43 protein-coding genes and 6 pseudogenes (1 of these 49 cut by a window edge) are annotated in these 57508 nt (G+C 71.5%); 19 read left to right on the top strand and 30 right to left on the bottom strand.

Annotated features, from left to right (window positions below):
• The 3 genes from ACH47Z_RS40335 to ACH47Z_RS40325 form a co-directional block, all read right to left on the bottom strand.
• Positions 1–704, bottom strand: the start of a protein-coding gene (locus ACH47Z_RS40335; protein WP_399083354.1) for a tetratricopeptide repeat protein. The gene continues 1597 nt to the left of window position 1, outside the view; 704 of the gene's 2301 nt are visible here — the first part of the coding sequence; its start codon is at positions 702–704; the stop codon falls past the left edge of the window.
• Positions 705–739: 35 nt separating this feature from the next.
• The gene (locus tag ACH47Z_RS40330) at positions 740–2845 is read right to left on the bottom strand and encodes a trypsin-like peptidase domain-containing protein (protein ID WP_399083351.1); all 2106 of its coding nucleotides are present in this window, start codon (positions 2843–2845) and stop codon (positions 740–742) included.
• Positions 2846–3255: 410 nt separating this feature from the next.
• Positions 3256–3900, bottom strand: a complete 645-nt coding sequence (locus ACH47Z_RS40325) for a phosphoribosyltransferase (protein WP_399083349.1) — start codon at positions 3898–3900, stop codon at positions 3256–3258.
• A gap of 151 nt (positions 3901–4051) precedes the next feature.
• Here ACH47Z_RS40325 and ACH47Z_RS40320 point away from each other — a divergent pair, with 151 nt between their 5' ends.
• Complete coding sequence (locus tag ACH47Z_RS40320; RefSeq protein WP_399083374.1) at positions 4052–4819, top strand: polysaccharide deacetylase family protein; 768 nt, start codon at positions 4052–4054, stop codon at positions 4817–4819.
• Between the two features lie 30 nt (positions 4820–4849).
• Positions 4850–5290, top strand: coding sequence for an SRPBCC family protein (locus ACH47Z_RS40315; protein WP_399083346.1), 441 nt, complete (start codon positions 4850–4852; stop codon positions 5288–5290).
• A 25-nt stretch (positions 5291–5315) separates the two neighbouring features.
• Here the strand turns inward: ACH47Z_RS40315 and ACH47Z_RS40310 are convergent.
• The 6 genes and pseudogenes from ACH47Z_RS40310 to ACH47Z_RS40285 all read right to left on the bottom strand — a co-directional run bounded on the left by ACH47Z_RS40310 (position 5316) and on the right by ACH47Z_RS40285 (position 12745).
• Positions 5316–5958: pseudogene (locus tag ACH47Z_RS40310) on the bottom strand (LysE family translocator).
• Positions 5959–6024: 66 nt separating this feature from the next.
• Positions 6025–7176: an XdhC family protein gene (locus ACH47Z_RS40305; protein WP_399083343.1), complete on the bottom strand. Its 1152-nt coding sequence runs from the start codon at positions 7174–7176 to the stop codon at positions 6025–6027.
• 45 nt (positions 7177–7221) lie between these two features.
• Positions 7222–8679: an NCS2 family permease gene (locus tag ACH47Z_RS40300; RefSeq protein WP_399083340.1), complete on the bottom strand. Its 1458-nt coding sequence runs from the start codon at positions 8677–8679 to the stop codon at positions 7222–7224.
• 210 nt (positions 8680–8889) lie between these two features.
• Positions 8890–11274: a xanthine dehydrogenase family protein molybdopterin-binding subunit gene (locus tag ACH47Z_RS40295; protein ID WP_399083337.1), complete on the bottom strand. Its 2385-nt coding sequence runs from the start codon at positions 11272–11274 to the stop codon at positions 8890–8892.
• Between the two features lie 2 nt (positions 11275–11276).
• Positions 11277–11852 (bottom strand): (2Fe-2S)-binding protein, encoded by a 576-nt coding sequence (locus tag ACH47Z_RS40290; protein ID WP_399083334.1) that lies wholly within the window; start codon positions 11850–11852, stop codon positions 11277–11279.
• On the bottom strand, positions 11852–12745 hold the full coding sequence (locus tag ACH47Z_RS40285) for an FAD binding domain-containing protein (protein WP_399083331.1): 894 nt from the start codon (positions 12743–12745) through the stop codon (positions 11852–11854). Before ACH47Z_RS40285 ends, ACH47Z_RS40290 begins: the two co-directional genes overlap by 1 nt.
• 343 nt (positions 12746–13088) lie before the next feature.
• Between ACH47Z_RS40285 and ACH47Z_RS40280 the strand changes: the two genes are divergently transcribed.
• Entirely contained in the window at positions 13089–14762 is a 1674-nt protein-coding gene (locus ACH47Z_RS40280) for a PucR family transcriptional regulator (RefSeq protein ID WP_399083328.1), read from the top strand.
• A gap of 165 nt (positions 14763–14927) precedes the next feature.
• The gene (locus ACH47Z_RS40275) at positions 14928–15695 is read left to right on the top strand and encodes a hypothetical protein (protein WP_399083325.1); all 768 of its coding nucleotides are present in this window, start codon (positions 14928–14930) and stop codon (positions 15693–15695) included.
• A gap of 54 nt (positions 15696–15749) precedes the next feature.
• Here the strand turns inward: ACH47Z_RS40275 and ACH47Z_RS40270 are convergent, their stop codons facing one another.
• On the bottom strand, positions 15750–16511 hold the full coding sequence (locus tag ACH47Z_RS40270; RefSeq protein ID WP_399083371.1) for a GntR family transcriptional regulator: 762 nt from the start codon (positions 16509–16511) through the stop codon (positions 15750–15752).
• Positions 16512–16919: 408 nt separating this feature from the next.
• Between ACH47Z_RS40270 and ACH47Z_RS40265 the strand changes: the two genes are divergently transcribed.
• Positions 16920–17963, top strand: a complete 1044-nt coding sequence (locus ACH47Z_RS40265) for a DUF2637 domain-containing protein (RefSeq protein WP_399083322.1) — start codon at positions 16920–16922, stop codon at positions 17961–17963.
• 108 nt (positions 17964–18071) lie between these two features.
• Here ACH47Z_RS40265 and ACH47Z_RS40260 read toward each other — a convergent pair whose 3' ends face one another.
• The 3 genes from ACH47Z_RS40260 to ACH47Z_RS40250 form a co-directional block, all read right to left on the bottom strand.
• Positions 18072–18515 (bottom strand): ATP-binding protein, encoded by a 444-nt coding sequence (locus ACH47Z_RS40260; RefSeq protein WP_399083319.1) that lies wholly within the window; start codon positions 18513–18515, stop codon positions 18072–18074.
• A gap of 335 nt (positions 18516–18850) precedes the next feature.
• Positions 18851–20593, bottom strand: a complete 1743-nt coding sequence (locus ACH47Z_RS40255; RefSeq protein WP_399083316.1) for a pyruvate dehydrogenase — start codon at positions 20591–20593, stop codon at positions 18851–18853.
• A 27-nt stretch (positions 20594–20620) separates the two neighbouring features.
• Positions 20621–21844: a protein phosphatase 2C domain-containing protein gene (locus ACH47Z_RS40250; RefSeq protein WP_399083313.1), complete on the bottom strand. Its 1224-nt coding sequence runs from the start codon at positions 21842–21844 to the stop codon at positions 20621–20623.
• 345 nt (positions 21845–22189) lie between these two features.
• On the opposite strand from ACH47Z_RS40250, the pseudogene ACH47Z_RS40245 reads away from it, so the two are divergent.
• Both ACH47Z_RS40245 and ACH47Z_RS40240 read left to right on the top strand, forming a co-directional pair.
• A pseudogene (locus ACH47Z_RS40245) lies at positions 22190–22809 on the top strand (TrmB family transcriptional regulator); the annotation flags it as partial.
• Between the two features lie 73 nt (positions 22810–22882).
• Complete coding sequence (locus tag ACH47Z_RS40240; protein WP_399083310.1) at positions 22883–23365, top strand: DUF456 domain-containing protein; 483 nt, start codon at positions 22883–22885, stop codon at positions 23363–23365.
• A gap of 3 nt (positions 23366–23368) precedes the next feature.
• On the opposite strand, the gene ACH47Z_RS40235 is transcribed toward ACH47Z_RS40240, so the two are convergent.
• The 4 genes from ACH47Z_RS40235 to rsgA form a co-directional block, all read right to left on the bottom strand.
• Complete coding sequence (locus tag ACH47Z_RS40235; RefSeq protein ID WP_399083307.1) at positions 23369–24595, bottom strand: GDSL-type esterase/lipase family protein; 1227 nt, start codon at positions 24593–24595, stop codon at positions 23369–23371.
• 162 nt (positions 24596–24757) lie between these two features.
• Positions 24758–25249 (bottom strand): methylated-DNA--[protein]-cysteine S-methyltransferase, encoded by a 492-nt coding sequence (locus ACH47Z_RS40230; RefSeq protein ID WP_399083304.1) that lies wholly within the window; start codon positions 25247–25249, stop codon positions 24758–24760.
• Positions 25246–26640, bottom strand: coding sequence for a DNA-3-methyladenine glycosylase 2 family protein (locus ACH47Z_RS40225; RefSeq protein ID WP_399083369.1), 1395 nt, complete (start codon positions 26638–26640; stop codon positions 25246–25248). The genes ACH47Z_RS40230 and ACH47Z_RS40225 overlap by 4 nt, the downstream gene beginning before the upstream one ends.
• A gap of 81 nt (positions 26641–26721) precedes the next feature.
• Positions 26722–27834: a ribosome small subunit-dependent GTPase A gene (rsgA, locus tag ACH47Z_RS40220; RefSeq protein WP_399083301.1), complete on the bottom strand. Its 1113-nt coding sequence runs from the start codon at positions 27832–27834 to the stop codon at positions 26722–26724.
• 435 nt (positions 27835–28269) lie between these two features.
• Here rsgA and ACH47Z_RS40215 point away from each other — a divergent pair, with 435 nt between their 5' ends.
• The gene (locus ACH47Z_RS40215; protein WP_399083299.1) at positions 28270–30441 is read left to right on the top strand and encodes a SpoIIE family protein phosphatase; all 2172 of its coding nucleotides are present in this window, start codon (positions 28270–28272) and stop codon (positions 30439–30441) included.
• 51 nt (positions 30442–30492) lie between these two features.
• On the opposite strand, the gene ACH47Z_RS40210 is transcribed toward ACH47Z_RS40215, so the two are convergent.
• From ACH47Z_RS40210 to ACH47Z_RS40190, 5 genes and pseudogenes are all read right to left on the bottom strand, one after another.
• On the bottom strand, positions 30493–32181 hold the full coding sequence (locus ACH47Z_RS40210; RefSeq protein ID WP_399083296.1) for an SWIM zinc finger domain-containing protein: 1689 nt from the start codon (positions 32179–32181) through the stop codon (positions 30493–30495).
• A 380-nt stretch (positions 32182–32561) separates the two neighbouring features.
• Positions 32562–32823, bottom strand: a pseudogene (locus ACH47Z_RS40205) (GTPase RsgA); the annotation flags it as partial.
• Positions 32824–32911: 88 nt separating this feature from the next.
• On the bottom strand, positions 32912–34402 hold the full coding sequence (locus ACH47Z_RS40200; RefSeq protein WP_399083293.1) for a cellulose binding domain-containing protein: 1491 nt from the start codon (positions 34400–34402) through the stop codon (positions 32912–32914).
• 241 nt (positions 34403–34643) lie between these two features.
• Positions 34644–35963 carry a radical SAM protein gene (locus ACH47Z_RS40195; RefSeq protein WP_399083290.1) on the bottom strand — a complete coding sequence of 440 codons (1320 nt, stop codon included), beginning with the start codon at positions 35961–35963 and terminating at the stop codon, positions 34644–34646.
• A 58-nt stretch (positions 35964–36021) separates the two neighbouring features.
• A complete protein-coding gene (locus ACH47Z_RS40190) occupies positions 36022–36696 on the bottom strand; it encodes a pyridoxamine 5'-phosphate oxidase family protein (RefSeq protein WP_399083287.1) in 675 nt (224 codons plus the stop codon).
• Between the two features lie 158 nt (positions 36697–36854).
• Here ACH47Z_RS40190 and ACH47Z_RS40185 point away from each other — a divergent pair, with 158 nt between their 5' ends.
• The 8 genes and pseudogenes from ACH47Z_RS40185 (at position 36855) to ACH47Z_RS40150 (ending at position 48733) form a co-directional block, all read left to right on the top strand.
• Complete coding sequence (locus ACH47Z_RS40185; protein WP_399083284.1) at positions 36855–38117, top strand: FAD-binding protein; 1263 nt, start codon at positions 36855–36857, stop codon at positions 38115–38117.
• 150 nt (positions 38118–38267) lie between these two features.
• Entirely contained in the window at positions 38268–39518 is a 1251-nt protein-coding gene (locus tag ACH47Z_RS40180) for an ROK family transcriptional regulator (protein WP_399083281.1), read from the top strand.
• 11 nt (positions 39519–39529) lie between these two features.
• On the top strand, positions 39530–41374 hold the full coding sequence (locus ACH47Z_RS40175; RefSeq protein ID WP_399083278.1) for a glycoside hydrolase: 1845 nt from the start codon (positions 39530–39532) through the stop codon (positions 41372–41374).
• Between the two features lie 292 nt (positions 41375–41666).
• Positions 41667–42932: an ABC transporter substrate-binding protein gene (locus ACH47Z_RS40170; protein ID WP_399083276.1), complete on the top strand. Its 1266-nt coding sequence runs from the start codon at positions 41667–41669 to the stop codon at positions 42930–42932.
• A gap of 20 nt (positions 42933–42952) precedes the next feature.
• Positions 42953–43918: a carbohydrate ABC transporter permease gene (locus ACH47Z_RS40165; protein WP_399083274.1), complete on the top strand. Its 966-nt coding sequence runs from the start codon at positions 42953–42955 to the stop codon at positions 43916–43918.
• A 23-nt stretch (positions 43919–43941) separates the two neighbouring features.
• On the top strand, positions 43942–44757 hold the full coding sequence (locus ACH47Z_RS40160) for a carbohydrate ABC transporter permease (RefSeq protein ID WP_399083271.1): 816 nt from the start codon (positions 43942–43944) through the stop codon (positions 44755–44757).
• 12 nt (positions 44758–44769) lie between these two features.
• Positions 44770–47637, top strand: coding sequence for a glycoside hydrolase family 2 TIM barrel-domain containing protein (locus ACH47Z_RS40155; protein WP_399083268.1), 2868 nt, complete (start codon positions 44770–44772; stop codon positions 47635–47637).
• A 461-nt stretch (positions 47638–48098) separates the two neighbouring features.
• Positions 48099–48733, top strand: a pseudogene (locus ACH47Z_RS40150) (TetR/AcrR family transcriptional regulator).
• 13 nt (positions 48734–48746) lie between these two features.
• On the opposite strand, the gene ACH47Z_RS40145 reads toward ACH47Z_RS40150, so the two are convergent.
• Both ACH47Z_RS40145 and ACH47Z_RS40140 read right to left on the bottom strand, forming a co-directional pair.
• Complete coding sequence (locus ACH47Z_RS40145) at positions 48747–49532, bottom strand: DUF2993 domain-containing protein (RefSeq protein ID WP_399083265.1); 786 nt, start codon at positions 49530–49532, stop codon at positions 48747–48749.
• A 66-nt stretch (positions 49533–49598) separates the two neighbouring features.
• Positions 49599–50237: a TetR/AcrR family transcriptional regulator gene (locus tag ACH47Z_RS40140; RefSeq protein ID WP_399083262.1), complete on the bottom strand. Its 639-nt coding sequence runs from the start codon at positions 50235–50237 to the stop codon at positions 49599–49601.
• 188 nt (positions 50238–50425) lie between these two features.
• On the opposite strand from ACH47Z_RS40140, the gene ACH47Z_RS40135 reads away from it, so the two are divergent.
• Positions 50426–52039, top strand: a complete 1614-nt coding sequence (locus ACH47Z_RS40135; protein ID WP_399083259.1) for an MFS transporter — start codon at positions 50426–50428, stop codon at positions 52037–52039.
• A 225-nt stretch (positions 52040–52264) separates the two neighbouring features.
• Complete coding sequence (locus tag ACH47Z_RS40130) at positions 52265–53242, top strand: phosphotransferase enzyme family protein (RefSeq protein ID WP_399083256.1); 978 nt, start codon at positions 52265–52267, stop codon at positions 53240–53242.
• A gap of 380 nt (positions 53243–53622) precedes the next feature.
• Here the strand turns inward: ACH47Z_RS40130 and ACH47Z_RS40125 are convergent.
• The 3 genes and pseudogenes from ACH47Z_RS40125 to ACH47Z_RS40115 all read right to left on the bottom strand — a co-directional run.
• Positions 53623–53823: pseudogene (locus ACH47Z_RS40125) on the bottom strand (hypothetical protein); the annotation flags it as partial.
• Between the two features lie 14 nt (positions 53824–53837).
• A complete protein-coding gene (locus tag ACH47Z_RS40120) occupies positions 53838–54503 on the bottom strand; it encodes a TetR family transcriptional regulator (protein ID WP_399083253.1) in 666 nt (221 codons plus the stop codon).
• Positions 54504–54639: 136 nt separating this feature from the next.
• Positions 54640–55533: a hypothetical protein gene (locus tag ACH47Z_RS40115; RefSeq protein WP_399083250.1), complete on the bottom strand. Its 894-nt coding sequence runs from the start codon at positions 55531–55533 to the stop codon at positions 54640–54642.
• A 94-nt stretch (positions 55534–55627) separates the two neighbouring features.
• Here ACH47Z_RS40115 and ACH47Z_RS40110 point away from each other — a divergent pair.
• Positions 55628–56220: pseudogene (locus ACH47Z_RS40110) on the top strand (IS5 family transposase); the annotation flags it as partial.
• A gap of 21 nt (positions 56221–56241) precedes the next feature.
• On the opposite strand, the gene ACH47Z_RS40105 reads toward ACH47Z_RS40110, so the two are convergent.
• The 3 genes from ACH47Z_RS40105 to ACH47Z_RS40095 all read right to left on the bottom strand — a co-directional run.
• Positions 56242–56628, bottom strand: coding sequence for a VOC family protein (locus ACH47Z_RS40105; protein ID WP_399083247.1), 387 nt, complete (start codon positions 56626–56628; stop codon positions 56242–56244).
• A 141-nt stretch (positions 56629–56769) separates the two neighbouring features.
• Complete coding sequence (locus tag ACH47Z_RS40100; protein WP_399083244.1) at positions 56770–57120, bottom strand: antibiotic biosynthesis monooxygenase family protein; 351 nt, start codon at positions 57118–57120, stop codon at positions 56770–56772.
• Positions 57121–57301: 181 nt separating this feature from the next.
• Positions 57302–57508 (bottom strand): anthrone oxygenase family protein (locus ACH47Z_RS40095; protein ID WP_399083241.1); only part of this gene is annotated, 207 nt, incomplete at its 5' end.

Raw genomic sequence — 57508 nt, 5'->3', positions numbered from 1 at the left:
TCGTCGGCGTCGAAGAGCTGTTGCAGGGAGCGGCCGCCGATGTAGTCCATGACGAGGTAGCCGGTGGGTGTGCGGTCCGGGGGGCGGTGGTCGGCGTAGGTGATGATGCGGACGATGTCGGGGTGGTGCAGGTCGGTCAGGGAACGGCGTTCCTCGACGGCGTTGCGGCGGGCGAGTGCGTCGTGGACGTTGATCTGGCCCTTGAGGACGACCCGGTGGCCGTCCGCGCGGGTGTCCTCGGCCAGATGGATCCAGCCGAGGCCGCCGCGGGCGAGACAGCCGAGGACGCGGTAGTGACCGGCGACCACGTCGTCCTTGTCCAGCTGCGGCAGGAACGAGTACGGCGTACCGCAGCGCGGACACCGGCCGGTGGCACGGGCGAGCTGTCCGCCGTAACCGATCCCGACGGTCATGGTGCAGCCGTTCGCCCCGCAGCGCCGGCCCCCGGTCGGCGGCCGCGGATCGGCCACGAGCACGTCGTCGGGTACGGGCACCTCGGGAAGTACGACGAGCCCGTGCTGATCGAGTTCCCCGACCCCGGCGACGACGTGCACGGCCGGCGGCCCGGAACCCTCCTCACCACCGGCCGGCGCGACCGGGGCGGACACCTCGGCACGCGCCGGCGTACGCGGCACCCGCACGGACGGCGCGACCCGCGCCTCGACGTGCCGGTGCCCACAGGTGTCGCAGTAACCGGTTCCCATGATGCGCCCCGCACACCCGGGCCGAATACACGAGGTCACGACGCGCCCTCCTCTCCGGGGCGGGGGGTTCGGGGTGACGCCGCCAGGTTCTCGGGAGCGCGCGAACTGCTGTGTGCCGCAGGCTCGTTGCCGGGCGCCGCATCCGGGTTCCCGGGATCCGGATGCGCGGGTGCCCTGCGCGGGTCGGCGGGGGCGGGGCGGCTCCGGTTTCCGGCGTCCCGGCGGCCCGGCGCCGTACCCGCGTCCGCGGAAGCAGGGCGGGAGCCGGTCGGCGTCGTAGCCCCGCTCCCTCCTGTCCCGGTCGGGTTTCCGGAGGATGCCGGGTCCGAGCAGAAGGTGACGAAGCGGTCGACGGCCGTCTCGGCGCGCTCGATGTCGCACGGGGTGTGCCGGAGGAGGGACAGCGCGTGTTCGTAGAGCCGGTACGCCTCCATGACCGGGTCTCCGGACGAGGGTGGTCCGGTACGGCCCCGAGCCGTGGTGTCCGCGCCGGGCGCACCGGGCGACGGTGGCCGGCCCGGCGCGCCCGGCCCGCCGGTCCCCGGAAGCGGTTCCCCAGGCGCTTCCTGCGCGCCGTACGGCAACGGTTCCCCGGCTGCGCCCGACGCCTCCGCCGCCCGTTGCCTGCACAGGGGCCACTCCGCGCTGACCCGGCCGAGGAGTTCCTCGCGGCGGTGGAGGCGGGCGTCGAGGATGCCGATGGCCTGTTCCAGGCGTTGCCGGCGGCGGTCGGCGGCCTGTTCGAAGGTGAACAGGAGGCTCGCGTGGGCGGGTTCACGTTCGCGTTCCGGGGTGTGGGCGACCCAGGCGCGCAGCATCCGGGTGCGCCGTACCCCACCCTCGGCCTGTTCGACCAGCTGCCGGGCGGCGGGGCCGGGCAGGACGCGGTCCCGGAGGCGGTCCAGGGCCGGGCCCAACTCCTCCACGATCCGGTCCAGTTCGGCGTGCAGCCGGGCCCAGCGGTCGTGCAGGGGGCGGCCCACGAGCAACTCGGCGGCTTGGTCGGCACGTTGCCCCTGGCGGCGGAAGACCAGCAGCAGCCGGGCGCCCTGCCGGGCGAGCCGGTCCAACAGGCCGAGCAGGGCGCCCGGTTCGGCGGCCTGGTCGACGCCGACCAGTACGGCGGCGAGGGGCACGCGCAGCGCGCCGAGCCGTTCGGGCCGGGGGTCGTCGCCGATGCCCAGGCGGGCGGCGACGCGGTCCATGACCTCGGCGGCCGTGAGCCCGCCCACGTCCAGGGCGAGATCGTGCGAGCCGGCCGGGGGCACCGTCTCCGGCGGGTCGTGGCTGAAGACGCCGGTGTTCCGTTCGGTGCGCAGCTCCCGGTCGGCGAGGGTGACGGCCCGGTTCAGGGTCCAGGCGCGGTCGCTGCGCTCGGGGACGACGGTGACGAGGACCGGCCAGCCCTCGCCCCGTAGCCAGGAGGCGAGTTCGGTGGCGAACGGCACATCGAGCGCGCCGGACGTGTGCTGGGCGTCGGTGCGCAGCCGGGGGTCGACGGCCTCGGCGCCGTCGGCCCAGGCGGCGACCTGTGGCAGATGGCTGATGATGGTCTCGGTGGGGCTCATGTAGCTGAAGGCCGATCCCGGCCCCTCGTCCACGCTGAGGACGATCCCGATGACCCGGTCGGTGGCGTGGTCGACGACTCCCCCGCCGCTGAAGCCGGGTGCGGCCAGCTCGCCCGGACTGGCCGGGCGCAGCTGCACCTGGCTGTCCCGGCCGCGGGCGGCGATCAGGGTCGCGCCGTGCCAGCGTCCGCCGTCGTCGCCGTCCGGGAAGCCGTACATGCTCACCTCTCCGTGCGGCGTGGCGAGCCGGTAGAGCCGGGTGGCGTGGCCGACGGGCAGGGGGGCGGCGAGGCGCAGCAGGGCGAGGTCACCGCTGCGGTCGCCGGATGACTCGCTCCGTGGCACGTACTCGTCCTCGTGGACCGCGGCGGGTACGGCGCCGAGGCCGGGGACTCCGACAAGGCGGACGACGTAACGGCGCCCGGGCCGAACGACATGGGCGGCGGTGAGCACCCGGTCCGGGGCGAGCAGCACCCCGGCACCGAGAACCCGCCCGTCCGGCGCCTCGATGCGGGCGATCCAGGACGGCATCCGTAACCGCGTTGTGACGGCTCGCTCCCCCGTGCGCGTCATGGCCTCCAAGTTACTCCGCGTACCGGCCCGGTACTACTGGTGTGCACGGGGGCGTTGCCGAGACACGGGGACCGGGGCGAACGAGAGACGCCTGCTGCGCCGGCATGACGGCGGGGACGGGATCGGGTGCCCGGCACACCGGCGGAGGCAGGGCCGGTCCGGCACACCGACGGGACGGGCTCGGGTGTCGACACGGCGGCGGGGTGGGCTCGGGTGCCCGGCACACCGGCGGGGAGGCAGGGTCGGTGCGGCACACCAGCAGGGACAGGATCCGGTGCCCGGCACACCCGGCGACGGCCGGCACGGACGCCCGGCACACCGGCCGAGGCAGGCACGAAGCCGGCACACCGGCAGGCGGGCAGGCTCGGTGCCCGGCACACCAGCAGACGGTGCCGCCGCCCGCGTGGGCCTCAGTGCTGGGCGTGCAGCGCGGCGATCACCTGCTCGTCGGTGAGTTGCTCGAAGTCCGCGTACCACTGACCCACCGCGGCGAAGCCGGCCGGGCGGTGCGGGCAGACGACCGTGTCGGCCTCGTCGGCGAGCGACTCGAGGGAGTCGGGGGCGCCGACGGGTACGGCGAGCACGAGGTGCGCGGGACGGCGGCGGCGGACGTGGCGCAGGGCCGCGCAGGCGGTGGCCCCGGTGGCCAGCCCGTCGTCGACGACGATCACGGTGCGGCCGGCCGGGTCCGGGGGCGGGCGGTCGCCGCGGTACCGCTCCTCGCGCCGGCGCAGCTCGGCCCGCTCGCGTTCGACCGCCGGGGCGAGGGACTCCTCGGTCAGACCGAGCATGGCCAGGGTGTCGGTGTGGAAGAGGGGCGGATCGTCCGCGGCGAGCGCGCCGACGGCGAACTCCTGGTGGTGCGGGGCGCCGATCTTGCGGACGACGAGCACGTCGAGCGGGGCGTCGAGGGCCCGGGCGACCGGCTCGGCGACGGCGATGCCGCCGCGTGGCAGCGCGAGCACGAGGGGATCGGTGAGACCTTCCCGTTCGCACAGCTCGACGAGCAGTCCGGCCAGTTCCCGTCCGGCTTCGGCACGGTCCTGGAAGCGCATGGCTGGTCCTCCTCCGCGGAGCCCCTCCTTCCATGGTGCTCCCGGTCGGGTGCCCCAGAGGCATTCGCACGCCAGATCTATACACTGAGTGTATAGTCCAGGTATGGCTTGGACCGACAAGATCCCGACGACGAAGCGTGTGCCCGGAAAGATGCGCGAGACCGCCCGAAGGTTGCGTCCGGCCGCGCTCGCCTCGGCCGCCGCGTGCCTCGCGTTCACGCTGTCCGGCTGCGCCCAGGTCGACACGACCGCGCCGAGCACCGTACGGGCCGACGCGGCGAAGGGGGCACCTGCGAAGTTCGGGACCGTCGACTGTCGTGAGGCCAAGTGCATCGCGCTCACCTTCGACGCGGGGCCCAGCGAGAACTCGGCGCGACTGCTGGACATCCTGAAGGAGAGGAAGGTCCCGGCCACCTTCTTCCTGCTCGGCAAGAACCACATCGAGAAGTACCCGGAGCTGGTCAAGCGGATGGCGGCCGAGGGTCACGAGGTGGCGAGCCACACCTGGGACCACAAGATCCTCACGCGGATCTCGGACGGGCAGATACGCGAGGAACTCAAGCGCCCCGACGACGCGATCGAGCGGCTCACCGGGCGCAGGCCCACGCTGATGCGCCCGCCGCAGGGCCGTACGGACTCCGACGTGCACAAGATCGCCAAGGAGGAGGGCCTGGCGGAGGTGCTGTGGAGTGTGACCGCCAAGGACTACACGACCGACGACTCGGCGCTCATCAAGAAGCGCGTCCTCGATCAGTCGTCCCGGGACGGCATCATCCTGCTGCACGACCTCTACCCCGGCACCGTGCCCGCCGTACCCGGCATCATCGACGCGCTGAAGGCACGCGGATACGTCTTCGTGACGGTGCCTCAACTGCTGGCGCCCGGCAAGGCGGAGCCGGGCAAGGTGTACCGTCCCTGACACCCGCCACGGGACCCCTACGATCATGCCGTGCCGACCTTCTCCTTCACCCGCACGGCCCCGCTCCCGCTCGACGAGGCGTGGCGCCGGCTCACCGACTGGCCCCGCCACGCCGACGCGGTCCCGCTGACCCGGATCAGAGTCCTCACGCCCCCGCCGACCGGGACGGGCACCCGCTTCGTGGCCCGCTCCGGCATCGGCCCGCTGGCCTTCGACGACGTCATGGAGGTGACGGTCTGGCTCCCGCCCGCCGACGGCGAGGCCGGGCTGTGCCGCCTTCAGAAGCGGGGCCGGGTGGTCCTGGGCTGGGCGGAGATCGAGGTGGGGCCGGGGCCCGGAGGTCGTAGCCGCGTCGTGTGGCGGGAGGAGTTGCGCGTACGTTTCCTGCCCCGCGCTTTCGACGGTGTACTGGAACGCACGGCACGCGTGATGTTCGGACGAGCGGTCAATCGGCTGCTTCGACGGGCGTGATGGCCACGTTGTGCCGTCGGGGCGCTCAGTCCCTGCGCCCCGTCACCGCCACCGTCACCCCCAGCCCGATCATCGTCAGCCCCCCGACCCCACCCACGGCGGAAAGCCGCCGCGGCGACCGCGCGAACCACTCCCGCGCACCGGACGCGACCAGCCCCCACACACTGTCCGAGGCGAGCGCGATGGCATTGAAGACGAGCCCGAGCAACAGCATCTGCCCGGTGACATGACCCTGACCGGGATCCGAACTGGGGCAGTACGGCGGCGAAGAACACCATGGTCTTGGGGTTGGCCACACCGACCGCGAAGCCTTCCCAGAAGGTACGCAGGGCGCCGTGCCCGGGGCTGCGGTCCGGATCCGCGAACGCGTCCCGCAGTGAGCCGCGTTGCCGCCAGGCCCGTATGCCCAGACAGACCAGGTAGGCCGCGCCCGCGAGCTTCAGGGCCGTGAAGACGAGGACCGAGCGCTCCACGATCGAGCCGATGCCGAGCGCGACGGCGATGACGAGCACGTACGCGCCGAGCGTGTTGCCGGCGACGGTGGTCAGCGCGGCCCGGCGGCCGTGCGCGAGGGCGCGGCCGACCACGAAGAGCACGCTGGGGCCGGGCACCACGATGAGAAGGAGGGACAGCGCCGCGAAGGCAGCCAGCCGGTCGGTGGACACCATGCGTTCATGGAATCCGCGGACGGCACCACCCCGCAAACCGTTTTCCCGGCCGCCCGCGGCGCCTGCTCAGGCCACCGACCCGATCAGCCCGTCCGGCCGGGAGGCCACGTCGTGGTGGATCGGCGTGTGCGCGCCGGTCAGGGCGACCCCGCTGCCGCCGCGCCGGTTCGCGACGATCTCCGCGCCGATCGACAGGGCCGTCTCCTCCGGCGTACGGGCGCCGAGGTCGAGGCCGATCGGGGAGCGCAGCCGGGCCAGTTCGAGTTCGGTGACGCCGACGTCGCGCAGCCGCTGGTTGCGGTCGAGGTGGGTGCGGCGCGAGCCCATCGCGCCGACGTACGCCACCGGGAGGCGCAACGCCAGCTGGAGCAGGGGGACGTCGAACTTGGCGTCGTGGGTGAGGACACAGAGGACCGTGCGGCCGTCGGTCTCCGTGCGCTCGAGGTACTTGTGCGGCCACTCCACGACGATCTCGTCCGCCTCCGGGAAGCGGGCCTTCGTGGCGAACACCGGGCGGGCGTCGCACACGGTGACGCGGTAGCCGAGGAACGTGCCGACGCGGACCAGCGCCGAGGCGAAGTCGATCGCGCCGAAGACGATCATTCGGGGGGCGGGGACGGAGGACTCGACCAGGACCGTGAGCGGGGCGCCGCAGCGCGAGCCCTGTTCGCCGATCTCGAGGGTGCCGGTGCGGCCCGCGTCGAGGAAGGCGCCGGCCTCGGCGGCGACCGTGCGGTCCAGTTCGGGGTGGGCTCCGTAACCGCCGTCGTAGGAGCCGTCGGGGCGGACCAGGAGGGCCCGGCCCCGCAGCTCGGCCGGGCCGTCCGTGATCCGCGCGACCGCCGCCGCCTCCCCACGGGCGGCGGCGGCCAGCGCGGCCGCGAACACCGGCCGGGCGGGACCGTCCGCCCGGACCGGTGTGACGAGGATGTCGATGACGCCGCCACAGGTCAGGCCGACGGCGAAGGCGTCCTCGTCGCTGTAGCCGAAGCGTTCCAGAACGGTTTCCCCGTCCTCGAGCGCCTGTTGGCACAGCTCGTACACGGCGCCCTCCACGCACCCGCCGGAGACCGAGCCGATCGCCGTGCCGTCGGCGTCCACCGCGAGGGCGGCGCCGGGCTGGCGCGGGGCGCTGCCGCCGACGGCCACCACGGTGGCGACGGCGAAGTCACGGCCCTGCTCGACCCACCGGTTCAGCTCCTCGGCGATGTCCAGCATCTGTCGGTCTCCTCACGGGGTTGTTTTCCAGGGGCGTTGACCGGGCTAGTGCACGCCGAGCCAGGCCTCGATGGGATGGAGGGCGAAGTAGACGAGGAAGACGACCGTGAGGCCCCACATGAAGGCGCCGATCTCACGGGCCTTGCCCTGGGCGGTCTTGATGGCGACGTAGGAGATGACGCCCGCGGCGACACCGGTGGTGATGGTGTACGTGAACGGCATCAGGACGACGGTCAGGAAGACCGGGATCGCGGTGGCGCGGTCGGCCCAGTCCACGTGCCGGGCGTTCATCAGCATCATGGCGCCGATGACGACCAGGGCGGCGGAGGCCACCTCCTGCGGGACGATCGCGGTGACCGGGGTGAAGAACAGGCAGGCCGCGAAGAACAGGCCGGTCACTACGGACGCCAGGCCCGTACGAGCGCCCTCGCCGACGCCGGTCGCGGACTCGATGAACACGGTCTGGCCGGAGCCGCCCGCGACACCGCCGATCGCACCGCCCATGCCGTCGATGAACAGCGCCTTGGACAGACCGGGCATCCGGCCCTTGTCGTCGGCCAGGTCGGCCTCGGTGCCGACGCCGATGATGGTGGCCATCGCATCGAAGAAGCCGGCGAGGACGAGGGTGAAGACGATCATGGCGATCGTCATCGCGCCGACCTTGCCCCAGCCGCCGAACTCCACGTGCCCGAGGAGCGAGAAGTCGGGCATCGACACGGCGCTGCCGTGCAGTTCGGGGGCACCGTTGGCCCACTGCTTGGGGTCGATCACGCCGAGGCCGTTGAGGATCGCGGCGACGATCGTGCCCGAGACGATGCCGATCAGGATGGCGCCGGGGATGTTCCGGGCCTGGAGCATGAAGATCAGCAACAGGGTGCCGGCGAAGAGCAGCACCGGCCAGCCGGTGAGCTGGCCCGCCGGGCCGAGGCTGAGCGGGGTGGCCTCGCCCTTGTGCACGAAGCCGGACTTGTAGAGGCCGATGAGCGCGATGAACAGGCCGATGCCCATGGTGATGCCGTGCTTGAGCGCGAGCGGGATCGCGTTCATGATCATCTCGCGCAGGCCGGTGACGACCAGCAGCATGATGACCGCGCCGTACATCACGCACATGCCCATGGCCTGCGGCCAGGTCATGTTGGGGGCGACCTGCGAGGACAGCACGCCCGAGACGGACAGGCCGGCGGCGAGCGCGAGGGGCACCTTGCCGGCGAAGCCCATCAGCAGCGTGGTGAACGCGGCGGCGAGCGCCGTCGCGGTGATCAGCCCCTTCTGGCCGAGCGTGTCACCGTGGATGTCCTTGCCGGACAGGATGAGCGGGTTGAGCAGGAGGATGTAGGCCATCGCCATGAAGGTGGTGATGCCGCCGCGCACCTCACGCGCGACCGATGATCCTCTTCTGGATATGTGGAAGTACCGGTCGAGCCAGGACCGCCCTGCCGGAACGCGGCTGCCATCGCCCGCGTCGTCGGCTGAGGTCCTGGGCTCCACTGACTGCTGGGTCATGGTGCCATCTCCCAAGGTTCACAGGGGCACCCGTACAACTGCCCTGACAGGTACGGGATTTGGGAATGGACGACCCGGGGGACGGCCCGAGACGAACGAATTTCCTGGTACTTCAAGGACCGCGAGCGGAGCGGAACTCAAAGGGGGTTCCTCCGGGCGGCGCGGCGGAGTGTGTGACGTTCCCTGCGCCGCCCGGAGAGCTCTTCGGTGTTACGCGGTGCCCGTGAGGTGTTCCGGGCGCACCGGCGTCCGGTTCAGCTCCAGCCCGGTCGCGTTCCGGATCGCCGCGAGGACGGCCGGGGTCGACGACAGGGTCGGGGCCTCGCCGATGCCGCGCAGCCCGTAGGGGGCGTGCTCGTCGGCGAGTTCGAGCACGTCGACCGGGATGGTCGGCGTGTCGAGGATCGTGGGGATCAGGTAGTCCGTGAAGGAGGGGTTCCTGACCTTGGCGGTCTTCGGGTCGACGATGATCTCCTCCATCACCGCCACGCCCAGGCCCTGGGTCGTACCGCCCTGGATCTGGCCGACGACGGAGAGCGGGTTGAGCGCCTTGCCGACGTCCTGGGCGCAGGCCAGCTCGATGACCTTGACCAGGCCCAGCTCGGTGTCGACCTCGACCACGGCGCGGTGCGCGGCGAAGGAGTACTGGACGTGGCCGTTGCCCTGGCCGGTGACCAGGTCGAAGGCCTCGGTCGGCCGGTGCCGCCACTCCGCCTCGATCTCCACGGTCTCGTCCTCCAGGACGTCGACCAGGTCGCCGAGGACCTCGCCGCCGTCGGTGACGACCTTGCCGCCCTCCAGCAGGAGTTCGGCGGTGGCCCAGGCGGGGTGGTAGGAGCCGAACTTGCGCCGGCCGATCTCCAGGACCCGCTCGCGGACCAGCTCGCAGGCGTTCTTCACGGCGCCACCGGTGACGTACGTCTGCCGGGAGGCCGAGGTCGAACCGGCACTGCCCACCTGGGTGTCGGCCGGGTGGATGGTCACCTGGGTGACGCCGAGTTCGGTGCGGGCGATCTGCGCGTGGACGGTGACACCGCCCTGGCCGACCTCCGCCATCGCGGTGTGCACGGTGGCGACCGGCTCGCCGCCGATGACCTCCATGCGCACCTTGGCGGTGGAGTAGTCGTCGAAGCCCTCGGAGAAGCCGACGTTCTTGATGCCGACCGCGTAGCCGATTCCGCGTACGACGCCCTCGCCGTGCGTGGTGTTGGACAGACCGCCGGGCAGCTGCCGTACGTCGGCGCCCTCGCTGGACTCCCACTGGCGCTCCGGCGGGAGCGGCATCGCCTTGATGCGGCGCAGGAGTTCGGCGACCGGGGCCGGGGAGTCGACCGGCTGCCCGGTCGGCATGACGGTCCCCTGCTCCATCGCGTTCAGCTGCCGGAACTCCACCGGGTCCATGCCCAGCTTCTTCGCCAGCTTGTCCATCTGCGCCTCATAGGCGAAGCACGCCTGGACCGCGCCGAAGCCGCGCATGGCGCCGCAGGGCGGGTTGTTGGTGTAGAGGGCGATGGCCTCGATGTCGACGTCGTCCACGACGTACGGCCCGACCGACAGCGAGGAGGCGTTTCCGACGACCGCCGGGGAGGCGGAGGCGTAGGCGCCGCCGTCCAGGACGATCCGGCACTTCAGGTGGGTGAGCTTGCCGTCCTTGGTGGCGCCGTGCTCGTAGTAGAGCTTCGCCGGGTGCCGGTGGACGTGCCCGAAGAAGGACTCGAACCGGTTGTAGACGATCTTGACGGGCTTGCCGGTGCACAGCGCCAGCAGGCAGGCGTGGATCTGCATCGACAGGTCCTCGCGGCCGCCGAACGCACCGCCGACGCCGGCCAGCGTCATGCGCACCTTGTCCTCGGGCAGGCCGAGGACGGGCGCGATCTGGCGCAGGTCGGAGTGGAGCCACTGGGTGGCGATGTAGAGGTGGACGCCGCCGTCCTCCTCGGGCACGGCGAGGCCGGACTCGGGGCCGAGGAAGGCCTGGTCCTGCATGCCGAAGGTGTACTCGCCCTTGACGATGACGTCCGCCCGCTTGGCGGCCTCGTCCGCGTTGCCGCGGACGATCGGCTGGCGGTGCACGATGTTGGGGTGCGGGACGTGGCCGGCGTGGTGGTCGTCGCGGCCCTCGTGGACGAGGATCGCGTCCGGCGCGGTCGCGGAGGCCTCGTCGGTGATGACGGGCAGTTCCTTGTAGTCGACCTTGATCTTGGCGGCGGCGCGGCGGGCCGTCTCCGGGTGGTCGGCGGCGACGATCGCGACCGGCTCGCCGTGGTGGCGGACCTTGCCGTGGGCGAGGACCGGGGTGTCCTGGATCTCCAGGCCGTAGTTCTTCACCTCGGTGGGCAGGTCGTCGTACGTCATGACGGCGTACACGCCCGGCGTCTTCAGCGCCTCGCTCGTGTCGATGGACACGATCTCGGCGTGGGCGACGGTGGAGCGCAGGATCTGGCCCCACAGCATGTCCTCGTGCCACATGTCGGACGAGTACGCGAACTCACCGGTGACCTTGAGGGTGCCGTCCGGGCGGAGCGTGGACTCGCCGATGCCGCCCTTGGTCTGGGAGCCCTGCGTGATCTTCGTAGGAGCGCCGTTGGTAGGCATCGTCAGACCTCCTCGGACTGACGGGCGGCCGCCAGGCGGACCGCGTCCATGATCTTCTCGTAGCCCGTGCAGCGGCACAGGTTGCCCGACAGCGCCTCGCGGATGTCCGCGTCGGACGGGTTCGGGTTGCGCTCCAGGAGTTCGTCGGAGGCGACGAGCAGGCCCGGGGTGCAGAAGCCGCACTGGACGGCGCCGGCGTCGATGAACGCCTGTTGGATGGGGCTGAGTTCGGTGCCCTCGCCGGTCTGGGAGTCGGTGCCCTTGGCCGCCCACTGCTGGGCGTCCTGGAGGGAGGTCCCACAGGAACCGGTCTCGCCGCAGGACCGCTGCTTCGCGAAGTCCGCCAGGCCCTCGACGGTCACGACGTCCCGGCCCTCGACCTGGCCGGCCGCGACCAGGCAGGAACACACCGGCACGCCGTCCAGGCGCACGGTGCAGGAACCGCACTCGCCCTGCTCGCAGGCGTTCTTGGAGCCCGGCAGGCCGAGGCGCTCGCGCAGGACGTACAGCAGGGACTCGCCCTCCCAGACGTCGTCGGCCTCCTGCGGGCGTCCGTTGACGGTGAAGTTGACGCGCATCACGCAGCTCCCTCGGTGGTGCGGCGGGTGCCGCGGTACGACTCCCAGGTCCAGGTGAGCGTCCGGCGGGCCATCACGCCGACCGCGTGGCGGCGGTAGCTCGCGGTGCCCCGGACGTCGTCGATCGGGTTGCAGGCGGCGGAGCACAGGTCCGCGAACTGCTTGGCGACCGACGGGGTGATGATCTTTCCGTTGTCCCAGAAGCCGCCCTCCTCGAGGGCCGCGTTCAGGAACTCCTCGGCGGCCTTGGCCCGCACGGGCGTGGGCGCCGCCGAGCCGATGCCGGTGCGGACCGTACGGGTCTCGGGGTGCAGCGCGAGACCGAAGGCGCACACGGCGATGACCATGGCGTTGCGGGTGCCGACCTTCGAGTACTGCTGCGGGCCGTCCGCCTTCTTCACGTGCACGGCGCGGATCAGCTCGTCGGGCTGGAGCGCGTTGCGCTTGACGCCGGTGTAGAACGCGTCGATCGGGATGAGGCGGGTGCCGCGGGCCGCGGAGGCCACCTCGACCTCGGCGCCGGCGGCGAGGAGGGCGGGGTGGGCGTCACCGGCGGGCGATGCCGTGCCGAGGTTGCCGCCGACGCCGCCGCGGTTGCGGATCTGCGGGGAGGCGACCGTGTGCGAGGCGAGCGCGAGGCCCGGCAGCTCGGTACGGAGGTTCTGCATGATGCTGGTGTACGGGACGGAGGCTCCCAGCCGTACGCTCTCCTCGCCGACCTCCCACTCGTAGAGGTCGCCGATGCGGTTGAGGTCCAACAGGTACTCGGGCCGGCGGTGGTCGAAGTTGATCTCGACCATCACATCGGTGCCACCCGCAATCGGCACAGCGGTGGGGTGCTCGGCCTTCGCGGCGAGCGCCTCCTCCCAGCTGGCGGGGCGAAGGAAGTCCATGACCGGCTCTCTTCTTCGTCTCGTGGGTCGTTCAGATTGAGCCAATCCGTGTGCGGCGGGCCCGGCTCGTTCATGTCCTGTTAACGCGGAGTGGACTCAGTACACCGCCCCGTACTCCGGCGGGGTCAGTCACCGAAACCATGAAGGAGTTGGCTGGCCACGGAGGTCATCTTGTAGATTCGTATGAACGGAGGTCATCGGTAACCTCGCCGATTTCCTGGAGAAACGCAGGAACCAGCGACGAGACCCAGGAGAGTGCCCTGTACGGCCCGGTGCCGGGCCCTTCCCACGTCACCCTCCAAGATCCATCGTAGGTTTCGAGACAAAGAACGGCGGCGACGAAATGCGGCTGCGCGCACTTCTGGACACCGATGCGCTGGGGCTGCGGCTGCTCGGCGGCGAGGACGAGCTGGACCGTACGGTGCGCGGGGTCATGACGACCGACCTGCGCGACCCGAGCCGCTACCTCTCCGGCGGCGAGCTGGTGCTGACGGGCCTCGCCTGGCGCCGGGACGCCGACGACTCCGAGCCGTTCGTGCGCATCCTGGTGCAGGCCGGGGTGGCGGCCCTCGCGGCGGGCGAGGCCGAGCTGGGCGATGTGCCCGAGGACCTGGTGCTGGCCTGCGCCCGGCACCGGCTGCCGCTGTTCGCGGTGCACGAGTCGGTGGCCTTCGCGACGATCACCGAATACGTCGTCCGGCAGGTCTCCGGCGAGCGGGCCGGGGACCTGGCCGCCGTGGTGGACCGGCACCGGCGGATGATGACCTCGGGCCCGGCGGGCGGCGGCCCGGACGTGGTCCTGGACCTGCTCGGCACCGACCTGGACCTGCGCGCCTGGGTGCTCTCCCCCACCGGCCGGATGATCGCCGGCTCCAAGGTGGCGGGCCCCGACCTGCCCGCCGAGACCTGCGCGAAGCTGGCCGCCGAGCACCTGGCCGCCACCCGCACCGGCCGGCGCGGCCCGCACCGCGTCCTGCTGGGCTCCGCGACGTACTCGCTGTTCCCGATCCGCTCCTCCGGCCGCTCCCCGCAGGCCTCCCGCGATGTGCGCGAGACGGTCCTGTCGGACTGGCTGCTGGCCGTCGAGGCGGACGCGGGCGACTGGGCCGAGGAGCGCATGGACCTGCTCCAGGGCGTCACCCAGCTGATCGCCGTCGAGCGGGACCGCCGGGACGCGGCGCGCACGGTACGGCGCCGGCTGGCCCAGGAGGTGCTGGAGCTGGTCCAGACGGGCGCCGCGCCCGCCGAGATCGCGGCCCGCCTCCGGGTGGCCGCGCCGGTACTGCTGCCCGGCCTCGGCGCAGCCCCGCACTGGCAGGTCGTGGTGGCCCGCGTGGAGTGGGACGGCGAGGAGGTCGAGGGCGGCCCGGTCGCCCAGTCGCTGCTGGAGGAGGTCCTTGTCGACCCGCAGGCCACGGGACCGGAACCCTCGGACCGGATCGCGGTCGCGCACACCGGCGACGAGGCGATCGCCCTGGTCCCCCTGCCCGCCGTCTCCTCCGAGCACGACGGCTCGGAGACCGGGCTGCTCGCCGACGCCCTGCTCAGGGTGGTGCGCGAGCCGCTGTCGGCGGGCCTGGACGGCGACGGACGGCTCACCCTCGGCGTCAGCGCCGCCGTGCACTCCGCGGAGGGGCTGCGCGGCGCCCTGGAGGAGGCGCGGCACGCCCGCCGGGTGGCGGCCGCCCGCCCCGGCCGGGTCTGCGCGGCCGGCCACCAGGAGCTGGCCTCCCACGTCCTGCTGCTGCCGTTCGTCCCGGACGACGTCCGCCGCGCGTTCACGGCCCGCCTGCTGGACCCGCTGAAGGACTACGACCGCCGCCACCGGGCGGAGCTGATCCCGACCCTGGAGGCGTTCCTGGACTGCGACGGCTCCTGGACCCGCTGCGCCACCCGGCTCCACCTGCACGTCAACACACTGCGCTACCGGGTGGGCCGCATCGAGCAGTTGACGGGACGGGACCTCTCGCGGCTCGAGGACAAGCTGGACTTCTTCCTGGCTCTGCGCATGAGCTGAGGTCAGCGGGGGCGCGCGGGGCCACACCCGGTCACGCCCGCGCCCCACTACTTTGTGAAATCTTTCACCCACCCCCTTGGCCCGGCCCGGCGAATGGTGCTGGAATGCCGCCACCACTCAAAGCTCGACGGCGTGCTCGGGGAGGGCAACGTGGCGCACTCCGCCATGTCTGGTAACGGAACGACCGCCGGTGACGATCCGCTCCAGACCGCGGTGTGGCGATTGCGCTCGCGGGCCTGCTGGGCGGACGCGGCGGCCCTGCTGCCGCCCGACACCCCCGCCACGACCCTGCAGCGGGCTGTGCTGCTGGTCGAACGGTGTCTGTACACCGAGCGCGGCTGGGCGGAGGCCGAGGACGCGCTGCGTACGGCGGAGGCGCTCGCGCACACCGACGAGGAGCGGGGCGCGGCGGCCTGTGAGCGCGGCCAACTCGCCTACGCGGCAACGCTGCACGGGGTCAGGGACCGGGCGGACGAGGCGCGGGCGGCACTGGGCCGGGCGGCGGCCCTGATCCCGCCGGGGGCGGCGGGCCGAGCCCTGCTGGACTTCCGCCGGGGCCTGCTGGCGGAGAACCTGACCCGCTCCCCCCAGGCGGCCCGCGCGGCGTACCGCAGGGCCCACGCGGGCGCGACGGCCCACGCCGACCCGCTCCTGCTGTCCTTCACGTGGCGCCATCTGGCCGGACTCGCCCTGCAGGACGGCGAGTTGGCCGAAGCCCGCCACGGCTTCGCCGAATCCCTGCGGATCAGGGAGGAGTTGGGCTACCTCGTGGGTACGGCCCCCGCCCTCGCCTCCCTGGCCGACGCGGAATCCGAGCCGGAGGCGTCACGGTTGCGGGAGGAGGCGCGCCGGCTGTTCCGGCTGCTGGGCGGCGTACCGACGTGGCTGGCCCGGCAGTTGACTCCACCGGCTCCGGGGGTGGCGACGGCGTAGGGGGTGGGGTGGGTGACGGCAGGGCCGAGCCCCTGCGGCGCTCGCCCGGTCCGCTCAGCCCGCGCCGGCGAAATGCTCCCCCACCAGCCGCCGCACCACATCCACTTCCCCCGCGATCAACGCCTCCAGCAGCGCCATGTGTTCCGCCGCGTCGGCGACCAGGTACCCCCGCCCCCTCCGCACCGGCGGCCACTGTGAGCGCCGGTGCAGGTCGGAGGAGATGCGGACGAGCTGCTCGTTGCCCGACAGGGACAGCAGGGCGCCGTGGAAGGCCCGGTCGGACTCCGCGTACGTCGCCGGGCAGCCGGAGGCCGCCGCCCGTACCGTCTCCTCCGCCAGGGGACGCAGCTCGGCCCACCGCTCGGCCGGCACGGTGCGGGCGAGCCGCAGCATCACCGGCACCTCGATGAGCGCGCGCACCTCCGCCAGCTCGGCCAGCTCCCGCGCGCCCCGCTGGACGACCCGGAAGCCGCGGTTGGGCACGACCTCGACGGCACCCTCCAGGGCGAGCTGCTGCATGGCCTCCCGTACGGGCGTCGCCGAGACCCCGAAGCGCTCGCCGAGCACCGGCGCCGAGTACACCTCGCCCGGCCGCAGCTCGCCGGTGACCAGCGCCGTGCGCAGCGCGTCCAGGATCTGCCCGCGCACCGAGGAGCGCTGCACCGCCACCCGCGGCTCGGGAATCGGCCGCTCACTGTGCGTGTGCTCGCCCCGGGCGCCGGGCAGGACGGTCTCCCACTCCCGGGCGGCGTCCGGGACCCCGGCGGCGCGTGTCTGGGCGGGAACCCGCGCGGAGCCCTGTGTGACCTGCTTCACGGGGTCCACGGGTTCCTCCTGGCGGCTTGTCGGCACGTGGGTCGTCAACAGCGGGTTGTTACTTGTCCGTCAAGCACCTTACCTGCATAAGTCCGCTATGTCTGGTCCACTGGGGTACCCTGCGTCCACTAAGATCATCCCCGGCGGACCGTCCGGCCGTGGACCGGCTCCCGGGCAGGGAATTCACAACCTCCTCACGTGCCGCAGGAACTTTCCGAGGAACCACCCGTACGGGTAGTCTTATTCGAACTCAACTCCCGCCCCTCATGCGGCAGTTCGAGCAGAACGCCGTCCTGGGCATCCCCTTGCACTTCCTTGGCGGCCTCTTGCCCCGAAACCCCCTGAGGGCCGTCGGGCGTGGGCCACTATGGCGGGCGTTACGCCCTATCCCAATGCAAGGGACCCCTGATGAGACTGACCGACATATCGCTGAACTGGCTGCTTCCGGGCGCCGTACTGCTCCTGGGCATGCTGGCGGCGGTGGCGGTGCTCGCGCGCGGCAAGCGCTCCTCCGGGGAGAACGCGAGCGCGGACGACTCGTGGGAGCGCAGCGAGGAGCGCCGACGGCGCAAGGAGGCCATCTACGGCACGGCCTCCTACGTGCTCCTGTTCTGCTGTGCGGCGGTCGCGGCCGCCCTGTCCTTCCACGGCCTCGTCGGCTTCGGCGAACAGAACCTGGGGCTGACCGACGGCTGGCAGTACCTGGTGCCGTTCGGCCTGGACGGCGCGGCGATGTTCTGCTCCGTGCTCGCCGTGCGCGAGGCCAGCCACGGTGACGCGGCCCTCGGCTCCCGGATACTCGTGTGGATGTTCGCCGCGGCGGCGGCCTGGTTCAACTGGGTGCACGCGCCCCGGGGCGTCGGGCACGCGGGTGCTCCGCAGTTCTTCTCCGGCATGTCGCTGTCGGCGGCCGTCCTGTTCGACCGGGCACTGAAGCAGACCCGCCGGGCCGCGCTGCGCGAGCAGGGCCTGGTGCCGCGTCCGCTGCCGCAGATCCGGATCGTGCGCTGGCTGCGGGCTCCCCGCGAGACCTACCGGGCCTGGTCGCTGATGCTCCTGGAGGGCGTGCGCAGCCTGGACGAGGCCGTCGAGGAGGTCCGCGAGGACAAGCGGCAGAAGGAGGAGACGCGGCAGCGCCGGCGCGACCAGCAGCGCATCGAGCGTGCCCAGCTGAAGGCCATCAGCCGGGGCCACCGCGGCTTCGTGGGCCGAAGCGGCCGGCAGGTCGAGGTGCAGGCGGTGGAGCGCGGCCCCGCCGAGGTGACCGCGGAGCCTGCCATATCGACCGCGGAGCAGCTGCCCGTCCGCGCCCGTCCCTCCCTGCAGCCGGTCCGCAGCACGTCCGCTGAGCCGGTGACCGTCGACCTCACCGCGGAGGACGACACCATGGCGCTGCCGCGCCTGGACTCCCTGGAGCGCAAGCTGAAGGACCTGGAGCAGCAGTTCGGCTAGAGCCGGATCCGCTGCTCGTTACGGGCCGGGGGCGTGACCGCGCGGGTCACGCCCCCGGCCCGTTGCGTACCGTCTGCGGGGTACGGCCCACTGCATGCCGACTCGCCCTCACGCCGCCTCGGCACCCAGCTCGAACCACACCGACTTGCCCACGCCGTGCGGCCGTACGCCCCAGGCGTCCGCGAGGGACTGCACCAGCACCAGGCCCCGCCCGTGGGTGTCGTCACCCGTGTCCGGCGCTCTCAGCTCGGGTCTGCGGGCCATGAAGTCCCGTACCTCCACGCGCAGTCCGCCCGGCTCCACGACGGCCGTGAGGACCGCGTCGTCGTCGGTGTGGACGAGCGCGTTGGTGACCAGTTCGCTGGTGAGCAGTTCGGCGATCTCCGAACGGCCCGGCCTGCCCCAGTGCCGCAGCAGTTCACGCAGCTCCCGGCGGGCCTCGGGCACCGCCCTGAGATCCGCCCGCCCCAGCCTGCGCCGGAGCCGGTGCGCGTGGTCCGTGGTGGTGCCGGTCTCTTCCCCCGTCGTGTCCGTCGCTGTCCCGACGACCATGGGACCGCCCCCTCGTGCCTGCCTCTTCATGACCCCCGCCCGCACGATGCCTGACCCTGCCCCTCCTGGTCGAACACGTTCACGGGGGATGCTTGCCCAGGAGGATCGAGGGCAGTCCTGGCGCCTGTCCGAGGACCGCTGTTCGGCCACCGGCATACGGCGTCCGGGCCGGGCGCCGGGCCGTCCCGGACCCGCGTCCCCGCGTCCCGGAACGGCGCTGGGCGCCACGGACGTCCCGGGACGGCGGGGCAGATGCGCCCGGCACCGGACATCGGCACACCGTCACACGCCGTGAAACTGGCCGAAATCCACCCCTCCGGGTTCCGCTTACTCCGTTACGGGCGCGGCACGTTACGGAGGTTGGAGCGGGCCATCTGGAGCATCCGGCCGACGCCGCCGTCCAGCACGATCTTGGAGGCGGACAGCGCGAACCCGGTGACCATCTCGGCGCTGATCTTCGGCGGGATCGACAGCGCGTTGGGGTCGGTGACGATGTCCACCAGCGCCGGTCCCCTGTGCTTGAAAGCGTCCTTGAGGGCCCCGGCGAGCTGCTTGGGCTTCTCCACCCGCATCCCGTAGGCCCCGCAGGCCCGCGCCACGGCGGCGAAGTCGGGGTTGGCGTTGCTGGTGCCGTACGAGGGCAGCCCGGCGACCAGCATCTCCAACTCGACCATGCCGAGCGAGGAGTTGTTGAACAGCACCACCTTGACCGGCAGATCGTGCTGCACGAGGGTCAGGAAGTCGCCCATCAGCATGGCGAAGCCGCCGTCGCCCGACATCGACACCACCTGCCGGCCCCGGTCGGTGAACTGGGCGCCGATCGCCATGGGCAGCGCGTTCGCCATCGACCCGTGCGAGAACGAACCGATGATCCTGCGGCGCCCGTTGGGCGAGATGTAGCGCGCCGCCCAGACGTTGCACATCCCGGTGTCGACGGTGAACACGGCGTCGTCGTCGGCGACTTCGTCGAGTACGGCGGCCACGTACTCCGGATGGATCGGGATGTGTTTGTCGACCTTGCGCGTGTACGCCTTGACCACGCCCTCCAGCGCGTCGGCGTGCTTCTTCAGCATCTTGTCGAGGAAGCGCCGGTCGGTCTTCTCCAGCACCCGGGGGAGCAGACAGCGCAGCGTCTCGCGTACGTCGCCCCACACGGCGAGGTCGAGCCGGGAGCGGCGGCCGAGCACCTCGGGCCGTACGTCGACCTGCGCGATCCGCACGTCGTCGGGCAGGAAGGCGTTGTACGGGAAGTCGGTGCCGAGCAGGATCAGCAGATCGCACTCGTGGGTGGCCTCGTAGGCGGCGCCGTAGCCGAGGAGTCCGCTCATGCCGACGTCGTACGGGTTGTCGTACTGGATGAACTCCTTGCCCCGCAGGGCGTGCCCGACCGGGGACTTGATCTTCTCCGCGAACTCCATGACCTCGGCGTGCGCGGCCGCCGTGCCGCTGCCGCAGAACAAGGTGACCTTGTCGGCCCGGTCGATCATCTCCACGAGCGCGTCGATCTCGCCGTCGCCGGGCCGGACGGTGGGCCGGGAGGTGACGAGGGCGCTCTGCGCGGCCTTCTCCGGGGCCGGTTCGGCGGCGATGTCACCGGGCAGCGAGACGACGCTGACGCCGCTCTGCCCGACCGCGTGCTGGATGGCGGTCTGCAGCAGCCGGGGCATCTGCCGGGCGTTGGAGATCAGCTCGCTGTAGTGGCTGCACTCCTGGAACAGCCGGTCGGGGTGGGTCTCCTGGAAGTAGCCGAGACCGATCTCGCTGGACGGGATGTGCGAGGCGAGCGCGAGCACCGGGGCCATCGAGCGGTGCGCGTCGTACAGGCCGTTGATCAGGTGCAGGTTGCCCGGACCGCAGGAGCCGGCGCAGGCGGCCAGCTTTCCGGTGATCTGGGCCTCGGCACCGGCCGCGAACGCGGCGGTCTCCTCGTGGCGGACGGGGATCCAGTCGATGGCGGCGTTGCGGCGGACCGCGTCCACGACCGGGTTGAGGCTGTCGCCGACCACCCCGTACAGACGGCGCACGCCGGCGCGGACGAGGATGTCGACGAACTGCTCGGCTACGTTCTGTTTGGCCATGCATCCATACAGTCACAGAGGTGGCGGTCACGCCTCCCACACGGCCGCCGCCGTACGGTCGTCGGCGTAACCCTTCACCCGCACCTGGGCGTCCGCGAGGAACGCGGCGAGGCCCGGTGGGGTACGGCCGGACCAGCGCCGGGCCAGGTAGGCGCAGAGCGCGGGCTCACCGCGCAGCGGATCGGCCAGGCCCGGGCTGCACATCACCAGCGCGTCACCCGGGCGGGCGACCGACGCCCGGAACCGGAACGGCTCGCGCGGCGGCTCCGGGGCGGGCTCGTACGGGCTCGGCGGGGTCGGGATGCCGAGGTCCATGGTGAGCCGGTCGCCCTCGGGGGTCTCGCCGAAGGGGGTGGCGGGCCGCGCCCCGAACCCGACGACCGGCGCGCCGGTGGTGTCCTCCGGCGTGACCTGCGGCTCGATGTCCTGCCAGGCGCCGTCCCGCAGTCGGAACAGTCCGCCGTCGCCGACGCCGAAGAACACCCGCGTACGGCAGTCGGGGTCGGCCGGCAGCAGCAGACAGCGCAGGCTCGCCGTGTACGCGTCCGGGTCGACGCCCTGCTCGGCCGCGCTCGCCCGGAGCCGGCCGAGGCTGCGGTCGGTCAGCCGGTGCAGGCCCGACTTCAGCTCGCCGCGCCGGGCCGCCCGGATGTCCTCCACCAGCCGCAGCCGGCTGCGGCCCACGGCCCGCCCGATCCACCGGCACGCCTCGGCCGCCGCCAGATGCGCGCCCGGCGTGCCCCGCACACCGGTCGCCACCGCGACCAGCACGAGCGCCTGCTCCCCCGCCCCGAACCGCGCGGTGAGCAACGCGTCCCGCCGTGGCTCACCCCGGTACCGCGCCGAGTCCCCGCGCAACGACGCGGCCCGCACCGTACACGCCCCGTACCGGGCTCCGTCCAGCACGGTGTCCGCGACCAGTTCCCCGAGCCCGTCCGGCTCGGCGGCGGGCAGCGCGGTGGGCTCGGGGTCGTAGGTGGGAGGCCCGGAGCCGACGTAGTCGAGGGCGGAGGGGGGTGGGGGCGGAAGCGGGGGTGGGGGCGGTTCCGGCACGGTAGCCGCAGGCTCGGTCGTGCGCTGCGCCGGCAGCGCCACCTCCGGGGGTGCCGTACTCATGTTCTTCGCCGAGGCGAAGCGGTCGTCCAGGGAATCGGGCACACCCGTGGGGCCCGTGTCCTCGGTGGAGTCGTCGTACAGCTGTCCCCACCAGTCGTCCTCGGGACGGGCGGGCCTTCCCCCCTGCTGGCTCATGTTCCTGATTGTCCACCGCGGGGGCCGCCGGAAAACGGGGCATCGGGAAAATCCGGCACACCCGGTCATCTCGAACCGCTTCTCGAGTGAGGGAGTGAACACCCGTACGAGGGACGGCCGATGGTCGCCGGGCGGCCCCACCCCCCACGGGAGGACCGCCCGGCGACGCGTGTGGTGGCCGGATTGTGGCTTGGTTTCCTGGCACTGAGCTGTGCGTCGCGATCGCGACCGCGCGTCCCGGCCGCTGCCACCTTGGCAGAGTCACCGGCGGTACGGCGATGATGTTCCACGGCGGGTTTGCGCTGTGGCGGGTTTCCGCCAGGGCCGTGGGAGGGGCGGAGGCCGATGCCAGCAGCGATCGGGCTGGACGACACGCACGAGGCGGCGTACCGGGCGCTGGTGTCCGTCGGCCCGGCCGGGCCGCTGGGTGGTGGCGCCGCCGGGGGTGGCCCTCGGCGGCGCCGCTCACCCGGCAGCGGCACGAGCTGGAGAAGGCGGAGCCGGCGGCGGCACTGCTCGCGCAGGAGTACCGGGCGGCCGCGGCCGAACCGGCGGTGCACGACCTGGTGGAGGTGGTGACCGGTGCCTCGGTGGTCGCCCAGCGCTTCCTCCAGCTGCAGCTGGGCGCGGCGGACGAGGTGTGCGCGCTGGTCACCGCCAACCCGGTCGTGGTGTCCGGCATGGAGAACGAGGCGGAGGAGCAGGCGGCCCTACGCGGGGTGCGCTACCGGGTGGTCGTGGAGCGCGCGGTGCTGGACCTGCCGCACGCGCTGACCGAGCTGACCGCCGCGCTGGGCCGGGACGAGCGGGTGCGGGTGGTGGACCGGGTGCCGACGAAGCTCGTGGTGGCCGACCGCTCGCCGGCGATGGTGCCGCTGACCTCGACGACGGCCGAGCCGGCCGCGGTGGTGGTGCACGCCAGCACCCGCCTGCAGCTGGGCCGGCACGCGTACGAGCGGGGCTGGGTGACCCGTTCCTGAGGCCCGGTTGACCGGTCACCGGCCTGCCCTTCCGCGGCTTCTCCGGCACTCTGGGCAGATGGGAGTGTGGGAACTCCTGCTGGTCGGCGTGGTCGTCGTGCTCGGCCTGTGCGGAGTGCTGGTGCCCGGGGTGCCGGGGTCGTGGCTGGTGTGGGCCGCGGTGCTGTGGTGGGCGCTGACGGATCCGCGGCCGGTGGCCTGGGGCGTCCTGGTGGCCGCCACCGCGGTGCTGCTGCTGTCGCTCGTGGTGCGCTGGGCGCTGCCGCCGCGCCGGCTGCGGCAGAGCGGTGCCACGCCCCGGATGGGGGTGTACGCGGGCGCCGGGGCGTTCCTCGGTTTCGTGCTGCTTCCGGTGCTGGGCGCGCTGCCGGGCTTCATGGCGGGGATCTATGTGCATGAGCGGCTGCGGCTGGGCCGCCACGGGGAGGCGATGGCCGCCCTGCGCACGGCCATGCGCTCGGGTGGCTCCAGCGTGCTGGCCGAGCTGTTCGCCTGCCTGCTGATCGCGGGGGCGTGGCTGGGGGCGGTGCTGTGGGGCTGAGGGTTATCCGGTGAGGGCCCTGAGCACGGTGTCGGCGACAGCCGCCATGCCGGCGTCGTCGAAGTGCAGGTGGTCGCCGGGGTCGTAGGCGGGCAGGATGCGGGCCGGGTCGGCGGGGTCGCGTACGGCGGCGTCGGCGTCGGCGACCGCGTCGAAGGCGCCGCCGGTGCGGATGAACGCGTTCACCCGCTGCCGTACCGCCTCGCGGGCGTCCGTGTAGGCGGCGTACCCGCGGAACGGGGTGAGGGTGACGCCGACGACCCGCACACGCCGGGCGTGGGCGCGGGCGACGAGCGTGCGGTAGGCGGCGGCGAACGCGGTGGCGTCGTCGGCCGTGGGGGTGCCCTTGATGTCGTTGATGCCCTCCAGCACCACCAGGACCCGTGCGCCCGCCCGGTCCAGGGCGTCCGTGTCGAGGCGGGCGAGGGCGCGCGGCCCGGTGCCGTCGCGCAGCAGCCGGTTCCCGGAGATGCCCGCGTTGAGGACGCCGTACCGGTGCTCGCGCAGGGACGCGGCGAGCCGGTCGGGCCAGCGGTGGTTGGTGTCGGGGGTGGATCCGTTTCCGTCGGTGAGGGAGTCGCCGAACGCCACGACGCTGCCGGCGCCGCGGCCGAGGACGTCGACGCCGGTGACGTAGTACCAGTGGCTGACGGTGGTCGTGTACGCGGTTCCGTCCTCGTCGGCGGCCCGGCCCGCGCCGGCCCGGGCCACGTAGCTGGTCTGCAGGGCCTCCTGATGGGAGGTCGCGTGGCCGCCGGCGCCCGGCGTGTACACGGTGACGAGCAGGTCGGCGTCGGGCGGGACGCGCAGCCGCACCGGGTCGGTGACCGTGTCCCGGCCCGGCGGGACGGTGACGGCCCGGGCGCCCCGGAAGGTGGCCGTGCGCACGGTGCCGGGCAGGGCGTCCGGCCCGGCGGCCCCGCGCAGCGCGACGGTGACCGCGCCGAGGCGCAGCGGTGCGGTGCCGAACCGGTTGCTGAGCCGCACGCGCACGGCCCTGCCGCCGATGCTGAGGTGGACGACGTTGCGGATGGCGGCGCCGGGCCACGCCGCCACGGTGCCGGACGGCGCGCTCTCCCAACTACCGGTCCAGGAAGGCCGGTCCGGCCCCGGCCAGGCCTGCGGCCGCGGCTGTCGCGGTGGCGGCTCCGGCCGGGCGGCGGCCGGCGTCGTCAGGCCGGGCAGCATCGCCAGCAGCAGCACCGCGAGGATCCGTCCGACCTTGGCCATGTGTCCGCTCGCCCTTCCCCGTGCCTCGTCGGAGGCGACCGTGCCACACGGCCGGGCCGCACCGGCGCACCATCGACGGTGGTCCACCCGCTCGGCGTAACGGGGTGGGAGAGGGGGAGAAGGCCGGTGGCGGACGCCTTGGATCCGTGGACCCGGACGCGCCTAGCCGGCGAGCGCCCCCTCCAGGGTCAGCAGCCGGACCTTGCGCTCGACTCCGCCCGCGTACCCGGTCATCGAGCCGTTGGCGCCGATCACCCGGTGGCAAGGGCGCACGATCAGAAGGGGGTTGGCGCCGATCGCGCCGCCGACGGCGCGAACGGCCGCGCGTGACACGCCGATACGCGCGGCGATCTCCCCGTAGGTGACGGTGCTGCCGTACGGCACGTCGTCCAGCGCCTCCCACACCTGTTGCCGGAACGCAGTGCCGTGGGCGGCCAACGGCAGCCGGAACGCCGTGAGTTCACCGGCGAAGTAGGCGGCGAGCTGTTCCCCGGCGGCCCGGAACGGCCCGGCGTCGTGCCGCCAGCCGTCCTCGACGCTCCGTCCGCCCTTCTGCCCGGGCACGGACAGCGAGGTGAGCGCGCCGTCCGGGTCGGCGGTGAGCAGCAGCGGGCCGACGGGTGAGGCCAGCCGCGCCCAGTACACGTCCGTCATCGGTTCAACTCCTCTGCCACCCGCAGGTGTTGGACGGCGTACGACCGCCAGGGCCGCCAGGTGTCGGGTACCTCGACGTCGGGCGGGGCGACGTCCGGATCGCCGAGGGCGCGGACGCGGACGGTGGCTACGGCGGCCGGGTCCATGCCGGGCAGGGCGCGCAGGGCCGCCTCCGCGTCGTCGCGGTCGGCGCCCGCGTCCAGTCGTACCGTGCCGTCGGCGAGGGCCGAGGCGAGCGCGCCCAGCGGGCCGCTGGGCTCGGCCTCGGCGAGCACGGCGGGCTCGGGGAAGAGATGGGTGAGGCTCCCGCAGGGGGCGTCGAGGGCCTTGCCGTACCGGTGGACCAGCGGCTCGGCGCCCGCGCTGCCCACCAGCGCGCGCACGGCGGGCTCCAACGGGTCCACGGCGCCGGGCGAGCGCAGTCCGGGCCGGGCGGCGACCAGCGGGGCGAGCCGCGGGTCGGCGCCGAGGCGGTCGTCGACGGCGTACGGGTCGGCGTCGAGGTCGAACAGCCGCCGCAGCCGCTGCACCGCGGTGGTCAGGTCCCGGGGGTCGGTGAGGTGCAGCCGTGCGTCGAGCCAGCCGCCGGGATGGGTGCCGCCGCCCGTCTTCGGTGCCCGGGTGCGCTCCTCGACGGCGGCGATCCCGGTGCCGTACGGCAGCCGCAGGGTGCGCCGGTAGGTACGGCCGCCCGGCGGGCCCGAGACCTCCTCGACACCGGTGACCGCCTCCCGCGCCAGCTGGTCGAAGACGGCGCCGGCCTGGTACGGGCCCCGGTGGGCGAGCCGCAGCGGGATGCCGGCGCCCGGGGCGGCCCGGCGGGTGCCACGGCCCCGGGGAGCGGCGGCGCGCACCTCGGTGGGTGTCGTGGCGTAGATCTCCCGGACGGTGTCGTTGAACTGCCGGACACTGGCGAACCCGGAGGCGAACGCGATCTCGGTGACCGGCAGGTCGGTGGTCTGCAGCAGCACCCGCGCGGTGTGCGCCCGCTGGGCCCGGGCGAGCGCCACGGGCCCGGCGCCGAGTTCGGCGGTCAGCTGCCGCTGCACCTGCCGGGAGCTGTAGCCGAGCCGGTCGGCGAGCCCCGCGACGCCCTCGCGGTCCACGACCCCGTCGGAGATCAGCCGCATGGCCCGGCCGACGACGTCCGCGCGCACGTTCCACTCCGCCGACCCCGGCACCGCGTCCGGCCGGCACCGCCGGCAGGCCCGGAACCCGGACCCCTGCGCGGCGGCGGCCGTCGCGAAGAAACGCACGTTGTGCCGCTTCGGCGTCACCGCCGGGCAGCTCGGCCGGCAGTAGATCCCGGTGGTCTCGACGGCGAAGAAGAACGCCCCGTCGAACCGCCCGTCCCGGCTCCGCACGGCCTCGTACATGGTGTCCTTGTCCATCACGCTTTCCAGTGTCGGACAGTGCAGGAGGAAGGACCGGCGGAAATCGGACGTGACACTCAGGGCGCCGTGCTCACGGCACTACTGGAACCGCCCCCTCTTGATCTCCATCGCGGCCTTCCCCTCCGCGCCCTTCCGCCTCCAGTCCCGCCGCAGCTCCGCACGGACCCGCGCGTCGGTCTTGGCGACGATCCACTGGTTCTCCCGCATGAGCTTGCGGTAGCTCTCCAGCCGCCGCTCGGGCAGCTCGCCGCTCTCCACGGCGGAGCGCACCGCACAGTCCGGCTCGGTCTCGTGGGCGCAGTCGTGGAAACGGCACCGCTCGGCCAGTTCCTCGATCTCGGAGAACACCTGCCCGACCCCGCCCTCGGCGTCGTACAGCCCGACACCCCGCAGCCCCGGTGTGTCGATGAGGACCCCGCCCGACGGCAGGGCGAGCAGATTCCGTGTGGTCGTGGTGTGCCGGCCCTTGCCGTCGACGTCCCGCGCGGCCCGTACGTCCATGACGTCCTCGCCGACGAGGGCGTTGGCCAGCGTGGACTTGCCCGCGCCGGACTGGCCGAGCAGCACGGACGTACCGGAGCCGACCAGCGCGACGAGGACGTCGAGCCCGTCGCCGTACAGGGCGCTGACGGTGAGCACGGGCACGCCGGGCGCGCTCAGCTCGACGTCGTGGACGAGGTGGGCGAGGGTGACCGGGTCCGGCACGAGGTCGGCCTTGGTGAGGACGACGACGGGCTGGGCACCGGACTCCCAGGCGAGGGCGAGGAAACGCTCCACCCGCCCGAGGTCGAGTTCGACGGCGAGGGAGATCGCGATGACGGCGTGGTCGACGTTGGCGGCGAGGACCTGCCCCTCGGACCGCTTGGAGGAGGTGGAACGCACGAAGGAGGTACGGCGCGGCAGATACGCGCGGACGTAGCGCGGATCACCGCCGGGGTCGACGGCGACCCAGTCCCCCGTGCACACGACCTTCATCGGGTCACGGGGCACGACGAACTCGGTGTCGGCGCGGACGGTCCCGCCCGGGGTGACGACGTCGCACTGGCCGCGGTCGACCCGTACGACACGGCCGGGCAGAAGACCCTGCTCGGCATAGGGAGCGAACCCGGCTTCCCATCCCTCGTCCCAGCCGTACGGGGCGAGCGGATGCGAGGAAGGCGAGGACGAACCCACGAGAGAAGAAAAAGACAAGGGAGGACCCTTCACAAGGGTGGCCCCGGCACCGCGCTCACGGGCGCGGTAAGTGAGTGAGGTCAGCCGGAGGCCACGGAGGTGGAATGGATGAACTTCCGGATGCGGGCAGCGCCCGTCTCGACGACAGCCATCGGTCACACCTCCCGTTCTGCACACGACTGACCGCGGCAGCCGGCGGCCACCGCGAGGAGCAAGCCCCACCCTAGAGAGGCTCGCTCTGCGACACCACAGAATTTCCCCGTCGTTCCGTCCTCGGTCTTCCTGGAGGTCGGGCCGTCAGATGCCCCCGGTGGTGAAGCGCCGCTGTGACCGGCCCGGCCTCAGCTTGGAAACAGCAAAGACTCGGCCCGGAAACAGCAAAGACATGTGTCAGAGTGGAGGGGCAAGACGGCGTCGTCAGCTGGCGGAGGAGACAGGAGAGGGCAGCCTGTCATGTCCATACATTTCGCCCCCCACAGCTCGGACATGGCCCGCTCCACCCCCTTCGACCGGCGGAGCGAGGAGTACGCGGACCTCTTCGGGCAGGCCCCGGTGATCTTCGCTGCGCTCAGTGGTCCGAGACACCTGCTGGACGTGGCGAACTCGGCATTCTTCGAGGCCGTGGGGTGCGACCGCGGGCGCGTCGGCGAGCCGGTCGGAGAGGCGATTCCGGAATTGGTTCCGCAGGGCGTCCTCGACCGGCTCGACGAGGTCTACCGCACCGGCGTCGCACACCGGGCCCGGGACGGACGGCTGATACTGGGAGAGCCGGGCAGGCAGCGGGAGGGGTTCTTCGACTTCACCTACGAGCCCCGTTGGGACGAGGCCGGCCGGATCGACGGGGTCGTGGTGATCGCGGTCGAGACCACCGCGTACCACGACGCGCATCTCCTGGCCTCGCAGCAGCGCGTGTTGCTGGAGCAGATCGCACGCGACGCCCCTCTCACCGAGATCCTCGACGGCATGGCCACGGCGATCGAGGAGTTCTCCCCGGACATGATCGTCTCGGTACTGCTCGTCGATCCCGACGGACAGCGCCTGCGGCACGGCACCGCCCCGAGCCTGCCCGACTTCTACAACGAGGCGATCGACGGGACACCCATCGGCGAGGGTGTCGGCTCGTGCGGCACGGCCGCCTTCCGGCACGAACCGGTGATCGTCACGGACATCGCCACCGATCCCCTGTGGAAGGACTACCGCGACCTGGCGCTGCGGGCCGGGGTCGCGGCGTGCTGGTCCACGCCGATCCAGGACGCGGACAGCCGGCTGCTGGGCACCTTCGCGATGTACCACCGCACCCCCAAGGCTCCCGCGGACAGGGATGTGACGCTCAGCGTCGCGTTCGCACGCATAGCCGCGCTGGCCATCGAACGCCACCGTGCGGTGGAGGCGCGGCACGCCGCCCAGGAGCGGGAGAAGGCCGTCCGCGAGGATCTGGCCTTCCTGCTGGAAGCGAGCACCGCCATCACGGGCGAGACACACTATGCGGAGAGCCTGCAGTGCATGGCCAGGCTGACCGTTCCGGCCCTGGCGCCGCTGTGTGCCGTCCATGTGGTCGAGCGCGGCCGTACCCGCCGCATCGCCGTCGCCGCCTCCCCCCGGGAGGGGGAACAGCTCCTCTCCTCCCCCGCACTGTGCGACGACGTGGACGCCGCCGTCGCCCGCGTACTGGCTTCCGGCGCCATCGAGACGGCCCACACGAGCAGCCGCTGCGCGCAGTTCGGCGTCACGGGTTACGTGTGCGTGCCGCTGGCCACCCGGGGCCGTACCTTCGGCACGCTGACTCTCCTGACCACCGCCCTGACTCCGGACGGCCACACGATCGCCCTGGCCCAGGAGCTCGCCCGCCGGGCCGCTTCGAGTGCCGACAACGCCCACCAGTTCACCGACCGCGTCCGGCTGGCCCACGATCTGCAGGCAGGGCTGCTGCCTCCCGAGTTGCCCAGGATTCCCGGCGCGACCTTGGCCGCCTCGTACCATCCGGCCGCTGAAGGACTCGACGTCGGCGGCGACTTCTACGACGTCTTCCCGCTGTCCGGCGACCGCTGGGCGTTCATGATCGGCGATGTGTCGGGGCGCGGCGCGCTGGCGGCCACCACCACCGGAATGGTCCGCCACACCGCACGCGCCGCCGCCCGCCTCCTGAACGACCCTGCGGCGGTGGTCGCCGCCATCAACGACGCGTTGACGGCAGGCACCGCCGAAGAGGACCAGTTCGTTTCACTCGTTTACGGCGAGCTGCGGCACTCCGCGTCCCGCCTCGCGCTCAACCTGATTCGGGCAGGCCACGTACCGCCCCTCGTGCGCCGAGCCGACGGCACGGTCGAAGAACTCACACAACCAGGCCTGCTGTTGGGAATCCGCCCCGACCCCGGCTTCTGCCCATGCGACATCGAACTGCGCCCCGGCGACAGCCTGGTCGTGGTCACCGACGGCATCACCGAGGCTCGATCCGCAGACGGTGAGTTCTTCGGCGAGGATCGCCTGGCCGACGCGCTCGTCGCCGACCGGACCACGACGCCCACCGCCGCCACCCTCATCGAGTCCATCACCGCCGCAGTCACCACGTTCGCAGGCGATGCCGCCCTCGACGACCGGGCCGCGCTTGTTGTCACGGCCACCTGATGCCCGACCCGGGATGCGCACGCACCCGGGCGCCCCCGAATCTCTGGCGGGTCACAGGCCGTGCTGGTCGAGGAGCCGCATCAGGTTGCGCTTGCGTTTCTGGTCGGCACGCAGAGCGGCGAGGTACGCGGTGAACTCGTCTTCGGTGCCCAGGCGGTGGTGGCAGTCGCGCATGCTCAGCAGCAGGCCGGTCAGCTGCTCGTAGACGGCGTTGCCCGTCTGTTTCATGAGCGGTTCGGCCAGCCGCAGGTAGACCCCGAGCGCGTCGGCAGAGCGGACGGCGCGGGCCCGGTCGGCGAGGGCGAGCCACTGCCGGTCGTGCGCATGCGTCTCGGTCGCGGCCCGCCAGGCCGCGTCGACGTCCCCGTCGTCGAGCAGGGCATCGACCAGGACCGGGCCGCTGTACCAGGGCTGCTGCCGCTGCCCGGCGTCGGCGCGCAGCAGCACAAGCGCCGGCTCCCGCTCGTCCTGCCAGCAGCCGGCCGCCCGCGCCGCCATACGCAACTGCTGGTACGCGACGAGGGAACGGCGGGCGGCGAACTGGGTGCGGCGCAGAGCAACGGCGTCGAAGAGCCGGTCGGCGTGGGTGTAGCGGTCGCAGAGGTAATCGATCAGAGCGTTGTCGGGGCTGACGTCGTCGGGTACTTCCTCAATGCCGCGTTCCGCCCACCGCAGGGCCTCGTCCGGGCGGCCGACGCTGTCCAGTTCGCGGGCGACGCTCAGGTGGGTGCTGCCGTCCGGAGCGAGGTCAGCCGCCTGCAGGGCGACCCAGCCGTCCACGTCCCCCTCCGCCTTGGCCAGCCGCTCCATCAGGTACTTCTCCGCCCAGCCGGTGCGGTTGCGGCGCCAGGCGTCGGTCGCCAATTCCCTCACACGGGCCATCCCTTGCGCACCGAGGATGTCCTCGTAGGCGAGGGGATCGATGCCGGTGAGATCGTCCAGGTCACTGAGCAGGTGGCCGACCAGCCACCGCGCGGTCTCGTTCGGGTCTGGGCGTGCTGCGCGGCACGCGTCGAGGTGGGCTTCGGCGAGCGCAGCCCCGATGCGACCCAGGTGACCGTCGGAGTCGTCGATCGCGTCCTGCGCCTCGCCCAGCAGCCGCATCGCTTCCCGGGACAGTGAGATCGCGTCCGCGGCCCGCCCTGCGGCGGTCAGCGCGGCGATCGCGGACACCGCCTGAGAGGCTTGTTCGCCGTAGGCGTGGGCATCGGCGTACTCGACGTAGCCGTACCGTGCGAAAGGGGCAGTGTCGAGGAGTTCCCGGATCCGGGCGCGGACCTCGACCAGGTCCCCGCGGGCGCTCGCCGCCCGCAGCTCCAGCCGCCGTGCCAACTGCCGGTCTTTGCCGAGCTGTTCCCGTACGAGGGCGAGCAGCTCGTCCCTGGAAAGCACAGCCAGCCACGCATCCAACTCCTGAGCACGAGACCTGGCCCGGCCGCGCTGCCTCGGCACCGCCTCCGCCTCGGCGAGCACAGTCAGGCCCAGGGCGACCAGGTGCTTGCAGAAGTTGCCCTCCATGCCGTACGGGCAGTCGCACTCCCCGGCAAGGCCGTCGGGCCCGTCCAGGGTCAGCTCCGCCTGGTAGGCGTCCGTCCCGTGGACGGTGGCCGTGATCCAGCCGTCGCCGACCTCCACGGCGGTCACCACGGCCACATACCCTCGGCCCCGCTCGAAGGAGCGTGGCCCGGCCAGCGCCCGCAGGTCGTTCTCGTCGAAGTCCAAGTCCAAGTCCTGTGCCACAGACGCATTCAACCGGAGGAGCGGAGCCACGGTCTCCGCAGTGCCCGTATCGTTGGATTGGTTGGCGCGCACGCCCACACCGGACAGCCGCGGCCCACGACCGCCACGAGCCTCCAGCCGCCGACAGGCCGGACTCGGACTTTCGCAACCTCAGCGTCCCGTCACCACGAACGTGACGTATCTCCCGATGCCGAGCAAGCGCCGCGTCTCCGCCCGGGTGGTAGCGAGTTCACTGACGACTGGCGGTCGCGACGGGCGCATTGTGCGGATGTCTCACCAGCGCCGTCCGGGGGTGGTGTCGGCGCCCGCCCCAGGCGCAGTCGTGGGGTGAAGCGGAAAGTGCCAGCGACAGCCAGGGCGCCAGCCGATTCCTAAGTCCTGCCGGACTCCCGGGCGAGGGTGAGGAAGCACTCCACGCGCCCGAGGTCGAGTTCGACGGCGGTGGAACGCACGAAGGAGGTACGGCGCGGCAGATACGCGCGGACGCAGCGCGGATCACCGCCGAGGTCGACGGCGACCCAGTCCCCCGTGCACACGACCTTCATCGGGCCCGTCGGCCGCGTAGCGGGCGAACGCGCCGGCCCAGGACTCGTCCCAGCCGTAGGGAGCCAGCGCGGAGAACACAGCAGAGGTGGAAGTCAAGGGAGACCCTTCACAAGCTCGTCTCTCGCACACCACCTCGGCGTGCGTGATCAATGTGGTCCGCGAACGGGGCCCGGCGTCACAGCATTTATCCGGCCGCGCACGCGACCCCGTTGAGCGTGAAGTCGTACGGAGCCCGGTTCGCGTCCTGCCAGGAGGCGATGAAGCCGAAGGACAGGGTGCCGTGGGCGGCGACGGTCTTGTTGTAGTCGGCGGCGGTGGCGGTGACGCGGGAGCCGCTCTGGTGGACGGTGGCGTCCCACATCTGGCTGACCTGCTGGCCGTCGCGGAACGCCCAGGACACGCTCCAGTCGGTCAGGGGCCGGTCGGTGGTGACGGTGACGGTGGCCTGGAAGCCGTCGGGCCACTGGTTGACCAGGTCGTAGGCGGCCCGGCAGGTGATGGCGGGGGCGCTGCCGCCGGGCTGGTGTTCGGCCGTGGAGCTGCTGCCCTGCGGTTCGGGATCGGACTTCGTACGGCCGGGGTCCGCCGTCGTCACGGGCGCCGAGGGCGTCGCGGACGGGGTGCCGGCGTTGGCGGGCGGGGCCGACGGCGAGCCGGGGCGGCCGGCGGTGCGGGGGACGCTGGGGTCGGCGACCGGCTGGCGGTCGTCGCGGGCGGCGGCCGCGTCGCCGCCGGAGCCGCCGAACTGCATCATCGACACGCCGAGCGCCAGCGCGGAGATCAGCACGGCGGCGGCGAGCAGGCCGCCGCGCAGCACCCGGCTGCGCCCGCCGCCCTCCTCGGGGTCGCCGGTGTCCGGGTCGGCACCGCCGGGACGGCCCGCGCCGAGCCGGACCTCGGCGGCGCGCCGGCGGCGCTCCAGGTAGGCGAGGCCGCCCCAGCCGATCACCCCGCCGGCCAGCGCGGCGGGCAGTCCCCCGCCGTGCAGGCGCAGGCACGCGGCGGCCTCGGCGCAGCGCACGCAGGTGGCGAGGTGCCGGGAGAGGTCGTCGGGGGCGTCGGCGGCCGGCGAGCGGGTGACCGCGTCCAGCAGGCGGGCGTAGGAGCGGCACTGCGCGTCCATCGGGGTGTCGAGATGGGCGCGGTGGCAGCGCTCCCGGAACAGGGTGCGGACCTGGTCGAGCTCGTCGCCGACGGTGGCCGGGTCCAGGCCCAGCCGGCGGGCCACCACGGGCAGCGGCAGCGCCTCCACCTCGGCCAGCCACAGCAGCGAGGCGTCGGCCTCCTGCATGTCCCGCAGGCCGCGCAGCGCGATCGGGCGCTCCAGCGGCGGGCCCGAAAACCGGGCCGCCTTGCCGGAGTTGAGCCACAGCCGCAGGTCGGGGTCGAGCCGGTGGCCCCGGCCGTCGGCCTCCCAGCCGGCGGCCGTGTCGCGTACGGCGGTGAGCAGCGCCGGGATCGTCGGCAGCCGCGGGTTACGGCGGCCGGCGCCGCGCACATGGGTGCTCCCGGCGGCACGGACCTCGCGCACGCCGAGCGTGAAGGCCTCGTTCGCCAGTTGATGGGCCGTCAGGGAGCCGGAGGTGCACAGGTCCGCGTAACTGAGCACCGCGTCCCAGCCCTCCGAGAACAGCGCGGCCTCGGTGGCGTCCTGGGGGGTCGGCAGGTCGGGCATGGGACTCCTGCATCCACGAGCGAGGTCAACTCTCCATACGGAAAAGGGAGTTACGGGGAACCTCGCGGCAGGGCACCGAGCTTTTCACGACCTTGACAGAACTGACAAGCGGCCTGTTCACATCCGGTGACGCAAGGTGGCGGGACGGATGCGCGTCGCGACGAACCCCCGACTCCGGCCTCTGATACGGACGGCGGGGCCGTTTCGCTCAGGGCCCCGCCGACCGGATGCGTCACACGGGTCACACCTCGACCGGCTCCTCCGCGGGCAGGCTGTCCATGAAGGAGCTGACCGAGAAGACCGCGCGGCCGGGTCCGGGCGGGCCGTAGCCGGGCGGGGAGGACAGGCCGAAGTCCTCCATCGTCTGACGGTAGGCCTGGAGCAGCCGGATGTGGTATTCCAGCGGCGCGCCCTGCGGGTTGGCCTTGCCGAGCGGGGTGGTGGGCTCCGGGCACCAGGTGGTGAAGCGGGGCGTGATGCCGTGCGACATGAAGAAGCGCAGGCCCTCGGTGGTCGACGCGATCGCCTCGTCCACCGTCGTGAACCCGAACGGCTCGGCCATCTCCACACCGGCCACGAAGTTGGGGATCACATTGCGCGCCCCGAACACCTCGGCGGAGTCCAGGATGCGCTTGTGCCATTCGTCGCGGCCGACGTAGCGCTCCTTGCCGGGGCAGTACAGCTCGAACAGCCGGCGGTCCCACACTTCGAAGTTGGGGTGATAGATCTGCACGCCGTAGTCCTTGAACCGCTGCACGTCGGCCTTGGGCAGCGCCTGGGCGACGACCTTGCCGATCCAGCGGCCCGGGAAGCGCTCCTCGATGGCCTTGGCGTAGTGGCCGTAGAAGTCGGCCTCGTCCCGGCCTGCGACCGTCTTCGTGATGGCTCCGCCGGTCAGCGTGTACGCGGTGGAGGTCTTCTGGGTGTCGTACCGGTCGATGATCTCGAGGGCCTCCAGTACCTCCTCGACGTCCTTCACCCCGGTGTACGGCCGCCCGGCCGCCTTGTGCTGGCGCCAGTTGTGGTTGATGTCGCAGTACTGGCACTCCTCCTTGGCGCCGAAGTACTGGCAGACCCGGAAGACGGTGAGGTAGATCAGGTAGCCCCACTGGATGGTGGGGGCGACCTCCATCACGGACTTCCCGTTGGAGAGGGTGTGCCGGTAGTACTCCGGCATGGGCGGCACACCGACGTCGGCGACCCGCTTGCCGTCGAGGTAGAGGCCGAGCAGCCCCTCGTCGTCGGCGGCGACCCGGTACGGCGAGGCAGGGTTCACCCGTACGGAGACGACCGTACGCCTCAGGTCGTACGGGCCGCCGGTGAGGATGATCTCCTCCGGCGGGCGCCTGAGGGCGGCCTCGCCGAGTTCGGGCAGGGTGCCGTGGTCGAACGAGAAGATGAAGTACGACTTCGGCTTGACCTCGCCGCTCTCGTTGTCACTGAGGGCGGACGGGTCGAAGGCGACGCCGCCGCGGAGCAGGTCCTCCTTGAAGACGGCCTCCCGCGGCACGTGCGGGAAACGCTCCATCAGATCCTCGACCAGCGCGGTACGACTGCCCATCCGTCTGTCTCCTCCCGGCTCAGGCGTACGACTTACACCGTATGCCCCCGCCTCCGGCTCAGCCCGCCCGGGTCCCCGCACGGCGCGCGACGTGTTCCGGTACGGCGATGCCGGGCGGCAGTGCCGGATCGGGCTCTGGGCTGCCCCAGACCGGGGTCAGCGGCAGCACCCCCGCCCACAGGCCGAGCGCCGCGTCGGGTCCGTCGCCGTCCTCCGGGGCGCCGGTGCGGATCTTGACGGAGGCCTCCTCCAGGGAGAGGGCGAGGAGGGTGGTGGCGGCCAGCTCCTTACGGCTCGGGCGGCGGGCGTACGACCACTGCCCCGGCGCGGAGTGCTCGGTGAGCCGGCGCAGACCCTCCAGCTTCTCCTCGGGGTCGGTGACCTTGCGGGCCGTGCCGTGGATCATGGCGCTGCGGTAGTTGACGCCGTGCTCGAAGACGGACCGGGCGAGCACCAGCCCGTCGACGTGGGTGACGGTCACGCACACAGGGGTGTCCCCGGCGAGGCTGCGGCTGGCCACGGAGCCGTGCAGATACAGCCACCGCTCGTCCCGCCCGTACACGGTCGGCACGACGACCGGCCGCCCCTCCACCACGACACCCAGGTGACAGACGAACCCGGCGTCGAGGATCGCCTCCAGCTCCGCCCGCTCCAGCCTGCCCTGCTCGCGCAGCCGGCGGTGACGGGTGCGGTCGGTGACGGGCAGGTGGTCGGGGAGCGGTTCCTGAGTCATGGAGCAGAAGGTACCGATATCGCATTCCTCAGGCCAGTGATATTTCGAATACGTCGATCAATGCCGATTCCGACGACGAAATCCGCAGCAGGCTTCCCTCGCGGGCCATGCGGGATGAGAGGGTCGGCGCACAGGTACTCTCCGGGAGGGACGCAACTGTGACAGGGACGGCCGAGACCGCCGGGACGGTCACCAACTGGGCGCGCACCATCACCTACCAGGCGCGGGAGTTCCACCGGCCGCGCACCGTCGACGCGCTCGCGGCGCTGGTGACGGACAGTGCGCGGGTGCGGGTGCTGGGCAGCGGGCACTCCTTCAACCGGATCGCCGACCCGGGTCCGGACGGCGTACTGGTGTCCACCGCCGGCCTGCCGCCGGAGACCGAGGTCGACACGGTGGCGCGCACGGTCCGCGTCTCGGGCGGGGTCCGCTACGCCGAACTGGCCCGCTCGGTCCACGCGCACGGTCTCGCCCTGCCCAACATGGCGTCCCTGCCGCACATCTCGGTGGCCGGCTCGGTGGCGACCGGCACCCATGGCTCGGGCGTCACCAACGGTCCGCTCGCCTCGGCCGTACGGGAGGTGGAGCTGATCGTCGCCGACGGCTCGGCGGTGACGATCGGCCGGGACGACCCGCGCTTCGACGGCGCCGTGACCTCGCTGGGCGCGCTGGGCGTCGTCACTGCGCTCACCCTCGACCTGGAGCCGGCGTACGAGGTGGAGCAGCACGTCTTCACCGAACTCCCGCTGGAGGGGCTGGACTTCACCGCTGTGGCGGCCGCCGGATACAGCGTGAGCCTGTTCACCGACTGGCGCGAGCCCGGCTTCCGTCAGGTGTGGGTCAAGCGGCGCACCGACCAGCCGGCGGCCCGCTTCCCCTGGGCGGCCCCCGCGACCGAGCCGCTGCACCCGGTGCCGGGCATGCCCGCGCAGAACTGCACCGAACAGCTGGGCGTGCCCGGGCCGTGGCACGAGCGACTGCCTCACTTCCGGGCGGAGTTCACGCCGAGCAACGGGGAGGAGATCCAGTCGGAGTACCTGCTGCCGCGGTCGGCAGCCGTCGACGCACTGGGTGCGGTCGACGGTATCCGGTCGGCAGTCGCCGGTGTGCTGCAGATCTGCGAAGTGCGTACGATCGCCGCCGACCCGCAGTGGCTCAGCCCGGCCCACGGCCGGGACTCGGTGGCGCTGCACTTCACCTGGGTGCGGGACGAGGCAGCCGTTCTGCCGGTGGTGCGCCGGCTGGAGGAGGCCCTGGCTCCGTTCGATCCGCGTCCGCACTGGGGGAAGGTCCACGAGATCCCGTCGACGGTCGTGCGTGGACGGTATGCACGCCTCGCCGACTTCCGGCACCTGGTCCGCTCCCTGGATCCGGCCGGGAAGTTCACCAACGCCTTCGTCCGGGACCTTCTGGACGAGTGACGGCCACCACGCGCCGCCCACCGGCGACGGACTTTCTCCACCCCCTTTCCTAACCCCTTGTCGAAAGTCCCTCCCAGCCCATAGCCTGACGCCCGCGCCGGTGCCGATGCCGCCCCGGCCCGGTCTGGACGGGATGGGAGGGGCCACCGCGTGAAGCGCACATCGCGTGACATCCGCACCGCGAACCGCTACGAGGTGCTGCGCCAGATCATCGCCGAGTCTCCCACCTCCCGGCAGGAGCTGGCGGCGGCCACCGGCCTGAGCCTGGCCACGGTCGCCACGCTGGTCGGCGAGCTGCTGGACCTCCGTATGATCACCGAGGTCGGGTTCGAGGACTCGGCCGGCGGCCGGCCCCGGGGCCTGGTGGCCGTCAACGCGTCGGGGGGCGCGTTGATCGGCGTGGACATCGCGGAGACGTACGTCCATGTCGAGCTGTTCGACCTGGCGCTGAACGTGCTGGCCCGCGCCGACGAGGACATGCGGCCCGGCGAGAGCCGCCCGGAGCAGGTGGTCGGCCAGGTCGCCGCCGCCGTCGGCTCGGTGGTGGCGCAGGCCGGGGTCGAGGCGGCCCGGGTGCTCGGTGTCGGCGTGAGCGTGCCGGGCCAGGTGGACCGGGACGGCGGTGTCGCCGAGTACGCGCCCAACTGGGACTGGCACGACGTGCCGTTGCTCGATCTGCTCTCCGAACACATCGCGTACCCCCTGTACCTGGACAATCCGCTGCGCGCCTGCGCGGTGGCGGAGCTGTGGTTCGGGGCCGCGCGGGGCCGCGGGGACGCCGTGGTGGTCAATCTGGGCACGGGAGTCGGCGCCGGGCTGGCCCTCGGCGGCGGACTGCACCGGGGTGTGAGCAACAGCGCCGGCGAATGGGGCCACACCACGCTCGTGCTGGACGGGCGGCTGTGCCACTGCGGCAACCACGGTTGTGTGGAGACGTACGTCGGCGCGCCCGGCATCATGCAGAATCTGCGTGAACTGAGCCCGCGTTCCGCCCTGTTGCACCCCGAGGACCAGACGGCGACCATCGACGCGCTGGCCCGTGCGGTCGCCACGGGGGATCCGGTGGCGCTCAAGGTGGTCCGGGACACCGCCCGTTACCTCGGCGCCGGGATCTCCGATCTGATCAATCTCCTCAATCCCGAAGTGGTCGTGCTCAGCAGCTGGGTCGCCGCCCGGCTGGGCGCGCCGCTGCTCGACGAGGTCCGCGAGGCCGTCGCCCGGCACACGCTGCGCCGGCCGCTGGCCGCCACCGAGATCGTCCTCTCCCCGATCCCCACCGACCCGGTGTCCCTCGGCGCGGCCACGTTCGCGCTGGAGGGGGCACTGCAGCCCGTCGGCCAGAGCACCGGCACCACCAGGCGCACCACCCTCGCAAGGAGCCGTACCGCACCGCCTTCGTGACGACGGAAGGGATGCACGTGTCTCACCCCCGCAAGAGATCCCTGCTGCTCGCAGCCTCGGCCGCTCTGGCTGTCGGCGCTGCCCTCCTCACCTCCCCGCCCGCGAGTGCCACCGCCGCCCCGGCCGCCGCCGAGGTCTCCCCGCACGCCGCCCAGACCATCGACGACATCGGTGCGTCGGGTGCCTGGTGGGTCAACGACCTGCAGCACTTCGACCCGAAGGTGCAGGCCCGGGTGGCCCGACTCCTGTTCTCCGAACAGGGGTTGGACCTCAGCTCGTACCGCTACAACATCGGCGGCGGAGGCACCGCGGTGACCACCCCGGCCCGCGCCGCCGAGGACTTCCCCAAGCCCGACGGCTCCTACGACTGGAGCAAGGACAAGGGCGGCCGGACGTTCCTCACCTACGCCGCGCGGTACGGGGTCAAGGACCTGATCGGCTTCGTCAACAGCGCGCCCGCACAGTGGACCACCAACGGCAAGAGCTGCGGCGGGCAGTTGAAGGCGGAGAACGAGACCGACTTCGCGAAGTACGTCGCGGACGTGACCGATCACTTCGCGCGGCGGGGCGTACGGCTGGACTACATCAGCCCGTTCAACGAACCGGACAACAGCTTCGCCGACTGCGGTCAGGAGGGCATGCCGGTCCCGGTCGACCAACGCGACGACATCGTACGGGCGTTGGGCGCCGAGCAACGGGCCCGGCACCAGAAGACGTCGATCATCGCGGACGAGTCCAGCAAGACCACGCAGTTCACCAGCGAGGTCCCGCAGTGGATCGCCCAGCCGGGCACCGCGCAGTACGTCGCCAAGCTGGCCCATCACACGTACAACAACCCCGACGACGGCCAGTTGGGCCATGTCTACGAGACGTCGAGGTCGGTCGGCAAGACGTCCTGGGCCACCGAGATCTGCTGCTTCGGCAAGGGCACCACGGGCTGGAACCAGGAGTACGACCCGACGATCGACAACGCCCTGCTGATGTCGCGGATCATCTACAAGGACTTCGCGACCTCCCACGACTCGGCGTTCCAGTGGTGGGTGGCGCTCGCGAGCGGCTACGGCACCAGCCCGACCGCGAAGAACGACCAGGGCTGGAACGACGGCCTGATCTACTACGACCCCGACTACGCGACGAACGGCAACCAGACGCTGTACTTCACCAAGCGGTACTACGCGCTGGGCCAGTACAGCAAGTTCGTCCGGCCGGGCTCGGTCGCGCACAACGTGACCGGGGCGCCGGCCGGCGTGGAGGTGTCGTCGTACGACCGGAAGGGCCAGTGGGTGGTCGTGGTGAACAACCACAACACCACCGACACGGCGCTGAACCTGCACTTCAACAGCAAGGTGCCGGTGCGGGCGACGCAGGCGGTGCGGACCTCGGCGGACGAGGACTGGGCGAGGGTCGCGCAACCGTCGGTCAGCGGCAAAACCGTGTCCGCCACGCTCGCCGCCCGCTCGATCACGACGTACGTCTTCGACCAGAAGGGGCACGGCAGTTCGGCGATCACCGGTGCCCTCGTCGGCAGGCAGTCCGGCAAGTGCCTGACCGCCGGCGCCTCGGGGGCCGCGATCGCCTCGTGCACGGGCACGGCGGACCAGTCGTGGTCGTACGACGCGAAGGGCACGCTGAGGGGCGCCAACGGGTACCTGACGGCGGGGAGTTCGGGCCTGACGGCGACCGCCGCAGCCACCGATGACGGCACCCAGCGCTGGCTGCTGAACGGCAACGGGCAGATCGTGAACGAGGCGTCGGGCACGTGCCTCGATGTCAGCGGACAGGCGACCACGGACGGCGGCAAGGTGATCCTCTACAGCTGCAACGGCGGCGCCAACGAGGCCTGGACCAGGCCGTAGCAACCACTCCCCCTCGGACCGGGGGCCGCCGGCCACACCCCTGACCCGGCGGCCCTCATCTCCCTTGCCCTGACGCCCCGTTCGTGATCCCGAACCGAATGCAACGCTTCGAACAGACTTCGTCCAACCCCTTGCCGAAGCCTTAGCCGAAGGTTAACGTCCCCGTCCGCACCCTCTCTTTCACGCCACTCGGCCATCCGGCCACCCGGCGCGGAGCCAAGCCGCAGAAGCCGCAGCAGCCACAGAGCCGTAGAGCCGCCAGAGCCGCACTCGACAAGACAAGGACGTCAGCATGTCGGCACAGAGCAACACCAGCTGGAACCGCCGTTCGATACTCCGGGCCGCCGCCGGTCTGGCCGTCGCCGCCCCCCTCGCCGCGTGCGGCGGCAACAACGGCCGCGGGGGCGGCTCCGGTTCGGGCAAGCACCTCAACCAGATGTTCCACGCCTACGGTGAGCCCGGCACCGAGCAGGCGATCAAGCGGTACGCCGCCGCGTACAAGGGCGCGAACGTGAACACGCAGTGGATCACCAGCGCCGACTACGAGAGCAAGCTGTTCGCCACGCTGCTCACCAAGGGCGCGCCCGACCTGTTCGAGTTCCACCCTCAGATCCAGCTGATCAAGAGCGGCCAGGTCGCGGACCTGAGCGACATCGTCAACCCGGTCAAGGACGACTTCAACACGGCCGACATCACGTCGCACACCGTCGACGGCAAGGTCTACGGCGTCCGGACGCTGGACGACCCGCAGTTCTTCTTCTACCGCCCCTCCCTCTTCCAGAAGGCCGGCGTCAAGGTCCCCGAGACCCTGGACGAGCTGATCGAGGCCGCCGCCAAGCTCACCACCAGCAAGATGAAGGGCCTCTACCTCGGCAACGACCTGCACTCGATCATCAACCCGCTGATCTGGTCCGCGGGCGCCGACACCCTCGACGCCAAGAACCAGATCGCGTACCACACGCCCGGTGTCATCGAGGGCCTGAAGAAGCTGCGCAAGCTCTTCGCCAGCGGCAACCTCCTCCTCGGTGCCCCGACCGACTTCTGGGACCCCTCCTCGCTCAGCCAGGGCCTGTGCGCCATCCAGTTCTGCGGCATGTGGGCCATGCCGCAGTTCCAGAAGGCGCTGGGCGACGACCTCGGCGTCTTCCCGTTCCCGAAGACGATCGACTCCGGCAAGCCGTCGGTCTACAACGGCGGCTGGTCGGTCTTCGTCAACGCCAAGGGCGACAACGTCGACGCGGCCAAGGAATACGTGAAGTGGCTGTGGATCGACCAGAAGCAGTACCAGGAGGACTGGGCCACCTCCTACGGCTTCCACATCCCGCCGCGCAGCTCGATCGCCGCGCAGGCCACCAAGCTCAAGTCCGGTCTCGGAGCGCAGGGCGTCAAGCTCTTCAACGAATTCGGGCACTTCGACAACATCGGCTGGACCCAGGCCATGATCCAGGCCACGTGGGACCTCATCGCCGACTGCGTCCGTCAGAACGGTGACCCGGAGGCGGCCCTCGACAGGTGCGACAAGGCCGTCAACCGCGAACTGAAGAAGCTCTTCGGATAGGCCGGCGGACGGACCACGACATGTCGACCACCACCGAGCCCACGCTCGCGCGCCCCGCCCCGGCGAAGGCCGGACCGGCCAGGAGGCGGCGGGGCCTGCGGGGCAGCCGTACCTTCAACTTCTGGCTCTTCATCGGCCCCTTCCTCGCGGGGCTGATGGTCTTCGTCTACGTGCCGATCGGCTGGAGCGTCTACCTCAGCTTCTTCGACGCCCGCTACACGGTCACACCGTCGAAGTTCATCGGCTTCGACAACTACACGTACATGCTGACGGACCCCAAGTTCGTCCACTCCCTCGGCACCTTCACCGTCTTCGCCGCGTTCATCGTGCCGACCACGTGGGCGATGTCGCTGGGCCTCGCCCTGCTGGTGAACCGGCTGCGGTTCATGCGGGCGTTCTTCCGGTCGGTGTTCTTCCTGCCGACCGCGTGCTCTTACGTCGCCGCGTCACTGATCTGGAAGATGTCCCTCTTCAGCGGCGTCCGCTTCGGCCTGGCGAACACCGTCCTCGGCTGGTTCGGGATCGACAACATCGCCTGGCTGTCCAGCCCGAATCCGCCCTGGTACTGGCTGGTCATCGTCACCGCGCGTCTGTGGCTCCAGTCGGGCTTCTACATGATCCTGTTCCTGGCCGCCCTGCAGAACATCCCGGCCGAGCTGTACGAGGCAGCCGCCATCGACGGCGCCAAGCCGGGCTGGCAGACCTTCCGGCACATCACGCTGCCCCAACTGCGCGCCACCTCGACCGCGGTCGTCCTGCTCCTGCTCGTCGCCGCCTACCAGGCCTTCGACGAGTTCTACAACCTGCTCGACAAGACGACCTGGGGCCGCCCACCGCTGGTCGAGCTGTACTACACCGCCCTCGGCACGGAACAGGACTACGGCGCCGGCAGCGCGGGCGCCGTCATCCTGACCGTGCTGATCATCATCGTGACCCTGTTCCAGGGCAAGATCATGGGCTTCGGAAGGGGGGACGAGTCCAAGTGACCTCGAAACGCAGGGGTGGGGTGATGGGCAGCACCGGCCTGTACATCGCCACCGGTGTCGCCGCCTTCCTCTTCCTCATCCCGTTCTACGTCCTGCTGCGCAACTCCTTCTCCACCGACGCCAAGATCACCGGGGACCACTGGGAGTTCTTCCCCACCCACCTGCAGTGGGGCAACATCAGCGAACTGTTCGACGACCAGTCCGTACCGTTCGCCCGGACCCTGTGGAACTCCACGATCGTCGCGGTCTCCATGACCGTCGGCATCCTGCTGGTGTGCTCGCTCGCGGGCTACGCCCTGGCCCGCATCCCGTACAAGCACGCCAACAAGATCTTCTACGTCGTCCTCGGCACCCTGATGGTCCCGACCTCGGTGACCTTCGTGCCCAGCTTCGTGCTGGTGTCGTCCCTCGGCTGGGTGGACACCTACCGGGGTCTGATCATTCCGGGGCTGTTCAGCGGTTTCACCTGCTTCCTGTTCCGGCAGTACTTCCTCGGGTTCCCCAAGGAGCTGGAGGAGGCGGCACGGGTGGACGGGCTCGGCTACTGGGGCGCGTACTGGCGGGTCGTCGTCCCCAATTCGCTGAACTTCTTCGCCGCGATCGCCACGATCACCTTCATCGGCGGCTGGAACGCCTTCCTCTGGCCCCTGGTCATCGGGCAGGATCCGAACTCGTGGACCGTCCAGGTCGCGCTTTCCTCCTTCATGACCAACCAGACCGTCGTCTTCCACGAGATCTTCTTGGCGACCGCCATTTCCATCCTGCCCCTGCTGTTCGTGTTCCTCTTCCTCCAGCGCTGGCTGGTGCAGGGGATCGCGCAGACCGGTATCAAGGGCTGAGCTAGGAGACCGATGTCTTTCCGCACCACCACCGCAACCGATTACGTCGAGGACGTCTCCCCGGGCTCCGGCGCGCTGCCGCCGCGCGCCTGGTACGCGTCCTCCGACGCCGCCTCCCTCTCGCTGAACGGCAGCTGGCGGTTCCGGCTGTCGCAGACGGCCGACGCCGAGGACGACTCTTTCGCCTCAGAGGGGTACGACGCCGGTGGCTGGGCGGAGGTCTCGGTCCCCGGCCACTGGGTCCTCCAGGGGCACGGCTCCCCGATCTACACCAACCACCTCTACCCGTTCCCGGTCGACCCGCCGCACGTGCCGACCGAGAACCCGACCGGCGACCACCTGCGGGTCTTCGACCTGCCGGCGGACTGGCCGGACCTCGCCGAGGGCGGCGCGGTGCTGCGGTTCGACGGGGTGGAGTCGTGTGCGCGGGTGTGGCTGAACGGCACGGACCTCGGCGAGTTCAAGGGCTCCCGGCTGCCGCACGAGTTCGCGGTCGGCCATCTGCTGAAGACCACGGGCAACGTCCTGGCGGTCCGCGTCCACCAGTGGTCGGCCGGCTCGTACCTGGAGGACCAGGACCAGTGGTGGCTGCCGGGCATCTTCCGTGACGTGACCCTGCTGCACCGCCCGGCGGGCGCCGCCCTCGACTTGTTCGTCCACGCCTCCTACGACCACCTCGCGGGCACCGGCACCCTGCGGGTCGACTCCGACGTCGACGGCCGGGTCACCATCTCCGAGCTGGGCATCGACGTCGCGACCGGCGAGAGCGTGACCGTGCCGGTCGAGCCCTGGTCGGCGGAAACCCCGAGGCTGTACGAGGGCGAGCTGGCCACCGAGGGCGAGCGGGTGCCGCTGCGCGTCGGTTTCCGTACCGTCGAGCTGTCGGACGGCCTGATCAAGGTCAACGGCAGGCCGGTCCTGTTCAAGGGCGTCAACCGGCACGAGTGGCACCCGGAGAAGGGCCGCGCCCTCGACCTGGAGACGATGCGCGAGGACGTGCTGCTGATGAAGCGGCACAACGTCAACGCCGTCCGCACCTCCCACTACCCGCCCCACCCCGCCTTCCTCGACCTGTGCGACGAGTACGGCCTGTGGGTGATCGACGAGTGCGACCTGGAGACCCACGGCTTCACCGAGCAGGGCTGGCGCGACAACCCCGTCGACGACGACCGCTGGACCCCGGCCCTGCTGGACCGCGCCTCCCGCATGGTCGAGCGGGACAAGAACCACCCCTCCGTCGTCATCTGGTCCCTCGGCAACGAGGCCGGCACCGGACGCGGCCTGACCGCGATGGCCGAGTGGATCAAGGGCCGCGACGCCTCCCGCCTCGTGCACTACGAGGGCGACATCGACTGCCGTGACACCGACATGTACTCCCGCATGTACGCGAGCCACGCCGAGGTCGAGCGGATCGGCCAGGACCTGGACGGCGGCACCCACAAGCGGCGCGGGCTCCCCTTCATCCTGTGCGAGTACGCCCACGCCATGGGCAACGGCCCCGGCGGACTCGCCGACTACCAGCGGCTGTTCGAGTCGTACGACCGTCTCCAGGGCGCCTTCGTCTGGGAGTGGATCGACCACGGCATCGCGCACCCGGAGCTGGGCTACGCCTACGGCGGCGACTTCGGCGAGGAACTGCACGACGGCAACTTCGTCTGCGACGGCCTGCTCTTCCCGGACCGGCAGCCCTCCCCCGGGCTGGTCGAGTTCAAGAAGGTGATCGAACCGGTCGGCATCAGCGGCGACGCCGGTGACGGCACGGTCCGGGTCACCAACAAGCAGGACTTCGCCGGCCTGTCCGCGCTGGCGTTCACCTGGTCGTACGAGGTCGAGGGCGAGCGGGTGGAGTCCGGCACCCTGTCGGTGCCCGTGCTGGCACCCGGCGAGTCCGCCGACGTCAAGCTGCCCGCGCCCCCGGCCGCATCACCGGCGGGCGAGGCGCTCTGGACGGTCCGGGCGGTGCTCGCGGCCGACACCCCGTGGGCGCCGAAGGACCACGTCGTCGCCTGGGGCCAGGTTCCGGCCGCGCAGCGCCGGGTGCCCTCGGTCGAGCCGACCGCCCGCCCGGTGCCGGGCGACGGGGTGATCACCCTCGGCCCCGGCACCTTCGACGCCCGCACCGGCGCCCTGACCGCGATCGGCGGCGTGCCCGTCTCCGGTCTGCGCCTGGCCGTGTGGCGGGCCACCACCGACAACGACGACGGCGCCGCCTGGCAGACCGACACGCGCTACGGCCTTCAGTGGCGCACCCTCGGCCTGCACCGGATGCGGCACCGGCTGGACGCGGTGGAGGCCGGCGAGAACGCGCTGACGGTGCGCACGCGGGTGGCGCCGGCCGCGGCGGAGGTGGGGCTGTCGACGGTGTACCGCTGGACGTCGAACGGCGACCGTCTGCGGTTGACCGTATCCACCGTCCCGGAGGGCGACTGGACCGTCCCGCTGCCCCGGCTGGGCATCCGGTTCGGACTGTCCACGGCCGACCGGGTGCGGTGGTTCGGCGGCGGCCCCGGCGAGGCGTATCCGGACACCAGGACGGCGTCGGCGGTCGGCTTCTGGCAGTCGACCGTCGACGACATGCAGACGCCGTACGTCCGCCCCCAGGAGAACGGCGCGCGGATCGACGTCCGCTGGGCGGAGCTGGGCGGCCTGCGCATCGAGGGCGACCCGGCGTACTACCTCACCGCCCGCCGCTGGACCACCGAGCAGCTGGACGCCGCCGGCCACCGCACCGACCTCACGGCCGGCGACGCAGTCTGGGTCAACCTCGACCACGGCCAGCACGGCATCGGCTCCCAGTCCTGCGGCCCGGGCCCGCTGCCCCAGTACCACCTGCGGGCCGAGCCGGCGGAGTTCTCGTTCGTGTTCTCGCAGACCGGTTGACCGACACGGTCCTGACACCCACCGCGGCCGGCCGGCGCATCTCCGGCCGGCCGCGGTCACGTCGTGCGCAGGTGCGCCCCGCAAAGGAGATCCGTCGAGTGACTCATGTGACCGGCAGCATCGAGGTGCGCGAGCTGTCCCGTACCTTTCACACGACCGTCCGCCGTCCGGGTCTCGCGGGCGCGCTGCGTTCGCCGGTCAGCCCGGAGCGGGTGGCCAAGCACGCGGTCTGCGGCCCGGATGTTCGCCGCGCAGGGCGCCCTGCTCGCTGTGGAGGTCCTGGTGGGCCGTCTTGACGTCAGCCCCCGGAACGCGGGTTTCAGACATGGTGCCCTCCGAGCAACATTGCCGCAATGAGGAAATCATCAACTGTGATAGTTCTGTCGTCAAGCCGTTCACGGCGGGGAATGATGAATTCATCAGGACTGTGATCGTCATCGCTCCGCCGTTAGGCTCGTCGCGTGTCTACGTCAGCCCCGCCCAGCAACCGGTTCGAGCGGCGCCGCGCCGAGACCCGGCGGGCACTCATTCGCGCGGCCCGGCAGATCCTCGCCGAGACCGGGGACACCAGCGCCAGCATCCAGGCGATCGCCGAGCGCGCCGACGTCGGATTCGGCTCCTTCTACAACCACTTCGAGTCGAAGACGGAGCTGTTCGAGGCGGCCGTGGTGGACGCCCTGGAGGAGTTCGGCCAGAACTTCGACAAGCACCTCGCGGGGATCGACGACCCGGCCGAACTGGTGGCGGCGGGTTCCGGCTCAGCGCGCGGCTGACCGCGTCCCATCCGGAGCTGATGCAGGTCGTACGCCGCCGCGGCCTCGGGCACGTCCACTCGGACAACGGCCTCGCCGTCCGGGCGCTGCGCGACCTGCAGGTCGGCATGGCCTCCGGTCGCTTCACCGCTGTCGACCCGACGGTCGCGCTGTCGGCATTGGGCGGAACACTGCTGTCCCTGGTGGAGCTGGGATTCGCCCGTCCCGACCTGGACGGCGACGAGGCGGCGGTGAACCTCGCCGAAATGGTCCTGCGCATGCTGGGCGTCCCGCCGGACGACGCCCACGAGGTCGCCCGGCGCCCCCTCCCCGACCTCGACTGACCGCCCGGCACGTCTACGCGGCGGACGACGCGCTCGGACGGAAGGTGACGGACGTGCCGGTGAAGCGGGCGTCGATGCCACTCTCCGTGGGGGTCACCGATCGCAGGTGCAGCCCCTCCGGAATGTTCTGAAGCGGGACGGGCCTCGACAGGGCCGTGTCGAGCAGCGCCTTGGCGGGAGGGATCAACTCGCCCCGGGTGACGCGGATGTCCGAGAAGGCGATGCGGTTGCCACTGGTGGCCGAGACGGCCGCGCTCACGGTCACGTCTCCGGCGAGCGGGAGGTCGGCCGTCGCGTCGACGCGTCCGGGCTCGTCCCCCTGTGAAATCCGCACACCGAGGACACCCGACAGGTCGTCGTAGGACAGGAAGGCAGTGGCCTGGACACTGCGCGCATGGGCCTCCTTGGCGCTCCCCGAGGTTTTCAAGCCGTCCAGGCCGACGGTCAGTTTCGTCACCGGTAGCGGCCGGGTCGTTCCGCGGGCCGGTATGTCGTGGGCCGTGATCTCGACATGCCGCAGGCTGCCCTGGGCCAGTTGCGTGAGCACGGAAAAGCCGCTGACGTGCACCGAAGGCTGGTCAGACGTGCCCATGCCCTCCTGGAACGCCTCCGCCGTACGGCTCTCGGCATCGGCTGCGGCGGTGCGGTCGACCACGACGGCGCCCACCAGCGCCGCCACCAAGGACGCGGCGACGATGAACCTGCGCCGCTTCCACAGAGGCGGCGGGCTCGCGTGGACGGCGGCGTCGCCGTAGGTGGACTCACTGACGAATGCGCCGTCGGGCTGGTGCTGATACATGGGTGCCCTTTCCAGGGACGTGCTCGGGAGCTTCTTGGGACATGTGTCTGCAGCGGCTGTGTGCGGCTAGGTACCGACACGCGCCGGCCGGCCCAGGCGGCGGACACAGGTGAGGGCGGCGTCGCCGTCCACACCCATGGCGATCAGGGCGGCAGCCGCGGTGCCCCGGCCGTCGTCGCTCCAGGCGCCGTCGTTGACGCACTCCAGAAGCCCCAGCAGATGGCCCTCCAGCGCCCGGCTCAGCGGGCCGGCCGGCACACCGGCCTGGAAGACCCCCTGCCGCTGCCCCCGGGCGATGATCGCCGCCGCCGTCTCGCGCGCGGGCGCGAGGACCTCGGCGACCCGCTCGACCCCGAGATCCTGGGGCGCGAGGCGGAGCAGCATGCGGTACCGGTCGCCGACGGGCCATACGGCCATGACGAAGCGCGCCAGCGCCGTGACGGCGTCCAGTTCGGGAACCGCCGGGACCATGAGCACCGCCCGCAGCGCCTGGGCGGCGTCCTCCACCAGCCCTTCGACGAGCGCCGCCCGGCCGCTGAAGTGGCCGTAGACCGTACGACGCACCACCCCCGCGGCCTCGGCGATGTCACCGAGGCTGCTGTCGGGGTCACGGCCGAGTTCCTGCCTGGCCGCCTCGAGGATCCGGGCCCGAGTGGTGCGGGTGCGACTGCGTCCCAGGGTGTCTGCCACGTATGCGCTGGTCATGTCGGGATCTCCGGTCGACGGCGGGAAGGGCATCTCGATAGTTGCACACCGACGGGCAATAAACTAGTCTGCACATCGATGGGCAATTAACTGCCCGGTGCTTCGCAGGCTCACGGCCGCGCCCGCACCGCTCACACCGATCCACGAACCCCGAAGCCTCCGCTTCGCCTCCTGCCGAGGAGCTTTCGATGCCGCTCTTTGCCGCCACACCCGTCGAGAAGACGACGGGGCCGTATCCCCGGCGCTGGTGGGCGCTGCTGGTGCTGTGCCTGAGCCTGCTGATCGTCGTCATGGCGAACACGTCGCTGATCGTGGCGGCGCCGGACATGACGAAGGACCTGGGCCTGTCCAGCAGTGACCTGCAGTGGGTCATCGACGGCTACACGGTCCCGTATGCCGCGCTGATGCTGGTGCTGGGTGCGATCGGCGACAAGTACAGCCGCCGTGGCGCCCTGGTCCTGGGTCTGCTGATCTTCGCGGGCGGCTCGGTGATGGGCAGCCAGGTCCACCACACCGACCTGGTCATCACGGCCCGCGCGATCATGGGCATCGGCGCCGCCGTCGTCATGCCGGCCACCCTGTCCCTGCTCGTCGCGATCTTCCCGAAGTCCGAGCGCGCCAGGGCCATCACCGCGTGGTCCGCCACCTCCGGCCTCGCCATCGCCGCAGGCCCCCTCGCTGCCGGATGGCTGTTGCAGCACCACGCCTGGGGCTCCACCTTCCTGATGAACGTGCCCATCGCGGTCCTCGGCGTCTTCGGGGCGCTGCTCCTCGTGCCGCCGTCGAAGGCAAAGGACATGGGCCGCATCGACTACGTCGGTGGTCTACTGTCGATCGTCTCGGTCGGCTCCCTGGTCTACGCGACCATCGAGGGCCCGCACTTCGGCTGGGGCACCGGCCCGATCACCGCGGCCGTGGTCGCCGGCATGGGCCTGCTGGCCTTCACCGCCTGGGAGTTGCGCCACCCCAACCCCATGCTGAACGTGCGCAAGTTCGCCGAGCGGCCCTTCTCCGGTTCGATGCTCGCGGTGCTGTTCTTCTTCTTTGGCACCTTCGGCTCGATCTACTACTCCACCCAGTTCCTGCAGTTCGTCCTCGGCTACGACGCCCTGGAGACCGGTATACGACTGCTGCCGCTGGCCGGAGCCGTCTTCGTCGGCGCGGCCGTGACCGCGAAGCTGACGCCGAAGCTGGGTGTGAAGGCTGTGGTGGGTGTCGGCATGGTGCTCGGCACGGCGGGCGTCGTCCTGCTCACCCGGGTCGAGTCGGGCTCGACGTACACCGACTTCCTGCCGACTCTGCTGGTGCTGGGCTTCGCGATCGGTCTGAGCCTGTCCCCGGCGACCGACACCATCATGGGCTCCTTCCCCGAGTCGGAACTGGGCGTCGGCGGCGGCGCCAACGACACCGCGCTGGAACTCGGCTGCTCCCTCGGCATCGCGATCCTCGGCTCGCTCCTCGCCACCTCCTACAAGCACAAGCTGACCGACATGGTGGGCGGCCACCTCCCCGCCGCCGCGATGAGCACCGCCAAGGACTCGGTGGGCGGCGGCCTCGCGGTCGCCGAGCAGGTAGCGAAGAACCCGCAGGGCGGAACCCAGCAGGCCCAGGCCCTGGTCGCGGCGGTCCACGAGTCCTTCGCTCACGCCATCGCCCACACCAGCCTCGTCGGCGGCATCATCATGGCCTTCGGAGCCGTGATCGTCATCGCGGTCCTGCCCGGCCGCGAGCACGCCGGCAAGCACCGCCAGCAGGACACGGCGGTCGCGCCGGAGGAGACCGAGGCCGTGGGCGCCGCCTGAGCCCCACGAGGTCGCGGGCCGGACACGTGATCCGGCCTCCACCACCCAAGGACGGGCCGTGCCTGAGCGGAGCACGGCCCCGGACGGTGCCGGGAGGGGACGCCCGGCACCGTCCCTTTTTGCAGTGGTGAGGTCCGCCGACCGTGGAGCCGCACTCTGGACTCCGCCCCGAGGCTCAGCATGCAATAGTCAACGTTGGCCATCAGCATCCGGAGAGGTACCTGAATGCACGACACAGCCGACTTCATAGCTGAGACCTACGGACTCGGTGCAGGGCCCTGGACGATGAGACCCGTCACCCGTGGCGCATTGGGCCACATCTGGAAGCTCTCCGGAAACGGCTCCTCCTGGGCGGTGAAGGAACTCCTCTTCGGCTGCGACGAAGAACAGGTGCGCCGGGAGGCCGCATTACGGCAGGCCATGGAGAACCTTGGAATCGCGTCACCGCGTCTCATTCCCAACCGCCACGGCACACACGTCTCACAGCTGACTCATTCTTCAGGCGGGTCCTACGTAAAGCTGTACGACTGGATCGACGGCACCAAGGCGGATCCATCCGACGGGGACATCCTGGACTGGTTCGGCCGAACCATGGCCCTCCTCCATACGGCGGGCGAGGACGCGAGCGATACGCCGGACTCCTGGTACGAGCAGTGCCCTCAGCACGCTGACTGGAAAGACCTGCACGAGAAGGTTCATCAGGCCCGCTTGCCGTGGTCGGACGCGCTGGGCTGGTTCATCGACACGTCTGCGGCGGAACTGGCGCACTGGGTGACCCCGACCGCGCCCGGCGACCTCGTGACGTCACATCTCGACCTGCAGCCCCAGAACGTTCTGGTCGGCCCGGACGGGCCGGTCCTCCTCGACTGGGACAACGCCGGACCCGTTTCGGCGGAACGAGAACTCGCACGCGCCGTGTACGTATGGGCGGGCCGCAACCAGGTGAACACCGATTCCGCCCGGCGCCTGGCGCGAGCCTATCGAAGCGCCGGAGGCACAGCGACCATCAAGGGACCGCAGTCCTTCTCCATGCTGTTCGCGACGGACCTGAACTTCATCTACGTACAGGCCGAGTGCTCCATCGACCCGGCCGTGACCTCCGCGCAACGCGAGTTCGCGAGCAACCAGGTGGTCGCTTCCCTGCGTGGCGTGCCAAAGCTGACGGCTGTCGCTCAGTTGACCGACGCGCTCGGGAACGTGTGACAGCCAGTCGCTGTGGACATGTCCTCCGAGCATGCCATGCCTCGGCATGCGAGCGGTCCCGGCCACCTCGGCCCTCTACGACCATGGTTCTGGAGGCCTTACTGACCGCCGGCCGTAGGAGCCTGCGTAGTGACCGTGCCGTCGGCCGGTGTCCCGCCGTCCGACGACCGGCCGCTCGCGCGCACTCAGTTCGTCCTGGACCTCGGAATGGGTCTTGCCGACGGTGCCGGTGAGGATCTGGACGGTCTGCACGGCCGGCCTCATCCAGGCTCTGGCCGACCAGGCCGGGAACATCGGCCTTGCCGTCGACGGAGGTCCAGCGGCCGATACGAGCACTTCGGCGTCGAGGTATGCCTCGATGTCGGCGACGACGGACGTCCATGACCTTGACCGGGCCGGTGGCGGTCAGCATGACGTCGGCCGGCTTGGAGCGCCGGGTCGCGGGCGAGGTCGGCCCGCAAGGTCTTCACGGCGACGAGACGGTCGAGCCGGCGGTCCCGGGCGAGATGCTCCTCGGCCATGCCTCCGGAACCGAGCAGCAGGCGCAGTTCGTACCGGCCGCCCAGGGCGGCCACCGCCACCGGGTGGGAGAAGGTCAGGTCGTCTGGTCCGCCGAGCCGTCGGCGGCATCCTCCGCCGTTGCCGTGGCCGCCACCTCGTCGACCACGACGCGCGCCTGTTTCTCCGGGACACCTGCCGCGATGAGCGTGGCGACGGCCACCCGGGTGCCGTCGTCCTCGAACGTGCCGGTGTTGATCTCCTCCAGGAGGGCGACCGTCATGGCCTCCAGAGCGGCGCCGAGCACTGCGGGCGGCAGATGGGAGTGGAAGACGCCGTCGCGCTGCCCGTACTCCACGATGGCGGTGGCCCTGACACGGGCGGGCTTGAGGACCTCGTCGACGCGTTCCGCGCCCAGGTCCCGGTGGGCGAGCGCCAGGAGCATCCGGTAGCGGTCACCCACCGGCCAGATCGACAGGGAGAAGCGCGCGAGCGCCCGCTCGGCCGGCTCCGTCGTCGGCGCTCCGACCGCCACGGCGGCCTCGAAAGCCTCGGCGGCCTCCTCGGCCAGCGCCTCCAGGAGCGCCGCCCGTCCGGGGAAGTGCCCGAAAAGTGTGCGCCTGACGACACCGGAGGCACGGGCCAGCTCCTCCAGGGTGATGTCGGGGTTCCGTCCGAGTTCCCGGCGTGCGGTGGCCAGGATGCGCGCCCGGTTGGACCGTGCGTTGCGTCGCTGCGGCACGCGGCCGACGGGCTGGGACACGGAAAACCTCGATGAAGACCGGACGAAGTACGAGCGCCTCCATTCTGACATGCGAGCCTCCGGCACGATCTGCGGCCGCATCCGCAGATCGCGCCGGAAGGACAGGCGGGGAGGATCAGGCAGGAAGCTCCTTGATTCATGATGGAGCCCAGCGGGCGGTGGGCCGCCAGAGCGTGCCACGGACTGAAGGACAGGACGTCATCGTGTCGCGCGGGTTCAACCGGCGGATGTGCGATCCGAGGGGGGTACGTAGGCCGCGCGGGTCGGCGGCGTAGTCGAAGTCGTTGATCCGGTTCGGGTCCTCGCCGATCGCGGGGTTGTCACGCTCCGGAGCCAGCGCCAGGGGCGCGCCGCTGCGCCGGCGGCCGACGAGCTTGGCGGCCAGCAGTTCCGGTTCGGCCTCGGTGCGGGCGGTGTCGTGCAGCCACTTGTTGAAGGCGGCGACATGGGAGTGGTACGTGCGGAAGACCACGTAGGTGCCGTTGCGGCCGAGGACGTCCGGAGTCGGTGCGGGCAGGGGATGGCCGGTCTCGCTCGGGTAGCCCAGCACGAACTCGCCGGCCCTGTTCAGGCGGCCGTCGCCGGGCAGGGGTTCGGCACCGCTGCCCTCGACCACCGGCCGGCTGAAGCCGTCCCGGTACCCGAACACATTGAACCCGTCGGCCGCGAAGTCCCGGTGCGACAGCAGCCGCACCCCCGGCACCTTGCCCAACTCCGTCTCGTAGGCGGCCGTCCCGGCACGGAAGTTGGCAGGGAAGGAGGCCGGCGACTCCTGCGGCACACCAAGGGCCACCAGTCCCTCGTAGCTGAGGGCGAGGGCCTGCCAGGGCGGCCGCGGTTCGTCCCAGCCGGCCGCCGAGGTCACCCGGGGTGCCAGCCGGCGCAGCAGTTGTCTGCCCGCGGCGGGCTCGGTGATCTCCAGGATGGCGTGGGTGCCGAAGCAGGGCTCCGGCCGGACCCGCAGCAGGGTCGCCTGGATGTCGTCGAGCTCCAGCGTGGGCGGGCGGCGCAGGCGTCGGAAGACGGACATGGTGCGCCTGCCGTCGGTTGAGGTCGGACAGGAAGCACTGCACGGCTTTCTCCTGCCGCTTGAGCCGGGCGCCCTCCGCGACGGTGAGGCCCGGGTGGGTGTGGATTCGACCTCCTGCCGGCCCCATCAGCACTCCGCAGGTGCCCGCATCCGCGCAGCACGTCTCCCCAGACGTCGGGGCCGGCCGGCTCATCACCGCTGAGCTATTGGATTCATCTGGCCGGTGAGGGCGGTCGGCGTCCGCTCGGGTTCGTCATCACGCCAGGGCAGTGGGGCGATGCTCCACAGGTGATCCCTGTCTTGGACCGGATCCGTGTACCGCGTCAAGGTGGAGGACACCCGCGCACCCGGCCCGACCATCTGGGCGGCGACAAGGCGTACAGCTCCCGGCGGAACCGGCGCTACCTGCGACGCCGCGAGATCAAGCACATCATCCCCGAACGCCGGGACCAGCGGGCCAACCGACAGCGCCGCGGCAGCGTCGGCGGCCGGCCCACCGGATGCGACCGCACCATGTACAGGCGCCGCACCGAAGTCGAGCGAACGATCAACGCCCTCAAGGGCTTCCGGGCCGTAGCCACACGCTTCGACAAGCGCGCGTACGTCGTTCACGGCACCGTGACCGTCGCGCACATCACCGCGGCGGTCGCGACGACGAACGCGATCCCGCCACCAGCGAGACCATGATCCGCTGGGCCGCCGTCGGCCTCACGACCCGGCGCCGCCCGGGGTGAGGATCTCCATGAGATGTCCGTCGGGGTCGTGGAAGTAAGTGCCCCTGCGGCCTTCGGGGCGCTTGCTGTGATAGATCTGCCCGATCTCTTGGCATGCGGGATCGCCGTAGTGGGTGATTCCACCGTGCTGGATGCGGGCGAGGGCGGCGTCGAACTCCTGCTCGCTGACCATGAACGCGTAGTGGTGTGGCTCGAAGTCGTCCAGCTGGTCGTAGTCCAGGCTGACCTGGTTGGCCAGCGTGACCGGCGTGAAGTGCGCCACCGGCGGATCGACACTCAGGCCGAGGATTTCGGCCAGGAACTGCGCCGAGGCTTGCGGGTCACGGGCGGGGACGATGGTGTGATTCAGTTCCACGGTCATAGTGGCTCCTCTTCGGGGACGGGACTACGCGTAGTGGGGGCGCTCGGCGGCCTTGGCGACCCGGCATGGTGTGTGGATGCGTGACTGCCCGGGAGAGGGCAGGGCTTCTCCGGCTGCCCTCCCCCTGCTACGGCTGCCGTGTCATACGTCGATCTGCTCGAAGATGTGCGGGTACGACACGACGTCGTCGGGGGACTCGGCCACCATGCGCTGGAACTCCGGGCTGGCGAACGCCGTGGCGAGCGCCTCGGTCGACTCCCAGACCGCGACGTTCATCAGGAGTTGGCTGTCCGCCGTTCCCTTGTGCATCTGCAGGGAGACGAATCCCGGCTGAGCCCTCATGAATTCGGCCTGCCTGCGAAAGAGGGCCAGGAACGATTCGGTCCTCTCCTTCGGGACGACGAAGGTGTTGGCCAGGACGATGGGCCCGGTCTTCTCCTTGAACTGCGCGAACATCGGCGTGTGCGGGTCGAGACTCTGCAGCTTGGCCATTTCCGGTACTTCCTCTCGCTGTCGGTCAGTGGGTGTCGCTGGCGCCCGGGTCCTGGGGATACCAGCGGAGTTCGAGGGTGTTGGTGTCCGGGTCCTGGATGTAGATGGAGGTGGCGGTGCCGCGCTTCGGGCGCACGGCCGGGCGGCTGCGGCTGACAACCGGGCGGGTGAGCCCGCGGGGTCAGGCGAGGGCGGCGACCAGTGAGGCGAAGGCGGCGATGAGTACGGCGACGCGGACGTAGTGGAGGCGCTCCCAGCGGTTCAGCTGCTGCTTCCAGTCGGCGGGCCGGTTGTCGGGGGTCCACGTCTTGTTCCGGTTGTTGATCGGGACGAGCAGCAGGAGCGACATGACCACACTGAGGGTCAGCAGGGCGCCGGCGGTGACGAC

The organism is Streptomyces sp. NPDC020192, from assembly GCF_044388685.1.
In the GTDB taxonomy this organism is placed as follows: domain Bacteria; phylum Actinomycetota; class Actinomycetes; order Streptomycetales; family Streptomycetaceae; genus Streptomyces.
This window is presented reverse-complemented; position numbering and strand designations above follow the sequence as displayed.

Excerpts from the sequence above, each read along its gene's own strand:
- ACH47Z_RS40330 (WP_399083351.1), bottom strand. The coding sequence starts at position 2,845 with ATGACGCGCACGGGGGAGCGAGCCGTCACAACGCGGTTACGGATGCCG.
- ACH47Z_RS40325 (WP_399083349.1), bottom strand. The coding sequence starts at position 3,900 with ATGCGCTTCCAGGACCGTGCCGAAGCCGGACGGGAACTGGCCGGACTG.
- ACH47Z_RS40320 (WP_399083374.1), top strand. The coding sequence starts at position 4,052 with ATGCGCGAGACCGCCCGAAGGTTGCGTCCGGCCGCGCTCGCCTCGGCC.
- ACH47Z_RS40305 (WP_399083343.1), bottom strand. The coding sequence starts at position 7,176 with ATGCTGGACATCGCCGAGGAGCTGAACCGGTGGGTCGAGCAGGGCCGT.
- ACH47Z_RS40300 (WP_399083340.1), bottom strand. The coding sequence starts at position 8,679 with ATGACCCAGCAGTCAGTGGAGCCCAGGACCTCAGCCGACGACGCGGGC.
- ACH47Z_RS40295 (WP_399083337.1), bottom strand. The coding sequence starts at position 11,274 with ATGCCTACCAACGGCGCTCCTACGAAGATCACGCAGGGCTCCCAGACC.
- ACH47Z_RS40290 (WP_399083334.1), bottom strand. The coding sequence starts at position 11,852 with ATGCGCGTCAACTTCACCGTCAACGGACGCCCGCAGGAGGCCGACGAC.
- ACH47Z_RS40285 (WP_399083331.1), bottom strand. The coding sequence starts at position 12,745 with ATGGACTTCCTTCGCCCCGCCAGCTGGGAGGAGGCGCTCGCCGCGAAG.
- ACH47Z_RS40280 (WP_399083328.1), top strand. The coding sequence starts at position 13,089 with ATGCGGCTGCGCGCACTTCTGGACACCGATGCGCTGGGGCTGCGGCTG.
- ACH47Z_RS40275 (WP_399083325.1), top strand. The coding sequence starts at position 14,928 with ATGTCTGGTAACGGAACGACCGCCGGTGACGATCCGCTCCAGACCGCG.
- ACH47Z_RS40265 (WP_399083322.1), top strand. The coding sequence starts at position 16,920 with ATGAGACTGACCGACATATCGCTGAACTGGCTGCTTCCGGGCGCCGTA.
- ACH47Z_RS40260 (WP_399083319.1), bottom strand. The coding sequence starts at position 18,515 with ATGGTCGTCGGGACAGCGACGGACACGACGGGGGAAGAGACCGGCACC.
- ACH47Z_RS40255 (WP_399083316.1), bottom strand. The coding sequence starts at position 20,593 with ATGGCCAAACAGAACGTAGCCGAGCAGTTCGTCGACATCCTCGTCCGC.
- ACH47Z_RS40250 (WP_399083313.1), bottom strand. The coding sequence starts at position 21,844 with ATGAGCCAGCAGGGGGGAAGGCCCGCCCGTCCCGAGGACGACTGGTGG.
- ACH47Z_RS40240 (WP_399083310.1), top strand. The coding sequence starts at position 22,883 with ATGGGAGTGTGGGAACTCCTGCTGGTCGGCGTGGTCGTCGTGCTCGGC.
- ACH47Z_RS40235 (WP_399083307.1), bottom strand. The coding sequence starts at position 24,595 with ATGGCCAAGGTCGGACGGATCCTCGCGGTGCTGCTGCTGGCGATGCTG.
- ACH47Z_RS40230 (WP_399083304.1), bottom strand. The coding sequence starts at position 25,249 with ATGACGGACGTGTACTGGGCGCGGCTGGCCTCACCCGTCGGCCCGCTG.
- ACH47Z_RS40225 (WP_399083369.1), bottom strand. The coding sequence starts at position 26,640 with ATGGACAAGGACACCATGTACGAGGCCGTGCGGAGCCGGGACGGGCGG.
- ACH47Z_RS40215 (WP_399083299.1), top strand. The coding sequence starts at position 28,270 with ATGTCCATACATTTCGCCCCCCACAGCTCGGACATGGCCCGCTCCACC.
- ACH47Z_RS40200 (WP_399083293.1), bottom strand. The coding sequence starts at position 34,402 with ATGCCCGACCTGCCGACCCCCCAGGACGCCACCGAGGCCGCGCTGTTC.
- ACH47Z_RS40195 (WP_399083290.1), bottom strand. The coding sequence starts at position 35,963 with ATGGGCAGTCGTACCGCGCTGGTCGAGGATCTGATGGAGCGTTTCCCG.
- ACH47Z_RS40190 (WP_399083287.1), bottom strand. The coding sequence starts at position 36,696 with ATGACTCAGGAACCGCTCCCCGACCACCTGCCCGTCACCGACCGCACC.
- ACH47Z_RS40175 (WP_399083278.1), top strand. The coding sequence starts at position 39,530 with ATGCACGTGTCTCACCCCCGCAAGAGATCCCTGCTGCTCGCAGCCTCG.
- ACH47Z_RS40170 (WP_399083276.1), top strand. The coding sequence starts at position 41,667 with ATGTCGGCACAGAGCAACACCAGCTGGAACCGCCGTTCGATACTCCGG.
- ACH47Z_RS40165 (WP_399083274.1), top strand. The coding sequence starts at position 42,953 with ATGTCGACCACCACCGAGCCCACGCTCGCGCGCCCCGCCCCGGCGAAG.
- ACH47Z_RS40160 (WP_399083271.1), top strand. The coding sequence starts at position 43,942 with ATGGGCAGCACCGGCCTGTACATCGCCACCGGTGTCGCCGCCTTCCTC.
- ACH47Z_RS40155 (WP_399083268.1), top strand. The coding sequence starts at position 44,770 with ATGTCTTTCCGCACCACCACCGCAACCGATTACGTCGAGGACGTCTCC.
- ACH47Z_RS40145 (WP_399083265.1), bottom strand. The coding sequence starts at position 49,532 with ATGTATCAGCACCAGCCCGACGGCGCATTCGTCAGTGAGTCCACCTAC.
- ACH47Z_RS40140 (WP_399083262.1), bottom strand. The coding sequence starts at position 50,237 with ATGACCAGCGCATACGTGGCAGACACCCTGGGACGCAGTCGCACCCGC.
- ACH47Z_RS40135 (WP_399083259.1), top strand. The coding sequence starts at position 50,426 with ATGCCGCTCTTTGCCGCCACACCCGTCGAGAAGACGACGGGGCCGTAT.
- ACH47Z_RS40130 (WP_399083256.1), top strand. The coding sequence starts at position 52,265 with ATGCACGACACAGCCGACTTCATAGCTGAGACCTACGGACTCGGTGCA.
- ACH47Z_RS40115 (WP_399083250.1), bottom strand. The coding sequence starts at position 55,533 with ATGTCCGTCTTCCGACGCCTGCGCCGCCCGCCCACGCTGGAGCTCGAC.
- ACH47Z_RS40105 (WP_399083247.1), bottom strand. The coding sequence starts at position 56,628 with ATGACCGTGGAACTGAATCACACCATCGTCCCCGCCCGTGACCCGCAA.
- ACH47Z_RS40100 (WP_399083244.1), bottom strand. The coding sequence starts at position 57,120 with ATGGCCAAGCTGCAGAGTCTCGACCCGCACACGCCGATGTTCGCGCAG.